This window comes from Arthrobacter sp. P1_B4 (assembly GCF_056406555.1).
This window is the reverse complement of sequence record NZ_JBFTZW010000046.1, coordinates 1-46657: the sequence shown is the minus strand read 5'-3', so window position 1 is coordinate 46657 and position 46657 is coordinate 1. Positions and strand designations below refer to the sequence as shown.

Annotated in this window: 33 protein-coding genes, 1 tRNA gene and 1 rRNA gene; 13 read left to right on the top strand and 22 right to left on the bottom strand. The window is 67.4% G+C overall.

The window, feature by feature from the left end; genetic code table 11:
• Positions 1-10 precede the first annotated feature (10 nt).
• The 4 genes from rrf to AC1D1W_RS14020 all read left to right on the top strand — a co-directional run bounded on the left by rrf (position 11) and on the right by AC1D1W_RS14020 (position 5354).
• Positions 11-127, top strand: a 5S ribosomal RNA gene (rrf, locus tag AC1D1W_RS14035).
• Between the two features lie 568 nt (positions 128-695).
• Entirely contained in the window at positions 696-983 is a 288-nt protein-coding gene (locus AC1D1W_RS14030) for an HU family DNA-binding protein (RefSeq protein WP_011776355.1), read from the top strand.
• Positions 984-1224: 241 nt separating this feature from the next.
• Positions 1225-3399: a bifunctional copper resistance protein CopD/cytochrome c oxidase assembly protein gene (locus AC1D1W_RS14025; protein ID WP_476943994.1), complete on the top strand. Its 2175-nt coding sequence runs from the start codon at positions 1225-1227 to the stop codon at positions 3397-3399.
• Entirely contained in the window at positions 3396-5354 is a 1959-nt protein-coding gene (locus AC1D1W_RS14020; RefSeq protein WP_243180430.1) for an NHL domain-containing thioredoxin family protein, read from the top strand. Before AC1D1W_RS14025 ends, AC1D1W_RS14020 begins: the two co-directional genes overlap by 4 nt.
• 106 nt (positions 5355-5460) lie before the next feature.
• Here the strand turns inward: AC1D1W_RS14020 and AC1D1W_RS14015 are convergent, their stop codons facing one another.
• From AC1D1W_RS14015 to AC1D1W_RS14000, 4 genes are all read right to left on the bottom strand, one after another.
• Positions 5461-6453 (bottom strand): hypothetical protein, encoded by a 993-nt coding sequence (locus AC1D1W_RS14015; RefSeq protein ID WP_243180440.1) that lies wholly within the window; start codon positions 6451-6453, stop codon positions 5461-5463.
• A gap of 134 nt (positions 6454-6587) precedes the next feature.
• On the bottom strand, positions 6588-8336 hold the full coding sequence (locus AC1D1W_RS14010; RefSeq protein WP_476943993.1) for a helicase HerA-like domain-containing protein: 1749 nt from the start codon (positions 8334-8336) through the stop codon (positions 6588-6590).
• Positions 8337-8385: 49 nt separating this feature from the next.
• A complete protein-coding gene (locus AC1D1W_RS14005) occupies positions 8386-9090 on the bottom strand; it encodes a type 1 glutamine amidotransferase domain-containing protein (protein WP_243180451.1) in 705 nt (234 codons plus the stop codon).
• A 69-nt stretch (positions 9091-9159) separates the two neighbouring features.
• On the bottom strand, positions 9160-10029 hold the full coding sequence (locus tag AC1D1W_RS14000) for an aldo/keto reductase (protein ID WP_243180453.1): 870 nt from the start codon (positions 10027-10029) through the stop codon (positions 9160-9162).
• A gap of 159 nt (positions 10030-10188) precedes the next feature.
• Here AC1D1W_RS14000 and AC1D1W_RS13995 point away from each other — a divergent pair, with 159 nt between their 5' ends.
• Together AC1D1W_RS13995 and AC1D1W_RS13990 are read left to right on the top strand one after the other, a co-directional pair.
• Positions 10189-10989, top strand: a complete 801-nt coding sequence (locus AC1D1W_RS13995; protein WP_476943992.1) for a glycoside hydrolase family 25 domain-containing protein — start codon at positions 10189-10191, stop codon at positions 10987-10989.
• A gap of 133 nt (positions 10990-11122) precedes the next feature.
• A complete protein-coding gene (locus AC1D1W_RS13990) occupies positions 11123-12112 on the top strand; it encodes an LLM class flavin-dependent oxidoreductase (protein ID WP_243180463.1) in 990 nt (329 codons plus the stop codon).
• 20 nt (positions 12113-12132) lie between these two features.
• Here AC1D1W_RS13990 and galK read toward each other — a convergent pair whose 3' ends face one another.
• From galK to AC1D1W_RS13950, 8 genes are all read right to left on the bottom strand, one after another.
• A complete protein-coding gene (gene galK / locus AC1D1W_RS13985) occupies positions 12133-13341 on the bottom strand; it encodes a galactokinase (protein WP_476943991.1) in 1209 nt (402 codons plus the stop codon).
• Positions 13338-14519 carry a galactose-1-phosphate uridylyltransferase gene (gene galT, locus AC1D1W_RS13980; RefSeq protein ID WP_243180467.1) on the bottom strand — a complete coding sequence of 394 codons (1182 nt, stop codon included), beginning with the start codon at positions 14517-14519 and terminating at the stop codon, positions 13338-13340. The genes galK and galT overlap by 4 nt, the downstream gene beginning before the upstream one ends.
• A gap of 1 nt (position 14520) precedes the next feature.
• Positions 14521-16809: an alpha-galactosidase gene (locus tag AC1D1W_RS13975; protein ID WP_476943995.1), complete on the bottom strand. Its 2289-nt coding sequence runs from the start codon at positions 16807-16809 to the stop codon at positions 14521-14523.
• 119 nt (positions 16810-16928) lie between these two features.
• On the bottom strand, positions 16929-17747 hold the full coding sequence (locus AC1D1W_RS13970) for a DeoR/GlpR family DNA-binding transcription regulator (RefSeq protein ID WP_079550600.1): 819 nt from the start codon (positions 17745-17747) through the stop codon (positions 16929-16931).
• Positions 17748-17756: 9 nt separating this feature from the next.
• Positions 17757-19868 carry a beta-galactosidase gene (locus tag AC1D1W_RS13965; protein WP_476943990.1) on the bottom strand — a complete coding sequence of 704 codons (2112 nt, stop codon included), beginning with the start codon at positions 19866-19868 and terminating at the stop codon, positions 17757-17759.
• Between the two features lie 2 nt (positions 19869-19870).
• Positions 19871-20839, bottom strand: coding sequence for a carbohydrate ABC transporter permease (locus AC1D1W_RS13960; protein WP_243180492.1), 969 nt, complete (start codon positions 20837-20839; stop codon positions 19871-19873).
• A complete protein-coding gene (locus AC1D1W_RS13955; RefSeq protein WP_028278192.1) occupies positions 20836-21786 on the bottom strand; it encodes a carbohydrate ABC transporter permease in 951 nt (316 codons plus the stop codon). Before AC1D1W_RS13955 ends, AC1D1W_RS13960 begins: the two co-directional genes overlap by 4 nt.
• Before the next feature lie 43 nt (positions 21787-21829).
• Positions 21830-23146, bottom strand: coding sequence for an ABC transporter substrate-binding protein (locus AC1D1W_RS13950; protein ID WP_476943989.1), 1317 nt, complete (start codon positions 23144-23146; stop codon positions 21830-21832).
• Positions 23147-23385: 239 nt separating this feature from the next.
• Between AC1D1W_RS13950 and AC1D1W_RS13945 the strand changes: the two genes are divergently transcribed.
• Together AC1D1W_RS13945 and AC1D1W_RS13940 are read left to right on the top strand one after the other, a co-directional pair.
• Positions 23386-24717, top strand: a complete 1332-nt coding sequence (locus AC1D1W_RS13945; protein WP_243180495.1) for a hypothetical protein — start codon at positions 23386-23388, stop codon at positions 24715-24717.
• 202 nt (positions 24718-24919) lie between these two features.
• Entirely contained in the window at positions 24920-27559 is a 2640-nt protein-coding gene (locus AC1D1W_RS13940) for a trehalase-like domain-containing protein (RefSeq protein ID WP_476943988.1), read from the top strand.
• A gap of 34 nt (positions 27560-27593) precedes the next feature.
• Here AC1D1W_RS13940 and AC1D1W_RS13935 read toward each other — a convergent pair whose 3' ends face one another.
• From AC1D1W_RS13935 to AC1D1W_RS13915, 5 genes are all read right to left on the bottom strand, one after another.
• Complete coding sequence (locus tag AC1D1W_RS13935) at positions 27594-28766, bottom strand: GmrSD restriction endonuclease domain-containing protein (protein ID WP_476943987.1); 1173 nt, start codon at positions 28764-28766, stop codon at positions 27594-27596.
• 80 nt (positions 28767-28846) lie between these two features.
• Complete coding sequence (locus tag AC1D1W_RS13930) at positions 28847-29977, bottom strand: FAD-dependent oxidoreductase (protein ID WP_476943986.1); 1131 nt, start codon at positions 29975-29977, stop codon at positions 28847-28849.
• Positions 29978-30044: 67 nt separating this feature from the next.
• Positions 30045-30971 carry an AEC family transporter gene (locus AC1D1W_RS13925; protein WP_018774009.1) on the bottom strand — a complete coding sequence of 309 codons (927 nt, stop codon included), beginning with the start codon at positions 30969-30971 and terminating at the stop codon, positions 30045-30047.
• A 106-nt stretch (positions 30972-31077) separates the two neighbouring features.
• A complete protein-coding gene (gene panD / locus AC1D1W_RS13920; RefSeq protein WP_028275366.1) occupies positions 31078-31506 on the bottom strand; it encodes an aspartate 1-decarboxylase in 429 nt (142 codons plus the stop codon).
• A 97-nt stretch (positions 31507-31603) separates the two neighbouring features.
• Positions 31604-32554, bottom strand: coding sequence for a LysR family transcriptional regulator (locus tag AC1D1W_RS13915; RefSeq protein WP_476873816.1), 951 nt, complete (start codon positions 32552-32554; stop codon positions 31604-31606).
• A 142-nt stretch (positions 32555-32696) separates the two neighbouring features.
• On the opposite strand from AC1D1W_RS13915, the gene AC1D1W_RS13910 reads away from it, so the two are divergent.
• Entirely contained in the window at positions 32697-34160 is a 1464-nt protein-coding gene (locus tag AC1D1W_RS13910; protein ID WP_028275368.1) for an amino acid permease, read from the top strand.
• A 322-nt stretch (positions 34161-34482) separates the two neighbouring features.
• Complete coding sequence (locus AC1D1W_RS13905) at positions 34483-38037, top strand: proline dehydrogenase family protein (RefSeq protein WP_476943985.1); 3555 nt, start codon at positions 34483-34485, stop codon at positions 38035-38037.
• Positions 38038-38169: 132 nt separating this feature from the next.
• On the opposite strand, the gene AC1D1W_RS13900 is transcribed toward AC1D1W_RS13905, so the two are convergent.
• Together AC1D1W_RS13900 and AC1D1W_RS13895 are read right to left on the bottom strand one after the other, a co-directional pair.
• The gene (locus tag AC1D1W_RS13900) at positions 38170-38469 is read right to left on the bottom strand and encodes a hypothetical protein (protein WP_476943984.1); all 300 of its coding nucleotides are present in this window, start codon (positions 38467-38469) and stop codon (positions 38170-38172) included.
• 328 nt (positions 38470-38797) lie between these two features.
• A complete protein-coding gene (locus AC1D1W_RS13895; protein ID WP_476943983.1) occupies positions 38798-39652 on the bottom strand; it encodes a LysR substrate-binding domain-containing protein in 855 nt (284 codons plus the stop codon).
• 139 nt (positions 39653-39791) lie between these two features.
• Between AC1D1W_RS13895 and AC1D1W_RS13890 the strand changes: the two genes are divergently transcribed.
• Positions 39792-41189 carry an MFS transporter gene (locus tag AC1D1W_RS13890; protein ID WP_476943982.1) on the top strand — a complete coding sequence of 466 codons (1398 nt, stop codon included), beginning with the start codon at positions 39792-39794 and terminating at the stop codon, positions 41187-41189.
• A 36-nt stretch (positions 41190-41225) separates the two neighbouring features.
• Here the strand turns inward: AC1D1W_RS13890 and AC1D1W_RS13885 are convergent, their stop codons facing one another.
• The 3 genes from AC1D1W_RS13885 to AC1D1W_RS13875 form a co-directional block, all read right to left on the bottom strand.
• Positions 41226-42386 (bottom strand): N(5)-(carboxyethyl)ornithine synthase, encoded by a 1161-nt coding sequence (locus AC1D1W_RS13885; protein ID WP_476943981.1) that lies wholly within the window; start codon positions 42384-42386, stop codon positions 41226-41228.
• Positions 42383-42532 carry a hypothetical protein gene (locus AC1D1W_RS13880; protein ID WP_018774018.1) on the bottom strand — a complete coding sequence of 50 codons (150 nt, stop codon included), beginning with the start codon at positions 42530-42532 and terminating at the stop codon, positions 42383-42385. The genes AC1D1W_RS13885 and AC1D1W_RS13880 overlap by 4 nt, the downstream gene beginning before the upstream one ends.
• Positions 42533-42621: 89 nt before the next feature.
• Positions 42622-42695 (bottom strand) — tRNA-Gly (locus tag AC1D1W_RS13875).
• 512 nt (positions 42696-43207) lie between these two features.
• On the opposite strand from AC1D1W_RS13875, the gene AC1D1W_RS13870 reads away from it, so the two are divergent.
• Together AC1D1W_RS13870 and AC1D1W_RS13865 are read left to right on the top strand one after the other, a co-directional pair.
• The gene (locus AC1D1W_RS13870; protein WP_476943980.1) at positions 43208-45673 is read left to right on the top strand and encodes a LamG-like jellyroll fold domain-containing protein; all 2466 of its coding nucleotides are present in this window, start codon (positions 43208-43210) and stop codon (positions 45671-45673) included.
• Between the two features lie 649 nt (positions 45674-46322).
• On the top strand, positions 46323-46657 hold a 335-nt coding region (locus tag AC1D1W_RS13865), incomplete at its 3' end, for a hypothetical protein (RefSeq protein ID WP_476943979.1).

Sequence of the window (46657 nt, the reverse complement as noted above, 5' to 3'; positions counted from 1 at the left end):
GAGCAAGGGTTACGGCGGTCATAGCGTGGGGGAAACGCCCGGTCCCATCCCGAACCCGGAAGCTAAGACCCACAGCGCCGATGGTACTGCACCCGGGAGGGTGTGGGAGAGTAGGTCACCGCCGGAACACCATTAACGGTCGAGGACCCCCACCACCAGGTGGGGGTCCTCCCGCATTTAACCCGTCATTCAGGACTTGACCCGTGCCTTCGGCGCCCCGGACCCGAGGGATCGGCCGCCCGCCGGGCCCCGGCTACGTGCCCAGCCGAACCCGGGTCACGGCCTGCCAGAACACAGGTCCCAGGGCCCCCACGAGCGCCCCACGTCCCCCGGGCAGCCGGCAGGGCATCCAAGACGGGTGCCGGCGTCGCCCCCGCCAAGGCCCCCCCTCACGGCCCGCCAGGACCATGGGACCGGTGCCCAGCGGGCAGCGCCCGGGCTGGCTTCCTGGCTGCGGAAAGTCCGCCGGCGGGGACGGCGGCGGAACTGGGTGAAACGGCGCCGACGAGGGGGCTTCCGCTCTCGGCGCAATTTGACGGCGATCGGCGCCCGATTCCAGTGATTTTCCCCAAAAAAGGCCGAAAACACGCGGAATTTGCCACCTCTGAGGCGCCAAGCTGGTAAGTTTTCGAACAGTGGTTTGTACGCATGCCGTGTGCAGGCTCCAAAAATCGTGACCGTCCAGGAGGACATAAATGGCTAAGAACCGTAGTGAACTTGTTGCAGAGGTAGCAGGCAAGGCCGGCACCAGCCAGGCAGCAGTCAACTCCGTGCTCGACGCACTGTTCGAGGTCTTCGAGACCTCTGTCGCCGCGGGCGAGAAGATCACCATCCCGGGCTGGCTCGCCGTAGAGCGCACCGACCGTGCAGCTCGCACCGGCCGCAACCCGCAGACCGGCGAGACCATCCAGATTGCCGCTGGCCACAGCGTCAAGCTGACCGCCGGCTCCAAGCTGAAGGCTGCAGTCGCCAAGAAGAAGTAGTCTTCTTCGCAGGCTTGAAAGGAGCGGCAACCCTCGGGTTGCCGCTCCTTTTGCGTCCCCGGCCAGTCCCCGGCCAGCGGCCGGCCGGTCCCTAACCGGTCCCTAACCGGTCTTAGGCCGGCCGGGCTGCCTTCCCGACCAATCCGCAGCCCTTGAAGGCCGCGCCGGCTGGACGGATCCCCGGAGGCCCAGCCGCCGGGGCCGATTCGCTGAGCAAGGCGGCGTAGCGGACAATGGAGGTGTGCCTTCCGCAGTAAATCCCACGCCCACAACCGCAGCGCCCGTTCCCCCCGGGGACGCACGCGGCCCTGGCTCCGGTCCCCCCGGGATTGCCCGGCCTTGGCTGATCGCAGGCCTTGGCGCGTTGTTTCTTGGCCTGGTAGCGGCACTGATCTTCTCCGGCGCAGCAGCCGCCCGCGAGGTCTCAGATCCAGGTGCGCTGGTGCGCTGGGGGCTTCCGGTGAGCAAAGCGATCCACAACGTCGCTGTCGCCACCGTGATCGGCGGCCTTATCTTCGCCGTCGGCATCCTGCCGCGAAACAGGAACGGCTCCCGGTCCAAGGAGCAGGACGCCCCGGAACATCCGGCCTTCACCCGGGCGCTGGCCGTGGCAGCGGCCGCCGGCGCCGTCTGGACGCTGTCCGCGATCACCGTGCTGGTCCTGGGCTACGCGGACATTGCGGGGCAGGGCATCTCCGGGGACCCGGAATTCACCCGCTCCCTCGTGTACTTCATGACGGACATCGAAACCGGACGCGCGTGGCTGGCTGTCGTCATCATCGCCGCCGTCGTTACCACCGCCCTGTTCGGAGTGCGCTCCCGCGGCGGCCTGGCACTGACGCTGGTCCTTTCGCTGATCGGGCTGGTTCCCGCTGCCCTGATCGGACACTCCTCCAGCTCCAGCGACCACGAGGGCGCCATCAACTCGCTCGGCCTGCACCTGGTCGGCGTATCGGCCTGGGTAGGCGGCATCATCATGCTCGCAGTCCTCTCCGGCGTCCTGGAAGGCACAGGCGCCGGCGGCCGCACCTCCGGGGCAGCCTCGGGGACAGCAGACATCACCGAGCCGACCCTGCGCCGGTTCTCATCCCTGGCCGGCTTTGCCTTCGCCCTGGTCTTCGCCTCCGGCGTGATCAACGCCAGCATCCGCCTCACCACTTGGGCAGACCTCTTCGGCTCGGCCTACGGGCAACTGATCCTGGCCAAGACGGCAGCGGTCCTGGTGCTGGGCGGCATCGGGCTCATGCACCGCCGCTGGGTCATCCCGCAACTCGGCAACCGCGCCATGGGCAGGTCCGCGCGCCGGGTGTTGTGGCAGTTGGTGATTGTGGAGTTGATCATCATGGGGGCGACGTCCGGGATCGCCGTCGCGCTGGGGCGTTCCGCCCCGCCGCAGCCCACCACTTTCGCACCCGACGCTTCGCCGGCCTTCATCCTCTCGGGCTACGAGCTGCCGCCGGAACTGACCCCGGACCGATGGCTCACGGAGTGGCGGCTCGACTGGCTCTGGATCGCCGTCGTCGTGTTTGGCCTGGTGTCCTACCTCCTCGGCGTACGAAGGGTGCTGAAGCGGGGCGACTCGTGGCCCTGGTTCCGGACGGTCAACTGGGTGCTCGGACTCGTGGTCCTCACCTACGTGACCTCGGGGCCGCCGTCGGTCTATGGCAGGGTGCTGTTTTCGGCGCACATGATGGACCACATGGCCCTGACCATGGTGGCCCCCATCTTCCTGGTCCTCGGCGCCCCCGTGACGCTGGCACTGCGGGCGCTCACCCCCCGGCGCGACAGCTCCCGCGGACCGCGCGAGTGGCTGATGATCTTCATCCACTCCAAGTTCTCGCAACTGGTGACACACCCGCTGTTCGCGGCCGCCAACTTCGCCGGCTCGATCGTGCTTTTCTACTACTCGGACGCGTTCGGCTACGCGATGCGGGACCACGTGGGCCACGAACTCATGAACCTGCACTTCGCCCTCACCGGCTACATCTTCGTGCTCACCATGATCGGCACCGATCCGTTGCCGCGCCGCGCACCGTACCCCATGCGGCTGCTGCTCCTGTTGGCCACTATGGGCTTCCACGCGTTCTTCGGCGTCGCCATCATGGGCGGCACCGGGCTGCTGGCCGCCGACTACTTCGGCAACCTCGGGCGGACCTGGGGCCCCCCGGCCCTGCTGGACCAACAGATGGGCGGTGCCGTGGCGTGGGGGATCGGCGAAGTTCCAACCCTGCTGGTAGCGATCGGTGTCGCCGTGATGTGGTCCCGCTCCGACGCGCGCGAGTCCAAACGCACCGACCGGGCGGCGGACAGGAATAACGACGCCGATCTCACCGCTTACAACGATATGTTTGCCAAGCTGGCCGAGCGCGACGCCAGGCTTGCCGAACGCAATTCAAAGCTGGAAGGACGCTCATGACCGAAACCGTACGCACCCACCTCCGGGTCCGGGCCTCCGAACTGGTGGGCCGCAACTGGCTTAACACCGGTGGCAAGTCCCTGGACCTTGAATCCCTGCGCGGCAAGATCGTGCTGCTGGACTTCTGGACGTTCTGCTGCATCAACTGCCTGCACGTCCTGGACGAACTCCGCCCGCTCGAGCAGCAGTACTCGGATGTCCTCGTGACGGTCGGCGTGCATTCGCCCAAGTTCGAGCACGAGGCCGATCCCGTGGCGCTGGCGGCCGCCGTCGAACGCTACGAGATCCGCCACCCTGTCCTCGACGACCCCGAGCTGGACACCTGGAAGGCCTATACGGCCCGGGCCTGGCCGACCCTGGTGGTCATCGATCCCGAGGGCTACATCGTCGCGCACCTCTCCGGCGAGGGCCACGCGGACGGCCTCGCCGTCCTGATCCCCGAGCTGATCGCCGAACACGAAGCCAGGGGCACCCTGCACCGGGGCGACGGCCCCTACGTGGCGCCGGAACCGACGTCGGGAACGCTGCGCTTCCCGGGCAAGGCCCTGTTCCTGCCCGCCGGCCGCGGCGTCGGAAGTGCCGGCGACGGTTCGTGGCTGGTGACCGACACCGGCCATCACCGGCTCGTGGAACTCTCTACCGACTTTCAGACCGTGCTGGCCACTTACGGCTCGGGCGAAAAGGGCCACGCCGACGGCAACGCCGCCACCGCCCGGTTCAACGAACCGCAGGGCCTGGTGCTGCTGCCCGAGGATGTCGCCGCGGCCGCCGGTTACGACGTCGTCATTGCCGACTCCGTGAATCACCGGCTCCGCGGGCTGTCCCTCGCGGACGGCACCGTCCGGACGCTGGCCGGCAACGGCGTACAGCGGCTGCTGGAAACCGGCCCGGCCCGCGTGGACGAGGAAGGCGCCGCCTACGGTACCCGGCTCGAGGCGGACCCGCTCGCGGTGTCCCTGAGCTCGCCGTGGGACGTCGTCTGGTCCACCAAGCTCAACGCCGTGGTGGTGGCGATGGCGGGAGTGCACCAGATCTTCAGCTTCGACCCGACCTCCGGCGCCGTAAAGATCATCGCCGGCAACGGCCTCGAAGGGCTCCTGGACGGCCCGGCCGCTGAAGCCTGGTTCGCCCAGTCCTCCGGCCTTGCCGAAGACGCGGACGGCAACATCTGGGTGGCTGACTCCGAAACCTCCGCCCTGCGCAAACTCGTGATTGATGACGCCGGCAGCATCACCGTCGAATCGGCGGTGGGCAAGGGCCTGTTCGACTTCGGCTTCCGCGACGGCCCCGCCGCGGAGGCGCGGCTGCAGCACCCGCTCGGCGTCACGGTGCTCCCTGACGGTTCGGTGGCCATCGCGGACACGTACAACGGCGCAGTCCGCCGCTACGACCCCGCAACGGGCACGGTCTCCACACTGGCCCGCGGACTGTCCGAGCCCTCGGACGTGATTGTGGACCACACCCAGGTCGCCGGATCCGAGCCGTTGCTGGTGGTGGTCGAGGCCAACAAGCACCAGCTCGTGTACGTGCCCATCCCGAAGGAAGCCCAGCAGGTGGACGAGGGCGCGGCACAGACCCACCGGCCCAAGAGCCCTGTGGCGCCTGGCCCGCTCGAACTGGCGGTCCGCTTCACGGCGCCCACCGGTCAGAAGCTGGACGACCGCTGGGGCGATCCCACCCAGTTGAAGATCTCGTCCACACCCCCCGAACTGCTGGTCTCCGGCGGCGGGACGTCCGTGGGGCTCCTGCGCACCCTGGAGCTTTCCTCCGACGTCCCCGAGGGCGTCCTGCACATCACCGCCCGCGCGGCGGCCTGTGACGGGTCCGAAGACGCCGACGGCGAGATCCCGGACCATGCGGCCTGCCACCTCTACCAGCAGGACTGGGGAATCCCCGTGCTCCTGCAGGCCGACGGAGACACCGAGCTGGTCCTGGACCTGCGCGGAATGGACTGAGCCGCTGCGCCAAGGCTGACCTAAAGGCTGCTGTCCGTGACCCTGCGTCACGGACAGCAGCCTTTAGGCTTTCTTCGGGCCTCCGGCCGGGGAGTCCCGGCGGGTACTAGTAGTCCAGCTGCGGCGTGAGTTTGACGGTGTCGCCGTCGATGTCCAGACGGGTCGTGAAGCTGAAATCGTGGACGGAGTCGATCTCAGACACGGCGCCCGAGAACAGATCCTGTTGGCGGGCCTTGATCCGGGCCTTGCCGTCGAGGGGCGCCACCACCCAGCGGCCGCCGAACGGCTCGATGCTGACGCTCGGGTAGTCCGTGATGCTCCAGTCGATGGTTCCGTCCATCACGCGGTTGTTGGTGGCGTGGTAGAACGGGCAGTTGGGCTGCAGCTTCTGCTGCTTGTCGGCCTCGTCCGCGCAGGAGTCCAGGAACTCCTTGACCTTGCCGCTCACGGCCTCCTTCAGGGCGCCCGTGGCCTCGGTCAGCAGGTTCAGCGATGCCGGAGGCGCGTCCGCGGCCGACACTGTGGCGCGGGTGGCCGGGGCGGAGAAGTACTGGCCGTTCAGGGTCGCCTCGTACTCGCCCGGGTAGAAGACTGCGAAGGAGTTGCGGCCGTTGGGCATGTTCACCGGCACCCCGTTGAGGGTGGCCTCGCTGGAGTTGACCACGGTGACGTCCAGGACGGGCAGTTCAGAGGGGACGAAAGACCATTTGTGGAAGAACAGCCACTCGGTGCCGGAGCGCTCCAACAGGAATTCGGTCCGCAGCTTGTTGCCGTCGACGGTGTACTCCATGGGTACCATGACCTGATTGGCACCACGCTCTTCCGCGGCGCCAAGCTTGACGTCGGAGATGCGTGCCGCGGCGGTTTGCAGGGCCGTGCCGTCGAGCATCGCCGGGTTGCTTTGTGGCACGGAGGCGCGCAACAGGCCCAGCGCCTTTTCGCCATCGCCCTTTTGCAGGGCACTCAAATATTCGCGGACTGGCTGCTGGGGCCCTGCAATGGAGTCGTTCACCAGATTGATCGACACGATGGCGCCGGCGACGGCAAGCATCAGTCCCAGCAGCCACACTGCTGCGATTTTGACCAACGCCTGACTCATCTGCACCATTCTTACGTTACCTGTACCCCACAGGAATCCCGGTGTCACGGTCCGCATCTGTGACGCGGAGCATGGCTGAAGGCCGCCCGGCCCGCGGGCCGGGGACGTTCGGTTGGATGCCGCCGCGGTGATCCCTAGCGGCGGCGGCGTTTGGAGGAAGTGCCGAAGACGCCGCGGAGCAGTTCCCTGCCAAGCTGGGTCCCCAGCGAGCGGGCCATGCTCTGGAGGCCACCGCCCAGGGCCCCGGCGAGTTCGCCGCCGATGCCCCCGCCACCCCCGGCCGGCGGCTGCGCCGGCCGGGGGGCGCGCCGCTCGGCCACGTTGTCATCGTCGGGCGTCCTGGGCGCCGGCGCGGGGCGGCTGCTGGGGCGGCCAAGGATTTCCTCCTCGATCCGCCGGGCTTCGGCGTCGATGGCGCCGGGGTCCAAACCGCCGTCCTGGGCGGATTGCTGGCTGCCGCCGTCCCGGGCGCCGCCGTGGTGTGCGGTCCCGGCCGCCGGCCCGGTGGGGGCGGCGCCTGTGCGGTCGCCGCCTGCGGCGGCGATCTTCTCGTACGCCGAGATGTTGTCGACGGCGGTGCCGTACTTGGGCTGCAGGGCGGAGGCGGCGACGGTCCTGGAGATCAGCTCGTCGGTGCTGGGACCCATCACGGACTCCGGGGCGCGGAGCCGGGTCAGCGCCACCGGGGTCGGCGCGCCCTTCTCATTCAGGACTGTGATGACGGCCTCGCCGATGCCGGCGGTAGTGAGGGTCTCCTCGAGGTCGTAGTCGCTGGTCGGGAAGGTGGAGACGGTGGCCCTGAGGGCCTTGGCGTCCTCCGGGGTATAGGCGCGGAGGGCGTGCTGCACGCGGTTTGCCAGCTGGCCGAGGACGTCGGCGGGGACGTCCTTGGGGGTCTGCGTCACGAAGAAAATTCCGACGCCTTTGGACCTGATGAGCCGGACGGTGGTGGTGATCGCGTCAAGGAAGGCTTTCGAGGCGCCGTTGAACAGCAAGTGGGCCTCATCGAGGAAGAACACGAGCTTGGGCTTGTCGAGGTCCCCGGCCTCGGGCAGGTCCTCGAAGAGGTCGGCCAGCAGCCACATGAGGAACGTCGAGAAGAGCATGGGCTTGGTCTGCAGCGTCGGAAGCTCCAGACAGCTCACCACACCGCGGCCGTCCGGCGCGGTACGCAGCAGTTCCGCGGTGTCGAACTCGGGTTCGCCGAAGAACTTCTCCATACCCTGCGCCTCGAGCGTGATCAGTTCGCGCAGGATCACGCCGGCGGTTGCCTTGGAGAGGCCGCCTAGTTCCTCAAGTTCGTCCTTGCCCTCGGCCGACGTCAGGAATTGGATCACGGCCCGCAGGTCCTTGAGGTCGATCAGCTCCAGGTCTTTCTTGTCCGCGAAATGGAAGACGAGCTGCAGGCTGGATTCCTGGGTCTCGTTCAGGTCCATGATGCGGGAGAGCAGGATGGGGCCGAAGGAGGTGATGGTGGCGCGGACCGGTATGCCCTTGCCGTCGCCGCCGAGGGCCAGGAACTCCACCGGAAAAGTCTTGCCGGACCAGGCCTGGCCGATGCTCTCCGTGCGGGCCAGGAGTTTTTCTGTGCCCGTGGCGGCGGTGGCCAGACCCGAGAGGTCGCCCTTGATGTCGGCCAGGAACACCGGCACACCCGCGGTGGAAAGCTGTTCGGCCATCATGTGCAGCGTGACGGTCTTGCCCGTGCCTGTCGCACCGGCCACGAGGCCGTGCCGGTTCATCATCGCGAGCGGCAGCCGGACGGAGGCTTCCTTGTGGAGTTCGCCGTCGACGATCGCCGCGCCGAGCTCGATCGTCGGGCCGTCCAGGGTGTAGCCCTGGACGATCGTGGCGACTTTGTCTGCAGTGGATTTGATGGCCATGCGGTTAGCTTAGCCGGGTCCGGGGTTCCCGGACCCGGCTAAGCGTGGCTTATTCGGCGAGGGCCTTGAGGACCTCCTTGGCCACGTCCTCGCTGGACTGCGGGTTCTGCCCGGTGATGAGGTTTCCGTCCCGCACAACATGAGACGTCCAGGCCGCGCCGTTCTCCACTACCGCGCCCTTCTCCTCCAGGACGTCCTCCACGAACCACGGTGTATTGGGTCCCGTGCCGCCACCCAGCTCCTCCTCATTGGTGAAAACGGTGAGGCGGCGTCCGGCGAAGGTGAACGCGCCGTCGTCGTCCGTGGCGCTCAACAGCCCGGCCGGGCCGTGGCAGAACGGCGCGATGATCTTGCCGGCCGTGTTGACGGCCGTCAGCAGACGGCCAAGATCTGCATCCTGGTAGAGGTCGGCCATGGGCCCGTGTCCGCCCGGCATCACGACGGCGTCGTAGGCGGAGGCGTCGACGTCGGCCAGCACCAGCGGGTTGGACAGTTCGGCGTCGAGGGAATCGATGTAGCGGCGGAAGCTATCCGCACGGTCCTGCCCGCCGGCGGACTCAGCCGCGAGGCTCACCTCATCCACCGTCGGCTTCTTGCCGCCCGGCGTGGCGATGTGCACGGTGTGGCCCGCGTCGAGAAGGGTCCGGTGGGAGACGACGAGCTCCTCGGCCCAGTACCCGGTGGGGTGGTCGCTGCCGTCGCGCATTGTCAGGGAATCTGCTGCCGAGACAACCATCAGAATATTTTTAGCCATGGTGTTGCTCCTGTTCTGCCGGCAGGGCCGGCGGACGGTGGATGAGGTGAATATGGGAAGCGGCGCGGTTCAGCGGGTCGCTTTGAGTTCCGCATAGGTGGCGTCGTCGAGGACGACGCCGGCGGCGGCCAGGTTCTCTTCAAGGTGCTTGACGGAGCCGGTGCCGGGGATCGGCATCATGACGGGGGACCGGCGCAGAAGCCAGGCCAGGGCCACCTGGGAAGTCGTGGCGCCCAGCCGCTTCGCAGCCTCGTCGAGCGGTCCGCCCGGCCGGGCCAGCTCGCCGGCGGAGATCGGCGCCCACGGAATGAAGCCGATGCCGTTCTCCTCGGCGTACTCGAGGACGTCCTCGGAGCTGCGGTCGGTGAGGTTGTAGCGGTTCTGCACCGTAGAGACCGTGAAGTACCTCCCGGCTTCCTCCAGTTCCTCCACGCTGACCTGGGAGAGGCCGAGGGCCTTGACCTTGCCTTCCTTTTGCAGATCGCGCAGCACGGCGAACTGCTCCTCGCGGTCCACCTTGGGGTCGATCCGGTGCAGCTGCAGGAGGTCGAGGGCGTCGACCTTGAGCTTGCGCAGGCTCAGTTCCGTCTGCTGGCGCAGGTATTCGGGCCGGCCGACCGGAACCCAGGCGTTGGGTCCGGTGCGGGTGAATCCCACCTTCGTCGCAATCTTGACGCCGTCCCGGTAGGGGTGCAACGCCTCGGCGAGGATTTCCTCGCTGATGTTGGGGCCGTACGAGTCGGCGGTGTCAATGAAGTCGACGCCAAGCTCCACGGCGCGGCGTACCACGGCGACCGCCGCGGCGCGGTCTGCCGGCTCGCCCCAGACGCCGTCGCCGACGATCCGCATGGCGCCAAAGCCCAGCCGGCGGACGGTTGCCAGGTCCTTTAGGGCGATCGTGGCGGATTTTTCCGGATGCTGTGCTTTGTCATGGCTCATAGGGAAGAGAACATCCTCAGCCTGCTGACTATTCCAAGGTTTCCTAACGGGGCGTCCCCGCCCCGGCGATGCGGGGCCGTGAGCAGCGGCCGTCCGGTCCGAGGATATGCGCCCTTCGGATTTACGCTAACGATTGGAAATTATGCCTTAGACTGTGGCATGCCCAACTCGCTCCCGCGCATCGTGCTGGCCTTTGTCGTGACCCTCGGCCTTGTCCTGCTGGGCGGAAGCCCCGCATCGGCCGCTACGGCCAGTACCTCGGGACCCGGAATCGATGTGTCCTGGCCGCAATGCGGGAAGACCCTCCCAAAGCAGCCGGTCTTCGCGATCGTCGGCGTCAACCATGGCCTGGCCAACAACACGAACCCGTGCCTGGCAAGCCAGCTGGCCTGGGCCAAGACCGCAAAGTCCCCGGCAGCCACGGCGCAGCCGAGGGTGGCGTTGTACGTCAACACGGCCAACCCCGCCCGGCAGGGGTCCTGGTGGCCGATGTTGAACACCTACAACGGGGTGAAGGTCACAAACCCCTACGGCAACTGCGCCTTGGGGTCGCTCAAAGCCTGCTCCTATATGTATGGGTGGGCCAAGGCGTCCGACGACGCCAAGCGCCGCGGGGTCAGCAACCCGCAGTCCTACCTCTGGTGGCTGGATGTGGAAACGGAAAACACTTGGCAGGAAGACAAAGCCGCCAACGTCGCCGTCCTGGAAGGTATGGCCGCCTACTTCAAGAAGATCGGCGCCCGCGTGGGCCTCTACTCCACCGCCTACCAGTGGGGGGAGATCGCCGGGAGCGTGAAGTTCACCAGCCCGCTGGCAGGACTGCCGAGCTGGCTCGCTGGAGCGGGATCGGCGGCCGGGGCCAAGGCGAACTGCGCCCGCCCCGGACTCACCTCGAACAGCCGCGTCTCGATGACGCAGTACATCTCGGGGGGCCTTGACTACAACTACTCGTGCCCCTGAGCCGCCCGCAGAAATATCCCGGGGGCCGCCGTCGTTGACCCCAGTGTGCCCGCGCCGGAAACCCGGTGCCACCCAGGACCGCAGTCCAAACTCCGGCCCGCACACTGCTCCGCTACGAAAGGCCGGCTTTTCCGTGACTGTTCCGCTTTCCATTCTTGATCTCGCTACCATCGGCCCGGGCCAGACGGCGGCGGATAGCTTCGCCGGCAGCGTGGCCATGGCGCAGCTCGCCGAGGACCGGGGTTACCGGCGGATCTGGTACGCCGAGCACCACAACATGTCCGCGATCGCCTCGTCCGCCACGAGTGTGCTGATCGCCCACGTCGCGGCCCACACTTCCAGCATCCGGCTCGGCGCCGGCGGCGTGATGCTGCCCAACCACTCCCCTTTGACCATCGCGGAACAGTTCGGCACGCTTGAGACCCTGCACCCGGGCAGGATCGACCTCGGCCTGGGCCGGGCGCCGGGCAGCGACCAGAACACCATGCGCGCCCTGCGCCGCGATCCGATGTCGGCGGACAGCTTCCCGCAGGACGTCCTGGAGCTCCAGGGCTACCTGAGCGGCCCCACCCGCATCCAGGGCGTCGAGGCCACCCCGGGCAAGGGCACCAACGTGCCGCTGTACATCCTGGGTTCCTCCCTGTTCGGCGCCAGGCTGGCCGCCCAGCTGGGCCTGCCCTATGCGTTCGCCTCGCACTTCGCGCCCAACGCGCTGCAGGATGCGGTGGCGGTCTACCGCCGCGAATTCCGGCCCTCCGCGCAGCTCGAGGCGCCGCACGTGATCGCCGGAGTCAATGTCATTGCCGCCGATTCCGCCGCTGAGGCGCAGGCGATGTTCCAGGCCACCAAGCGGGCCAGGGTTTCCTTGTTCTTCGGCAATGGCCGCGTGTTTAGCGACGACGAGGCGGACATGATCCTGGACTCGCCCCAGGGCCAGCAGATGGCGCAGATGATGAAGTACTCCGCGGTGGGCACCCCCGAGGCCGTTCTTGCGTACCTCGAGGAGTTCACGGCGCACGCCGACGCCGACGAACTGATCGTGGCGCACCAGAGCACCGGGACCGAACCCCGGCTCCGTTCCGTGGAACTTCTGGCCGACGCCGCCCGCCTCGTGCGGGCATAACGACCTGGGGGCCTTCCGGGCTACAGTTCCCGGCGGGCGCCCTCGGAGGCGGTGACGGTGAAGATGTGCGGGGCCGCGTACCCGGCCCGGGCGAAGTCGCGGGTAACTCCCGCGGCCACCGTTGCGGCGCCGTCGTTGCGGACCAGAGCGATGGCTGCGCCACCGAAACCGCCGCCGGTCATCCGCGCGCCGATGGCGCCCAATCCCTGCGCGCTGGCCACGGCGAGGTCGAGCTCAGGGGTGGAGATCTCGAAGTCGTCGCGCATGGACTCGTGCGATTCGTTGAGGAACGGCCCGATCGCGGCGGGGCCGGAGGTCCGCAGTGCCGTCACGGTGTCGAGCACCCGCTGGTTTTCCGTGATGATGTGGCGGACCCGGCGGTAGGTCTGTCCGTCGAGCTGTGCTGCGGCGCGGGGTAGATCGGCCGGGCCCAGCGCCCGCAGGCTGCCGACGCCCAGGCGTCGGGCGCCGTCCTCGCAGGAACGGCGGCGGCTGGCGTAGCCGCCGTCGGCATGGGAGTGGCTGGTGCGGGTGTCGATCACGAGCAGACCCACCCCGGCACCGGCGAAGCCGAGGGCAACCGCCTCGGTCGACAGGTTCTGGCAATCGAGCAGGATGCCATGATCGGGCTCACCCAGGAGCGAGGCCGACTGGTCCATGATGCCGGTGGGCGCGCCGACCACCCGGTTCTCGGCCAGCTGGCCGATCCGTGCCAGTTCGGGCCTGCCCAGCCCCAAGCCCCAGAGATCGTTCAGGGCCAGGGCCACCGCGCATTCGATGGCGGCGGAGGAGGACAGCCCGGCGCCGGCCGGGACATCCGAGGTCAGCGCCAGGTCCAGGCCGGACATCCCGGGCGGGACGCCGGAACCGGCTGCGGAACCGGACGCGACGTCGGAACCGGCGCCGCCGGCTGCCGCCCGGGACATCGCCCAGGCCACGCCGAGGGGGTACGCGGCCCAGCCGGTGAGGCTATCCGGCTCCAGGCGGTCGAGGCTTACCTCTATGACGCCGGGGAAAGAGCTGCTGGTGACCCGGAGCAGACGGTCTGCGCGGACGCGGGCCGCCACCGTGGTGCGCTTGTCGATCGCGATCGGAAACGCGAAGCCCTCGTTGTAATCCGTGTGCTCACCGATCAGGTTGACCCGCCCGGGCGCCGACCACAAGCCGTCCGGCGCGCCCCCAAACTCACTGGAAAAGTACCCACTTTCCCGTTCAAGGACCTCGTTCATGGCTGGGCTGCTTCCTGTTCTGTTGCCGGGAGTTCTGTACGGAATGGCTCGAGCCCTGCTGTACGCGGTGGCCGCGATGCTGCCTCCATGGCGTCGCGGAGCCGGGCGGCGGCCGTTTCCGGCGGGATGTCCGCGATGAATGCCCCCATCGCGGCTTCCGACCCTGCCAGGTACTTGAGCTTGTCCTCCTCCCGGCGGGGCGAGGTCAGTTGCAGCATGAGCCGGATGTCGTCCCGGTGGGCGTGGACGGGAGCCTGGTGCCACGCCGAAATGTACGGCGTGGGGCTGTCGTAGAGGGCATCGACGCCACGCAGGAGCTGGCGGTACAGCAGGGAGAACTCATCGCGTTCCTCGTCGGTCGTGGCGGCGAGGTCCGGGACGTGCCGGTGCGGGAGGATATGCACTTCCAGCGGCCAGCGCGCCGCAAACGGGACAAACGCCGTCCAGTGCTCGCCCTGGATCAGCACCCGCTCGGATTTCTGCTCGAAGCTGAGGATGTCCTCGAACAGCGAGCCGCCGTAACTTTCGATCGTGCGGACCAACTGGGCCGTGCGCGGCGTGATGTACGGGTAGGCGTAGATCTGTCCGTGCGGGTGGTGCAGCGTCACGCCGATCGCTTCGCCGCGGTTCTCGAACGGAAAGACCTGTTCGACGCCGGGCAGCGCGGACAGCGCGGCCGTCCGGTCCGCCCAGGCTTCCACCACTGTGCGCATCCGGGACAGGGGCAGGCCCGCCAGGGAGCCGGTGTGTTCCGGGGAGAAGCACACCACTTCGCACCGGCCCACGGACTGCCGGCTGCGCCCCAGCCCTACCCGGGCGAGGTCATCCAGGCCTTCCGGCGCGGCGGCCCCCGCCAGGTCCGGCCCGAAGGAGGGAGACTTGTTTTCGAAGACGGCGACGTCGTAGAGGCTCGGAATCTCCGAGGGATTCTCCGGCGACGCCGGGGCCAGTGGGTCCAGGTGCGAGGGCGGCAGGACCACCCGGTTCTGCCGGGCGGCCGCGATCGAGATCCACTCCCCGGTCAGGACGTCCTGGCGCATGGTGGCCGTGGGCGGCCGGACCGCCGGCGCGCGGAGATCCTCGCCCCGGTGCGGGGGCAGGACGGTATCGGCATCATCGAAGTAGATGATGTCCCGGCCGTCGGAGAGCTTGTGGGAGCGTTTCGTAATCTGGCCCATGCTAGGGGTTCCTCACGGGGTGTGCGCTGTTTGCGGCTGGATCGGCGGCCGGAGCGCCGGCGGTGGTACGGCGGACTGCCAGGAGCAGCCCGTGTTCCGGGTTCAGGACCGGCATTGGGAGCCCGGATTCGGCCAGGAAGCGTCCCGACGCCTCGACGCCGCCCGCAAGCCACGCCGGTGGCGCCGCCTGCAGGAACGCCCGCCGGTCCTCGGCCGCCGGGTAGACCGCTTCCACCCGGTACGCGGTGTCCGGGAGCAGCCCGGGCAGGCAGACCTTCCCCGGGACTTCGGCGAACGGGGTGGCCACCGAGACCAGGGCGTAGAGGGCCTCCCCACCGTCGTGGGACACGACGCCGTGCAGCCGGAGGGCCGGATCGGGCTCGTCGGCCCGCACCATGCGCCCGCTGTGGAGGAGCGGCCGGTACTGCTTGAACAGCGCGATGGCTCGGGCAAGCTCGGTACGTTCGGCATCGTCGAGGCGCCGGACATCCCATTCGAGGCCGAAGTGGCCGAACATCGCGGTGATCGCCCGGAACGAGAGATCGTGCGTTCGCGCCGTGGTGTGGCTCGTGGTGGGGCCAACGTGCGATCCGACGAGCTCCGGCGGCACCACCACGCCGGTCCAGCGCTGGATGGTCTGCCGTTCCAGGGCATCGTTGCAGTCCGAGGCCCAGATCCGGTCGGTGCGCTCCAGGATGCCGAGATCCACGCGGGCCCCGCCGGAGGAGCAGCTTTCAATCTCGACGCCGGGGTGGGCCTTGCGGAGCTCGTCCAGGAGCCGGTAGACGGCCTGAGTCTGGGCGTGCACGGACGGGCGGCCAGCGTGGCCCATCTCGGCCAGGTCCCGGTTCTGGTCCCATTTGAGGTAACTGATCCGGTATTCGCTCAACAGGGCATCGAGCCTGTCGAAGATGTATTGCCAGGCCGCCGGATTGACCAGGTCAAGGACCTGCTGGTGCCGCCATTGCATGGGCAGCCGGCCAGTCAGCCGGCCGGCCGGGCCGCCGTCGTCGGGCGGGTTGCCCCCGGCGGACTGGTTCCCCCCGGGGCTCCGGGGTGCGGGGCCGGCGATCCAGTCCGGATGGGCGCGGGCCAGGTCCGAGTCCAGGTTGACCATTTCGGGTTCGACCCAGAGCCCGAATTCCATGCCGTGGCCTGTGACCGCGTCGATCAGCGGCGTGAGGCCCTCGGGCCACAGGTCCTCGTCGACGTACCAGTCGCCAAGGCCGGCGTGATCGTCGCGGCGGCCGCGGAACCAGCCGTCGTCGAGGACGAAGCGTTCCACGCCGAGCCCGGCGGCCGCTTCGGCGAGTTCGAGCAGGGGCTCGAGGCGGTGGTCGAAGTACACCGCTTCCCAGACGTTGAGCACCACGGGACGGGCCTTGCCGGACCGCACGCCGGGATGGTGCGGGCGCCCGCGGAACCAGCTGTAGAAGGCATCGCTGATGCCGTCCAGGCCCGCGGCGGAGTAGGCAGCGTACAGCCACGGGGTCTCGTAGCTGGCGTTCGCTGCCACGCTGATCTCGCCGGTGCCGAGCAGTTCCGAGGCGCCCAGGACGGTCCGGCCGTCCGCGGCGGCGTCAACGAAGCTCTCGTGGTTGCCGCTCCAGCCCAGATGCACGGCCCAGACCTGCCCGTGGCGGTGCCCGAATCCGGGGGTGCCGGCCGCCAGCAGGAGCGAGGCGTCGTGGCCGGTCCGGCCGTGCCGGCCCGAGCGGACCCATGTGCCTTGGCGCAGCGGCAGGCGCTGGGGGTGGGACTCCCGGCACCAGCGGCCGGTCAGGTCCAGGATTTCTGTGGCGGCGCGGCCCACGGGCAGCACGGCTGCGAGTTCGTCGAGGCTGTACGGGCCGGCGCCGTCGTTGTCGAGCCGGTGCCGGAGCTGGAGCAGGCCGCCGTCGTTGATCCTGATCTCCGTGCGGACGCTGACACCGGCCTCGGGGTCGGCCTGGGTGATGACGGCCGAGCAGTCCGCCCCGCGGGACCGCCCGGCGCTGGACAGCTCAGCACTGGATCGTTCAACACTGACAACACGCAGACGGGCCGAGAACGCCTGGCCGTTCCGGTGGCCGCGAAGGCCGGGGCGCCCGCGCCAGCCGGAGGACGCCTGCGGGATCACGCCCAGCGTCACCGGGACGTCGAGGGCCGAGTGCGGCACGGCCTGGCCCAGCAGCGAAAGATCCGGCAGGGCCGGGCCGAGGTCGGCGCCGAAGTGCAGCATGGCGGCCTCGCCCGTGCTGAAGTCGATCAGCAGGGACGTTCCGGAGCGGCGCAGGTACAACGGCTCCAGATTCTGCGGCGACAGGTCCGGGACGCCCACGGGGGAGCGGGTCTCGGCGGCAAGGGTGAGGTCCGGGTTGTTCACGGCAGCTCCAGGCGTWGTGGTTTGGGTGGGCGGGGGCCGGGCGGTCAGCCTGTGGCTGCTGCGGGGCTGGCTGCGCTGATGCTCCGGGCGTCGCCGGTATGGGCCAGGCGGAGCCGGCCGACGCGCTCGCCGAGGATGCGCCGGGCCTCGCTGCCCAGAAGGTCATCGCTGATGAGTTCGTCAGCGTCCTCCAGGCCGGCGATCGTGCTGATGCCGAGGGTGCCCCACTTGGTGTGGTCCGCCAGCACCACCACCCGCCGGGCCGCGGTGACGAAGGCCCTGTCGGTTTCGGCCTCGAGCACGTTGGGGGTGGTGAACCCGGCATCGGCGTCGACACCGTGGACGCCGAGGAACAATACGTCCAGATGCAGCTGTTTGAGCGAGGAAGTGGCCAAAGGCCCGACGAGGGCGTCCGAGGGTGTGCGCTCGCCGCCGGTCAGGATCACGGTGGACGGGGAGGCGCTCTGGTGGAAGACATCCGCGATCCGCACGGAGTTGGTGACCACCGTGATCCGCGGGCCGGCGGACAGCAGCTGGGCCAGCGCCCACGTGGTGGTGCCGGCGCTGAGCCCCACCGCCATGCCCTCGCGCACCTGTGCGGCCGCCTCCTGCGCAATCGCCATCTTCTCGTCCTTGAGCTGGGTCACCTTCAGCTCGAAGCCTGGCTCGTGGGTGCCGGCGCCGCCGGGCAACTTGGCCCCGCCGTGGATCTTCTCCACGGCGCCCGCCGCGTCGAGGGCCTCGATGTCCCGCCGCACGGTCATCAGCGAGACGCCGAGCATCTTGGCGAGGTCCGCGACACGGACGATCCGCTCACGCTGGACCTCCGCGAGGATGGCGGAATGGCGGGCTGCGGCTAGCATGTGGAGTCCTTACAGGTTTGAGTGGTTTGAGTGGCTGGCGGAGGTGCCGACCAATCGGGCGGCAGCCGAACGGACGACGGCGACACTGCCGGCCGCGAGGCCGAGTCCGCCGTCGAGTTCGGCGCCGGTGAGCAGGTCCACGCCTTCCAGCGGCAGCCGGACGTCGTGGGCGCCGTGGTTGATGCAGAACGTCCAGTCCGTCCCGTCCTTGCTGCGCCGGACCACTTCGACGTCGGCCGGCAGGTCCGGGACGAGCGGCTGCACCCTGGCATCGGCGCAGACGACGGCGAGCAGTTCGCCCAAGCCTTCCGGCGCGAGTGACGTGGCGACATAGTAGGAGCGGCCGCTTCCGGCACGGTTACGGGTCACGGCGGGAGAACCGGCGGCCGGTCCCTCTTCCACGGCCGCGAGGACCTCGGCGGTGGTGGCATGCCCCAATTCGTTCCAGCAGGTACCCGCCCCGAAGCTGCTGAGCCGGATACTTTCGCCGCCGCGCAGCGGGAAAAACTCTTCCATCTTCACGCCCAGCAGTCCGCTGAACGCGCCGGGATAGCTGCCAAGCCTGATGTGGTCATTTTCGTCCACGATACCGGAGAAATAGGTCACCACGAGGTGGCCGCCGGAGCGCACGTACGCGTCAAGTTTCGTGGCCCCGGCATCGCTCACGAGGTACTGCATCGGCGCGACGACGAGCCGGTAGCCGGACAGGTCATCGGTACTTTGGCGGAAGTCGGTGGGGATGCCGGAGCGGTAGAAGGCATCGTGCCAGCGCCTGGTTTCGGCGATGTTGGAGGCGTCCACGCTCGGGTGCGAGTCCAGTTCCGAGGCCCAGCGGGCGTCAGTGTCGTGGAGGATCGCGACGTCCACCCGGCCGGACGCGCCCGTAACTACCGAGCCGCTGACTTCGGCCAGGCTGCGCAGCGCCTGGCCCAGCTGCACCACTTCGCGCCAAACCTTGGTGTCCGTGCCGGCGTGCGGCAGCAGCCCGGAATGGAACTTTTCGGCGCCGGCCCGCGAGGCCCGCCACTGGAAGAAGAGCGCGCCGTCGGCGCCGCGGGCTACATGCTGCAGGGAATTGCGCAGCATCTCGCCGGGCGCTTTGGCGATGTTGCGCCGCTGCCAGTTCACGGCAGAGGTCGAATGCTCCATGAGCAGCCACGGCTTGCCCTTGGCCCAGCCGCGGGTGAGGTCCGCGGTTGCCGCCAGTTCCTGGAAGTTCCGCGGATCCTCGGCAATCAGGTAGTGGTCGTTGGAGACCACATCCATCTCTTCGGACCAGCGCCAGTAGTCCACGGGCTGGTGCAGGCCCATGTTGAAACCCATGAAGTTGGTGGTCACGGGATGTCCCGAGTGCGTGCGGATGATCGCGGCCTCGGCCTTGTAGCATTCGAGCAGCTCATCGGAGGAGTAGCGGGCGAAGTCCAGCTGCTGGGTCGGGTTCACCCAGGTCCCGGAGGTGCGCGGCGGCAGGATCTGCTCCCAGGCCGAGTAGCGCTGGGACCAGAAGGCGGTGCCCCACGCGGCATTGAGGGCCTCCAGGCTGCCGTACCGGCGTTCGAGCCAGCGCCGGAAACCTGCGGCGGCACCGTCCGAGAAATCAGGCTGGTTGTGGCAGCCGTACTCGTTGTGGACATGCCACATCACGACGGCGGGGTGGTCCTTGTACCGGGTGGCGATCTGCTCGGTCAGGGCCGCGGCGGCCCGGCGGTATTCGGCACTCGAGGCCGCGAAGGCCTGCCGGGAACCGTAGCTGTGCCGCACGCCGTCGGCCGTCACGGGCAGGGACTCGGGGTACTTGTGGCTGAACCAGGGCGGCGGCGACGCCGTGGCGTTCGCCAGGTCCACCCGGATGCCGTTGGCGTGCAGCAGGTCCAGGACCCGGTCCAGCCAGCCGAACTCGTAGACGCCCTCGGACGGCTCAAGCAGGGCCCAGCTGAAGATGCCCACGCTGACCAGGTTGACGCTGGCCTCGCGCATCAGCCGGACGTCCTCGTCCCAGGTCTCCTCGGGCCACTGCTCCGGGTTGTAGTCTCCGCCGAATGCCAGCATCGGGGAGCCTTCGGAGCCGAGGCGGGCGGTGATGTAGTCCATGGCCTTGTTCTGGTTGGAGCTGTTGTCCACGTTTATCCTTTGCTGGAGCCGAGGGTCAGGCCCGCCACGAAGTGGCGCTGCAGGAGCAGGTAGATGATCAGGGCCGGAACAGCCGTGATCATGGCGCCGGCGGCGATCAGGTTGTAGTTGGAGAGGAACTGGCCCTGGAGGTTGTTGATCGCGGTGGTGACCGGAAGCCGGTCTCCGCTTTGGATGAAGAGCAGGGGCCAGAAGAAGTCGTTGTAAATGAAGATCACCTCGAGCGTGCCCATGGCGGCCAGGGCCGGGCGGCACAGCGGCAGGATGATGTCCCAGTACTGGCGCCAGACGCCGGCACCGTCAACCAGGGCCGCCTCGGTCAGCTCGGGGGACAGGGCCTTCATGTAGTTCGAGAGGACGAACGTCACGAAGCCGATCTGGAAGGCGGTGTCCACGGCGATCACGCTGATGTAGGTGTTGAGCAGGTTCCCTGAATCGCTGACGGCGTAGGGAAGCTCGAAGTGCTTGAACATTTCAAAGAGCGGCGCCGCGAGCACCTGCGGCGGCAACAGGTTTCCGGCGGTGAACATGATCAGCAAGGTGATGTTGAACTTCCAGCTCACCCGGCTCACGGCGAACGCCATCATGGAGGCGAAGAAGAGGATCAGGAACACCGAGGGGACCGTGATGAGCACGGAGTTCCAGAACAGCTGGGAAAAGCCGCCCTGTGTCCAGGCCTGGGCGAAGTTGTCGAAGTTGAAGGCGCCGCCGGTGCTGAAGTAGCCGTATTTGTCGGTGTCAGCTTTGGGCCGCAGGGCAGTGAAAATGGCCCAGGCCAGGGGTACGAGCCAGATCGCCGCCATGACGATGAGGAAGACGTGGGTGCCGTAGTGCTTCTTGCCCTGCTTGTTGTTGGCCGGGCGGCCGGGGCGGGGGCCGGTCCTTCCTGGGCCGGAGCTGCGCTGCCGGGCGTCTGCCGGGCTGCCGGCCGCGGCGGCATCGGTTGGATGGGCGATGCTCATGCCTCTTTGTCCTTTCCGAATGCGCGGGAGAGATAAAACGTGATGGGGATCAGCGAGATGACGAGCAGGATGACGGCCAGCGCCGAGCCGATGCCGATCACCTGCCCTTCGCCCACCAGGTTCTGGATGACCAGGGCGCTGATCAGTTCCAGCCCGTTGGTGCCGCGGTTGATCACGTAGACGATGTCGAACGCCCGGAGGGATTCGATGACGGTGATGACGATGATGATGACGTTCACCGGGCGCATGGCCGGGAATACCACCTGGAAGAAGGTCTGGACCGCGTTGGCGCCGTCGATCTGGGCCGCCTCGCGCAGGGTCGGATCCACGCCCTTGAGCCCGGCCAGGTACAGGATCATGACGTAGCCGGCGTGCCGCCAGGTGGCGGCGAAGAGGGCTGCCCAGATGTTGACGCTGGAATCCCCGAACCAGTCGACGGCCTGGGGCGTGCCGGCGGTGCCAAGCAGGAAGTTCAGGAGGCCGCTGTCCCGGTTGTAGAACAGCTGCCAGATGATCCCGATCAGGGCAAGGGAGAGCATTACCGGGGCGAAGAAGATGCTCTGGTAGATCCGCGTGCCGCGGATGTTCTGGTCCAGGAGCACGGCCAGGAGCAGCCCCAGCGGGGTGGCGACGAGTGCCAGGAACGCCAGCCACAGCACGTTGTGCTGCATGGCCGGCCAAAACGGCGGGTAATCCTGGGCGATGAACTGGTAGTTCTCGACGCCGGCGGGCTTGATGTCGGTCAGCTCCAGCCCGTTCCAGCGGGTGAAGGACAGTCCGACCGACATGAGGGTGGGGATCCAGACCAGTACGAGCTGGATCAGCGTGGGGATGCCCACCATCAAGCCGAGCACCACTTTGTCGCGGCCGGACAGCCGCCGAACCCGCCGCGCGGGGGCTGCGGCTGCTTTGCGCCCCCGCGCCGACGGGTTGGTAGAGACACTCATGGAGATTCCCCCCCCCCCCCCCCCCCCCCCCCCCCCCACGCCGCTACTGGGCGGCGTACAGGGACTTGGCCTGGGCTTCCAGGTTCTTCACATCGACGTTGCCGTCCTTGATGAATGACTGAAGCGCCGGGATCATCACGTTGTTGGCCATGGCGGGCAGGGCATCGCGGTCGAAGAACTGGCTGATGTTCTTGGCGCCGCTGATGGCTTCGGCCAGCTTCTTGTTCAGCGGAGTGAACTTGGAGGTATCGGCGCCCTTGGCGGTGGCGATGTTGGACGAGTCGACCGAGGCGTACACATCCTGTCCTTCCGGGGTGCCGACGTAGGCCAGGAAGTCCCGGGCGGCCTGGTTCTGGCCGCCCTTCTTGGAGAGCAGCAGGCCGTCGATGGGTGCCTCGATGGCGTCCTGGCCTTCCACCGCGATCTCGGGGAACGGGAAGAAGTCGATGTCGTCGGCGATTGCCTTGTCCGTGTACTGCTGGGTGAGGAAGGAGCCGAGCAGGTACATGCCGGATTTCTTGTCCGCGAGGGACTTCGCCGAGTCCTGCCAGGTCATGCCCAGGGCGTTCGGGTTCTGGAACGGGAGCAGGGCCTTCCAGGTGTCGAAGACGTCGCTGACCTTCTTCTGGTCCCAGCTTTCCCGGTGCGCGGTGAGGTCCATGTGGAACTGGTAGCCGTTCAGGCGCATGTTCAGGTAGTCGAATGTGCCCATGGCGGGCCAGCCGTCCTTGTCCGCGAATTCAATCGGGATCAGGCCGTCGGCCTTCATCTTGGTGGCGAGGGCCTTCAGCTCATCGAACGTCGTGGGGACGGTGTACCCCTTTTCCGTCCAGAGGCTCTTGCGGTAGAAGAAGCCCCAGGGGTAGTTGTAGTTCGGGATCAGGTACATCTTGCCGTCGGCTCCGGTCGAGGCCTTTTTCAGGGCATCGGAGTAGTTTCCGCCGACCTTTTCCCAGACGTCATCGATCGGGGCGAGCAGCCCCTTACCGGCGTAGTACTGCATGCGGTACCCGGCGAACCAGGTGAACGAATCGTCGGGGCTGCCCTGGAGGTAGGTGTTGATCTTGTTCTGGAAGTCGTTGTGCGCCACCACGTTGGTGGTGACCGCGATGCCGGACTTCTTCTGGAAAGCGTCGGTCACGGCCTTGTAGGCAGCCTTGGGGACCTCGTCGGAGGACCCGGAACCGAACGTGGCCGTCTTGGCGCCGCCGCTGGCAGGTGCGCTGCCGCCCGTGCAGGCCGAGAGCAGGGGGATGCCGGCCATCGCGACTGCTCCGGCGCCGAAGGTCTTCAGCAGCGTCCTCCGGTCCCACCCGCCTCGGCTGGAGGCCCGTAGCAGTGCGTCTTCATGCATGGTCATAATTTCTCCTTTGAAATAACGCGGGTGGAGTGAAGCAGCTCACATCATTAGCTATCATAATCGCACAATAAGGAACGTCAAGTAGCAAAAAAGAACATTTTGATGCGCGTGGCCGGACTTGTCCGTTGACTTAGGGCGGGGCCGCTCTTAGCGTTAAGCCCCTCAGGGTGCCGATGTGGTCCGCCGACTGGCGGTGGCGCCCGGAACCGCGGATACATGGCGAAAACCCAGGTGCACCCATGAAGATCAAGTCCACAGCCGCCGCCACGCTGCTCGTCCTGCTGTTCTTGGGAGGATTGCTCGGCGGCCCGTCCGCGTCCGCGCCGGCGTCGTCCGAGGGCGCCACGTATTACGTGAGCGCCGACGGCAGTGACGCCAACGACGGGACGTCGCCGCAATCGGCCTGGGCGACGCTCGACAAGGTCAATGCCACTGCGCTGCGGCCCGGGGACTCGGTCAGCTTTCGCCGCGGAGACATCTTCTCCGGCGGCCTCGTGGTCGGCCAGAGCGGCACCAGCCGGCTCAAGGTCACGCTGAATGCCTACGGAAGCGGCGATCCGCCCGCCGTTACGGGCGGACTGGCAGGTACGTGCGTCAGGCTCGACGGCGACTACATCGCCGTTGACGGCCTGCGGGCGGAGTCGTGCGGCTATGCGGGCTTCAGCATCAACGGCGACCACGGCTCCGTGCGGAACTCCGCCGCCAGGAACAATGCTGCGGGCATCAAAGTGAGCGAGGGCTCCGACTTCGGCACCTACACCAACAACACGCTTGCCGACAACAACATCATGAACGTCAATACGCCGGGGGAGCTGTGCGGCACCGCCACGTCCCTGAAGTGCGATGACGACTCGGGCGCCTTTGGCTTCCTGATCAACGGCAGCGACAACGAGTTCGCCGGCAACACCGTCACCGGCTCCACCGCGGTGTCCTACGACTTTGGCCACGACGGCAGCGCGTTCGAAATCTTCAACGGCAACCGGAACAGGATCCACCACAACGTGGCCGTGGATAACAACGTCTTCTCCGAACTGGGGCGCGGGAAGGGCGGAACTGCCGACGGCAACACGTACAGCTACAACCTGGTCCGGTCCACCTGCGGCCCCAACTGCTCCCAGGCCATGGGGCTGATCGCGCGCGGCAGGACGTCCTCCTTCGGCCCAACCAACGGCACCACGTTCGAATACAACACCGTGTGGCTGGACGGCGCGGACTCCCAGGCTCTGGTCTGCCACGCGTCGTGCCCGGCCTCCACCGTCGTCAGGGGAAACATCCTGGTGGCCGCCCGCAATGCGCTGTGGATGGACGGCGCCGGCTGGACCGAGCGGGAAAACGTCCTCAACGGCCCCACGAACATCATTCCCGATGCCACCTCCACTACTGAACCGGCCGACTTTGTCAACGCACCCGCCGATCTCCACCTCTCCGGCGCGAGCCCGGCCATTGACCGGGCCGGGGTCAGCCCCTTCCCCTTGGATCTGGACGGGCGGCCGGCCAACCAGAAGGGCGACTGCCAGGGCGGCGGCGCGGCCGATGCCGGGACCTACGAATACAGGCCGGCCGGCTGCTGAAACGCAACGGCATGGCGGCGCAGCAAGGAACCAGCACCTGGTGCCATCGCTGGTCCCAAGGTGTCCGGGCGGCCCGGCGGATGTTACATAGTTGCAACTGCAGGGACACCCATGCGAAATCGTCCCGGGACGATACTTGAAGTGCGTCCTCCCGGGGACGCTTCGCATGCAGGCATTGGGGACTACTCGAAGGACCGCGCCGATGCCCACACCGCTCAACCAGGCCCTGGCCGACTCTGCGCTTCTCACCAAATCCCTCCCGCTTGGCCTGCTCCGCGCTTTCGTGCAGACCAACGCGGCCGACGACGGGCTCACGCCGCAACTGCTGGCTGAGCTCAAGATCCTGGCCCGCACTCCCGGGCTGCTCGTGGCCTGCAACTACGGCGGCACGCTGTGCGCGGCAGAAGGCATTTCCACCGAGACCCTGCCGCTGGGCAGCGCGGCGATCGCGCTGAGGGCGCTGGCAGCCCTTCCGAACACCCACGCGGCCGTCATCTCCGGGCGGTCGCTGCGGGATCTGGCCGCCGTCTCACGGCTCCCGGCGGAGGTGCACCTGGTCGGCTCGCACGGCGCGGAGTTCGACATGGGCTACGCCCACGGGCTGTCCCTCGCCACCGAATCAGTGCTGCAGCAGGCCAGCCAGGCACTCGCCGAAACCGTGGGCGCCTACCGGGGCATCAGCATTGAGCGCAAGCCGGTCGCAGTGTCGGTGCACACCCGCCCGGCCGCCCCCGACGTCGTCGCACTGGCCACCACGAAGGCGGAGGAGATCGCCCGGGAGCACGGGTTGCACTTCATTGTGGACGGCTCGGTGCTGGATCTCTCCGTGGTGGAACCGTCCAAGGCCTCCGCGTTGGAGCACCTGCGCTCCATGCTCGGCGTGAGCGCCGCCCTTTACGCCGGCGACGCCTTCAGCGATGAGCTGGCCATGGCGACGCTGCGCGGGCCGGACATGGCGCTGCGCGTGGGGGAGGGGCCCAGCGTGGCGGCCCACACGCTCCGGGACCCGGAGTCGTTCGCCCGCGTCCTGGCGATCCTGTTCGAACTGCGGCGGGCGTGGCTGTTCGGCGAGGACGCCGTGGGGCTTGAGCGGCACTCCATGATCGGCAACGGCTCGTCCACCGCCCTGATCACCCCGGACGCGAAGATCTGTTGGATGAGCCACCCGCTGCCGGACAGCGGGTCGCTGTTTGCCCATCTGCTCGGCGGCGATGCGGCGGGGCACTTCTCCGTGGAACCGGCGAAGTCCTCGCAGGTCCTGGGCCAGCGCTACGTGGACAGCACCATGATCGTTGAAACCCGCTGGGCCGACGTCACCGTGACGGACTACCTGGAGCCGGCCCCGGACGGCATCACCAGCCTGGTCCGGGTGCTGTCCGGCACCGGCACGGCGAGAATCGTCTTCGCTCCGCGGCCGGACTACGCGAATGCGCCGTTCAGCATGGAGGCGCGCGGAACGGAACTGCACGTCGTGGGAACCGCGGACCCCATCATACTTCGGGCGCCCGGAGTGGCCTTTTCCATCACCTCGGACGGCCGGCACGGCACCGCCACCGGCGAGGTCGACTTGCGGGACGGGCCGGTGGTCCTCAACCTGCGCTGCGGCGACACGGAACCGCAGCCCGCGGTGCCCGGGGACGAGACTGATGATGAGGCCCGGCGCCGCGCCGCCGTCGCCCATCACTCCCGGCGCTGGGTCCACGAACTGCAGCTGCCCGGCGTGAAGCCGTCGCTGGTCCGCCGGTCCGCGCTGGTGCTCCGGGCGCTGGTCCACGAACCCACCGGCGCTGTGCTGGCCGCACCCACCACCTCACTGCCGGAGGGAATCGGCGGCACCCGCAACTGGGACTACCGGTACTGCTGGCTGCGGGACGGGTCCATGACCGTCAACGCGCTCGTGGACCTGGGCTCCACGGCCGAGGCCGAGGGCTTCCTGGCCTGGCTGGGCCGGATCCTGACCCACGCCCCGGGTCCGGAGTGGCTCCATCCGCTCTACTCCGTGACCGGGGCGCCGCTGTCCACCGAGGCCATCATCGAGAGCCTGCCCGGCTACGCGGGATCCCGCCCGGTGCGGATCGGGAACGCCGCCGACCACCAGGTGCAACTGGACGTGTTCGGCCCGATCGCCGAGCTGATCCACGCCCTCAGCGCCCGCCAGGGCATGCTCTCCGACGGGCACTGGGACCTGCTGGTCCAGATGGCCGCAGCCGTGCTGGCCCGCTGGCAGGAGGCCGACCATGGAATCTGGGAGGCCAGGCGGGCGCCGCGGCACCATGTCTACACGAAGGTGATGTGCTGGGTGGCGCTCGACCGGGCGCTGCGCACGGCCGTCCGGCATGGCCGGGAACCGCTGCCGGCCTGGGAGCCCACGGCGGCGAAGATCCGGGAGGAAGTCCTGCGCGAGGGCTGGGACGAGTCGGCGTCCTCCTACACCGTGGCGTACGACAGTCCGGACCTGGACGCAGCCGTGCTGCACATCGGTCTGTCCGGCCTGCTGGACGTCAACGACCCCCGGTTCCTGGCCACCGTCACGGCGGTGGAGCGGGAACTGCGGGTGGGGCCCACGGTTTTCCGCTACAGGTACGACGACGGCCTGCCGGGCCTGGAGGGCGGGTTCCACATCTGCACCACCTGGCTGATCGAGGCCTATATCGCCGTCGGCCGGATCGAGGAGGCCTGGGACCTCTTTGACCAGCTGGTGAACCTGTTCGGTCCCACGGGGCTGCTGCCCGAGGAATACGACCCCGGCACGGAAACCCACCTGGGCAACCATCCCCAGGCGTATTCGCACCTGGGCTTCATCCGCTGCGCCCGGCTCCTGCATGAGCACCAGAAGAACTGACCACCCGGCCGGCCCGCGGACAGGCCGGCCGCCGTTACTCGCAGCCGACGCCGTCCCCGTCCCGGTCCAGCCTGCGGCTGTACCCGGGCTGGCCGACGCGGATGGGCGCCGCGCCGGCCGCACGGACCGCGGCGCAGTTCGCGTACGCCACCGCCGCCGCCGGTGCTGGCACGGGGGCCGGTGCTGGCGCAGGAGCGGGTGCAGGCGCAGGAGCGCGCGCGGGTGCCGGCGCGGCTTGGGCTGGAGCGGCGGCCGGCTGGGTGGCGGGGGCCAGGGCGTCGGGGCAGTTCGACAGGACCCGGGCCATGGCGTCGTGCTCGRCTTGGGTCACCCAGAGCCCATAGCTGGATTTCACCGAAATCTGCCGGGCGACGTAGTTGCAGCGGTAGGACTTGTTCGGCGGCAGCCAGGTGGCGGCGTCGCCGTCGCTCTTGCTCTGGTTGGCCGGGCCGTCCACCGCCAGCAGGTTCAGGGGATCGTTGGCGAAGGCCAGCCGCCGTGCCGGGCTGAGCTGTTGCGCGCCCTTCTGCCAGGCGTCGCTGAGGGCCACGACGTGGTCGATCTGGACGGCTGTGCTGGTGGCATTGCCGCGCAGGAAGTGGATGGCGGCGGCCGTGTAGGGGTCGGCCAGGACGCCGGAGAGCACCACGCAGTCCCGAGTCCCGGGCCGGAACGCGACGGAAGTGAGGTCGCGGCGGAGCACGTCGTTGCGGGTATCGCAGCCGTTGTGATCAACGTCGGACCAGGCCGGGCCGAACTGGTCGCGGGAATAGCCCGTCTTGGGGGCGCGGCCCTTGACGGGCAGCGTGGCCAGTACCGCGAGGGCCTTGCCCGCCGAGGCTGGCTGCCGGGTCGCGGCGGCCGCAACATCGGCGCCGGCAACTTCGACACTGGGAACTTCGACGCCGGGAACTTCGACGCCGGGAACTTCGACGCCACGGGTGGCGTCCGGATCCAGCGGAGCGCTGTCCGTGCCGGCTGACGCAGTGGCGGGGGCAGCGGTGACGACGCGGAGGACGCCGGGTCCGCCGGCCGGGGGAACAGCACCCGGGCCGGAGCACGCTGACGTCGCCACCAGCAGCAGGCCCGCCACCCCGCGCACGATCCAGTCGACCGCACCGATCCTCGGGCTGCGGGCACCCATTGCTTGGGCGCTGCTGGACTGGATGTCGCTGGACTGGATGCTGCCTGACCGCGTGCTGAGCAATTTTCCCCCACCTCATGCTGGCGCCCCGGGTTCCGCGGGCGCTTAAGACCGGCCCCAGCCTACCCGTTGCTCCGACGGAGTCAGCGGACCCCGGGGCGGGAGGCCGAGAAGATGGCCGGCGCTCCGCGCTCGCCCGTCGCGAGGTCGGCCAGGATCCTGCCCACGACCGGTGTGAACTTGAAGCCGTGCCCGGAGAAGCCGGCGCCGATGACAACCGGCCCGATCCGGTCCAGGACAAAGTCTTCATCCACGGTGGTCGTGTAGGTGCAGCTGATGTCGGTGAGGGAGTCGGCGTCCACCCCGGGCAGCCAGTCCCGGGCGTAGCGCTGCAGGGCCGCCCGCTGCTCGGGCTCCGGCGCGAAGCTCCGCCGGTCCGGGTCCACCACCGGGCCCACCCCGTGCCATCCGGCCTTGATCCCCTCGCCCGGTGTTTGCATGCCGTACACCGGCGAACGCCAGTACGCGTACGCGTCGCCGCGGCCGGGCATGTGGTTGAACCCCGGCCACTGGGCGCCCTCATCGGTGATGGCGAAGTGTGCGGGCTGTTCCTGGGTGACCGTCAGCCGGGGCAGGGGCGCCACCCCGGCGAGCAGTTTCGTGGTCCAGCCGCCGGCGGTGACCACTGCCTGCCTGGCGTCGAGGACCTCGGTGCGGCCGCCGGCCTCGAGAGTGAGCCGGACGCCGTCGTCGAGGACTTTCAACTCGAGGACCTTCACATGATGGCGGATCTCGGCGCCGAGTCCGGCGGCGAGCCGCTGCAGCGCCGGCAGTGCGGCGTCGGGGTTCAACTGGCCGCCATCCGCCATGTGCAGCACGCGCGTATCGAAACGGATGCCCCGCCAGCGCTCGGCGGCTTCCCCGGCGGAGAGGAACTCCGCCCGGAGCCCGGCCGCAAGCAGAGCGTTCCGGACCTCGGGCAACCGCGGATCGGGGCCGTGGTTTACGACGCCGGTGCGCGCCAGCAGGCGCTCGCCGGCGTCCGTTTCGAGCTCGCGCCACAGCCTGGCCGCCTCTGCCAGCATGGCGACGTAGTCCGGATCCGCGTAGCCGGGATTGAAGTTCCGGGTTGTGCCGTGGGAGGCGCCGTTGCGGTGGCCGGGCCCGAACTGCTCGAGCAGGGTCACCTCCCGGCCGCGCCGGGCCAGCGCCCACGCGGCGGCCGAGCCCATCGCGCCGCCGCCGATGACCACGGTGTCCAGGGTTGTTTTCAAGGGTCCTCCTCCGGGTTTGGTGCCGGTCCGCCGATCCCGTTCAGCCGACCCCGGCTGCCCGGCGAGGTCAGGCCAGCAGCAGGGCCACGCCGATCATGGCGGGCACAGCTACCACCGTAGTGATCAGCACGGTGTCCCGGGCAACCGTTACGCCGGTGCGGTAACGGCTGGCCGCGACAAACACGTTTTGGGCGGTGGGCAGGGCGGCCGTGACGACGGCGGCAAAGAGCGCCTGTTCCTGCATGCCGAGGACAAAATGGGCAAAGAGGTAGGCCACCAGCGGGTGGACAACGAGCTTGAAGAAGCTCGCCAGCAGGGCGTCCAGCCGGCGTCCTGCGGCCGCCTGCAGCGGCTTGGAACCGTTCAGGCTCATGCCGAAGGCGATCAGCATGGCCGGGATCGCGGCCCCGCCAATCAAATGGATGGGCTCCAGGATCAGCGGCGGCACCGTCCAGCCGGTGGCGGCCACCAGGAGCCCGAGTCCGGTGCCCACGATCATCGGGTTGCGCAGGATCATGAGCACGAAACTCAGGGGCGTAGTGCGGTGCGAGCTGGTGGTGGCGTCCAACGCCATGAGGAACAAGGGGGTGAAGAAAGCCAGCTGGAAGATGAGCAGAGGTGCCACATAGCTGGCATCGCCGAGCACGAAGACGGCGATGGGAATGCCGAGGTTGGCCGAGTTGGCCAGCGACGAGCTCATGGAGGAGATGAGGGCTTCCGGCAGGGACCGCTTGAGCGCGAAGCGCACGATGCCAAAGAACAGGACCGCTGTGGTCACCGCCCCGACTGCCGTCACGAGCAGCGGTGCGGCAAAGACGTCGTGGAGTTTCGCCTTGCTGAGGGTCTCGAACAGCAGGGCGGGGCTGGCCACAAAAAACGTCAGGGCGCTCAGGACGGGGCGGGCGTTCTCGCCCAGGATATTGCGCCGGCCCACGAACATGCCGACCAGGATGATGGCCCAGACGACGAAGAATCCCGCCAGTACCCCTAGCACGCGGCTCTCCGCAGCGGGGCGGGTGGGCGGCGGGTAAGAGTCACCCGTCCAGAGTAATCAGCTTTATTCCACGCGCCGTCCTATTACGCCCGACGGCGCGCTGCCGCTAGTTGAGCGCGGCGTTGTTCAGCGAGTGCGGCGGACGCATGAGCCCGGGTGTCATGCCCTCGGCGGGGTCGTTGCCGATCTGGACAATCTTGTTGTCCTGGTCAACGTGGACCACCTTGGGGTTGTACGCCTTGGCCTCTTCCGTGGTCATCTGGGCGTAGGTGATGAGGATGACGATGTCGTTCTCGTGCATCAGGTGGGCGGCGGCGCCGTTGATGCCGATCACGCCGGAACCGCGTTCGCCGGCAATCGTGTAGGTCTCGAGCCGGGCGCCGTTCGTGACGTCGACAATCGCCACGAGCTCCCCGGGCAGGATGTCGGCCGCCTCCAGCAGATCCAGGTCCACGGTGACGGATCCGACATAGTGAAGGTCCGCGTGCGTGACCGTCGCGCGGTGGATCTTGGATTTGAATATTGTGCGATTCATAACGACATCAGTCTAACGCGGGGCCACCGCCCGCGCTGTGGCCCACTGCACATGCCGGGGGCCGTTACGCGCCGTTCCACACCACACATGCCGGAAGTCACGCGGGCCGGTCCACGGGGGCCGGACCGAGGACGCCCGCGGCCGCCGCCGGCACGATGGATGCCGCCGTCACCGCCAGGATTTCCCGGGCCGCCAGCAGCGCGGGCCGCCTGGCGCTCGAGCGCCGCACCGAGGTGAACACCGTACGGTGCGGATCCCCGGGCAGGTCCAGGAGTTGCGCGCTGGTGCCGCGGCCGGTCCACACGAGGTCGGGCATCAGGGCCACTGCATTTCCGGATTCGATCAGCCGGATCTGGGCCTGCAGGTCGGCGGTCTCAAAGCGGACGTCGGGCTCAAACCCGGCGCTCCGGCAGGCCTGCTCGGCCCAGTGCCGGGAGGCCGCTCCGCGGGGTTCCATCACCCAGGCCAGCCCCGCGGTATCGGCCAGCGTCCTAATGGGGTCGCGGTCGGGCGAGGGCGGCGGAACGGCGAGTCGGATGGCGTCGCGGGTCAGGGCCACGCGGTCCAGTTCGGCGTAGTGCGGGGCGGCGTGGCCGGGGTACTGCTCGGCGATCACGAGGTCGAAGTCGCGTGCCCACGTCTCGTGAAGGGCCGTCTCCGGTTCCCGCTGGGTCATTTCGACCCTGACTTCCGGGTAGCTGGCGGTCATTCTGGTCAGGGTGTCCGGCATGAGCGCCAGCGCGGCAGACTGGAACACCGCAATCCGCACGGTGCCGGTGACCGTGGTCAGCGACGCGGCCAGGTCCGCCTCCGCCTGCTCGAGGGTCTCCAGTAGCTGGGAGGTGTGGGCCACCAGGACTTCGGCCTGCGGGGTCAGCTGCACCCGGCGCCCGGTCTTGCGGAGGAGCTCCACCCCGGCCTCCTTCTCAAGGAGGGCCAGTTGCTGCGAAACTGACGACGGGCTGTACTGAAGCGCTTCGGCCACTTCGGCCAAAGTGCCCCGGATCTTCAGTTCGCGCAACAGTCGCAAACGCCGGACGTCGAGCATCGCTATTCCTTTGTGAATCCTGACGGTTATTCATTAAGAGAATTCACTTTATCTAATGCAACCGGGCTTGCATACTGTTCTCACTCGATATGCCCCATCACAGGGTGGAGTGATGGGCACCGCACCTAAGCAGGAGGCCCTCATGGCTACACGGGATTTGTCACAGTCGATCATGCGGCGCAAGCCCATCGACGACATCGAGGAAGAAAACAAACACAGCGGTCTGCACAGGAGCCTGGGGCTCTGGCAGTTGACGGCCATCGGCGTCGGCGGCATTATCGGCGTCGGCATCTTCTCCCTGGCGGGCCTTGTGGCCCACGGCAGCGAGTCCGAGCCCGGAGTCGGGCCGGCCGTGCTCGTCTCCTTCCTGATCGCCGGCCTGGCATCCGCCGCCGCGGCGCTGTCCTACGCGGAGTTCGCAGGAATGATCCCGCGGGCAGGCTCGGCCTACACCTACGGCTACGTCGCCCTCGGCGAGATCATCGGCTGGTTCATCGGGTGGGACCTGCTGCTGGAGTACATCGCCATCGTCGCCGTGGTGGCCATCGGCATCTCGGGCTACTTCGACGCGTTCCTCTCCGGTATCGGCATCCATATGCCCGCCTGGATGACCGCGACGCCGGATGAAGGCACCGGCGGCATCATCAACCTTCCCGCGATCCTCGTCTGCCTGCTCGTGACCTGGATCCTCTCCCGCGGCACCAAGACCTTCGGCCGCTTCGAACTGATCGCCGTCGGCATCAAGGTGCTGCTGATCCTGTTCATCATCGGCTTGGGCATTTTCTACGTGAACACCAACAACTACAACCCGTTCTTCCCCAGCGGTTTCGGGCCCGTGGTGGCCGGCTCCGCTACGGTGTTCTTCGCGGTGTTCGGCTACGACGCCATGAGTACCGCGGCGGAGGAAGCCACCGACGGCAAGAAGCACATGCCCAAGGCGATCATCCTCTCGCTGGTCATCGCCATGCTGCTCTATGTCGCCGCGACCCTGGTTCTCACCGGCATGCAGAACTTCACGGAGATCGACCCCAAGGCCGGCTTCGCCTCCGCCTTCAACAGCGTTGGCCTTCCGGTGATCGCGACGATCATCTCCGTGTTCGCCGTCCTGTCCATCCTTACCGTGATGCTGACCTTCCTCCTCGGCGTCACCCGCGTCTGGTTCTCGATGAGCCGCGACGGCCTGCTGCCCGGCTGGTTCTCAAAGACGGACCGGCACGGCACGCCCCAGCGCGTGACCTGGATCGCCGGCGTCGGGGCCGCAATCCTGGCCGGCGTCCTCCCGATCAAGGCCGTCGCGGACCTGACCAACATCGGCATCCTGGCCGCGTTCGTCGTCGTCTGTGTGTCGGTGATCGTGTTCCGCTACAAGAAGCCGGACGCCCCGCGGACGTTCCGCCTGCCGCTGATGCCCCTGGTTCCGGCGTTCGGCGTGTTTGCCTCGCTCTTCCTGATGTTCCAGCTGCACTGGGAGACCTGGCTGCGGTTCGTCGTCTGGCTCATCGTCGGCCTGATCATCTACTTCACGTACGGCCGCAGGCACTCGCTGATGAACCCGGACAGCCCGCGGCACGAGGAGATCGTGGAGATGCACCGCCCCCTGACCTAACTACCCCGCCCCCACCCAACGCTCCCTCACTTCCCGCAGAAAATATTCGGACGCTCCCTCAGGTCCTGTGCAATATCGGCGAACCCTCTCTCACCTCTTGGGAGAGGGTTCGCCGGTTCGGTGCGGGCAGTGCGGGAGCGTCGCTTGAATAAGTGCCAGAAGTGCGGGAGGGTCGGGGCGGTTGCCGAACGTTCGGACGGGGACCGGAAGCATCGGTTTTTCTAACCGGTATTGCTCAGAAAACTTCGCTTTATCTTATGAAAATCCGGTCGCATACTGTTTCGTAAGAGGTCCACATTTTGAGAAAGAACGTGTTTCAGCCATGACCAACATCTCCACGGAGCCCGGCGCCACCACCGGAAACGCCGCAGGCAACGACGCCACGCACGCCGCCGTTTCGGAAGGCTCCACGGTCCTTGAGGCCGCAGCCCTCGCCGAGGACACCATCGCGCTGGTGCGCCACTGGCTCACCGAGGCCGCAAAGGTGCCCGTCGACGCCTCGGCCGAGCAGCTCGCCGGGGTCCTGAAGGACCCCAACGGCCTGGACTTCACGGTCGGGTTCGTCGACGGCGTCGTCCGTCCCGAAGACCTGCAGGTCGCCGCCCGCAACCTCGCCGCACTGGCCCCCAAGGTCCCGGCCTTCCTGCCCTGGTACATGCGCAGCGCGGTCCGCCTCGGCGGCACCATGGCCCCGGTCCTGCCCCAGGTGGTCATCCCGGTCGCCCGCCGGGTGCTGCGTGAAATGGTCGGCCACCTCATTGTCGACGCCACCGACGCCAAGCTCGGCCCGGCCATCGCCAAGATCCGCAAAGACGGCATCAAGCTCAACGTCAACCTCCTCGGCGAGGCCGTGCTCGGCGAACACGAGGCCTCCCGCCGGCTCGAGGGCACGCACACCCTGCTGTCCCGGCCCGACGTCGACTACGTCTCGATCAAAGTCTCCTCCACGGTGGCCCCGCACTCCGCCTGGGCCTTCGACGAGGCCGTGGAGCATGTCGTGGAGAAGCTCACCCCGCTCTTCGCCCGCGCCGCCTCCTACGCGTCCACTGGCCAGAAAGCCAAGTTCATCAACCTGGACATGGAGGAATACAAGGACCTGGACATGACCATCGCGGTCTTCACCCGGATCCTGGACAAGCCCGAGTTCAAGAACCTGGAGGCCGGCATCGTGCTCCAGGCCTACCTCCCGGATGCCCTGTCTGCCATGATCCGCCTGCAGGACTGGGCCGCCGCCCGCCGCGCCGAAGGCGGCGCCGCCATCAAGGTCCGCGTCGTCAAGGGCGCCAACCTGCCGATGGAGCAGGTCGAGGCTTCCCTGCATGACTGGCCGCTCGCCACCTGGGGCACCAAGCAGGACTCGGACACCAACTACAAGCGGGTCATCAACTACTCGCTGCACCCGGACCGGATCCGCAACATCCGGATCGGCGTCGCCGGCCACAACCTCTTCGACATCGCCTTCGCCTGGCTCCTGGCCAAGCAGCGCGGCATCGCGGATAGCGCACAGCAGAGTATCGAATTCGAGATGCTGCTCGGCATGGCACAGGGCCAGGCCGAAGCCGTCAGACAAGATGTCGGCTCCCTCCTGCTCTACACGCCCGTGGTCCACCCTGCCGAGTTCGACGTCGCGATCGCCTACCTGATCCGCCGCCTCGAAGAGGGCGCCAGCCAGGACAACTTCATGTCCGCCGTGTTCGAACTCAGTGAAAACGAAACGTTGTTTGAGCGCGAGAAGCAGCGCTTCCTCGCCTCGCTCGCCAAGCTCGACGACGAGGTCCCGGGCCCGAACCGGCTGCAGAACCGTGCCCTTCCGGCCGCGCCGCTGCCGCACGATTCGTTCGAGAACACTGCCGACACGGATCCGTCGCTGCCCGCGAACCGCGACTGGGGCCGCGCCATCCTGGGCCGCGTAACGACGTCGACACTGGGCAACGCCTCCGTCGAGGCCGCCACGATCAACGATGCCGCGACCCTGAATGCCGTGATCGGTACCGCCGTCGAGAAGGGCAAGGCCTGGGGTGCACTCTCCGGCGCCGAGCGCGCCGAAATCCTGCACCGCGCCGGCGACGTCCTCGAGGCCCGCCGCGCGGACCTTCTTGAGGTTATGGCCTCCGAGACCGGCAAGACGATCGACCAGGGCGATCCGGAGATCAGCGAGGCGGTCGACTTCGCGCACTACTACGCCGAGTCCGCCCGCAAGCTCGACGACGTCGACGGCGCCACCTTCGTCCCGGCCAGGCTCACCGTCGTGACGCCGCCGTGGAACTTCCCGGTCGCCATCCCGGCCGGCTCCACCCTTGCGGCCCTCGCCGCCGGCTCCGCCGTCGTGGTCAAGCCCGCCAAGCAGGCCCGCCGCAGCGGCGCCGTCATGATCGAGGCCCTCTGGGAGGCCGGCGTTCCGCGCGATGTGCTCACCATGGTCCAGTTGGGCGAGCGGGAACTCGGCCAGCAGCTCATTTCCCACCCGGCCGTGGACCGCGTCATCCTGACCGGCGGCTACGAGACCGCCGAGCTGTTCCGCTCGTTCCGCAAGGACCTGCCCCTGCTGGCCGAGACCAGCGGCAAAAACGCCATTATCGTCACCCCGAGCGCGGACCTGGACCTCGCGGCCAAGGACGTCGCGTACTCCGCGTTCGGCCACGCCGGCCAGAAGTGCTCCGCCGCCTCGCTGGTGATCCTCGTCGGTTCCGTGGCGAAGTCGAAGCGCTTCCATAACCAGCTGATCGACGCCGTCACCTCGCTCAAGGTCGGCTACCCCCAGGACCCGGCGAGCCAGATGGGCCCGATCATCGAGCCCGCCAACGGCAAGCTCCTGAACGCCCTCACCACCCTCGGCGAGGGCGAGACCTGGGCCGTCGAGCCGCGGAAGCTCGATGATTCGGGCAAGCTCTGGAGCCCCGGCGTGCGCTCCGGTGTCCGCCGCGGATCCTACTTCCACCTCACCGAGTTCTTCGGCCCGGTCCTGGGCGTTATGACTGCAGAGACCCTCGAGGAGGCTATCGCGATCCAGAACCAGATCGAATACGGCCTCACCGCGGGCCTGCACTCGCTGAACAGCGAGGAGCTGGGGATCTGGCTGGACACCATCCAGGCCGGCAACCTCTACGTCAACCGCGGCATCACCGGCGCGATTGTCCAGCGCCAGCCCTTCGGCGGCTGGAAGAAATCCGCCGTCGGCGCCGGCACCAAGGCCGGCGGCCCGAACTACCTCGTCGGCCTCGGCGAATGGGTCAGCAAGCCCAGCACCGCCGCCGGCACCCCGGGCGCTGCTCCCGCCCACGCCGGCGTCCGCCGGATCGAGGATGCCGCAAAGGGCTTCCTGACCGCCGACGAACTCGCGCCGCTGCAGCGCGCGCTCGCCTCCGACGCCCGCGCCTGGGCCGAAGAGTTCGGCACCGCGAGGGACGTCTCCGGCCTGAGTGCGGAACGCAACGTCTTCCGCTACCGTGCTCTGCCCGTCACTGTCCGCCTCGCGGAAGGCGAGCCGCTTGCCGGCCTCGTCCGGACCGTCGCCGCCGGCGTCCTGGCCGGGTCGGCCCTGACGGTCTCCACCGCCGTCGAACTGCCCGCCCAGCTGCGCGCCGTCCTGTCCGGGCTTGGCATCGCCGCGACTGTTGAGAACGACGCCGAATGGCTCGCTTCCGCCGGCACCCTCGCGGCGGCGGGCAAGCTTTCCGGCGCCCGGATCCGGCTGATTGGCGGGGACGCCAAGGCGCTGGCCGAGGCCACGGGCGGACGCCCGGACCTGGCGGTGTATGTCCACCCCGTCACGGAGGCCGGACGCGTGGAACTGCTGCCGTTCCTGCACGAGCAGGCCATCAGCATCACGGCGCACCGCTTTGGCACGCCCAACCACATCTCGGACGCCCTGATCTAGCCCGGGGCTGCTAAAACCCCGGCTCGGGCGTGCTGGAACCCTGAAACCCAAAAAACGCCGCCGCCGTGCAGGCACCATATGGTGCGGCACGGCGGCGGCGTTTAACGGCGAAGGCGCTAAGCGGAGTCGGGGCTAGCCGAAGTACCAGCCCGGCGGGACCCAGGAAGCGGGGACCGCGTGGGCGGAGAAATCGTCGCAGCCCGAGCAGAAGTAGGTGACCTCGCCGAGCTTGCTGACCGAGCCGTCCCTGCGGTGCGTGGCCGGGACGAAGGTCTCAAGGTAAATGAACTCGTCCGTGCCGCAGCGTTCGCAGTACGGGCTGGCCACATAATCGGACTCTGCGAGGGTAGTCGGGCGGATTCCCCGTTGGCCCGGGCTGGCCGCGTGCTGGACCGCGGCCGAGTGCTGCATTCCGGCGGTCGAGTGGTGCATGGCCGCTGCGGGGTGGGCCGGCGCGGTTACCTGACGGGAGGATTTTGTCGCGTGGGCGGGCAATCGGGGGTGATTAATGGCTGGCATCAATGGCGGCCTATCCCGAACGCTCCGACGCCAGCCACAGGGCGTCAGCGACGGACAGCGTTCGTTATTCGAATCGTTGTCGTGGGCCACTGCTTGACCTCGAACGGTGAATCTTAAGTAGTGTCAGGATAGATGAAGTACGTGCACCGTTCAATGGTCAAGTAAGTACTGCCCGGGTCCGGGTAGTCCGCCCCGTAGGTACCGTGGCAGGATCAGCGCTGGCTGCGGGACCGCCCGCGCGTCAGGACGGTCGCTTCAGGGTCCGGCCCACGATCGCCTGCGTGAGGGCATCGATCACCTCGGTATTGGCCAGCGGATTGCGGATGAGCGTGAAATCGACGTCGCCCACCTGCGGCAGATCGAAGCGGCGGGTGATGATTTTCAGGTCCTCCGGCACCAGGGAGGAAGGCATCACCGCCACACCGATGCCGGCCCGGACGGCGGCCAGTACGCCGCTGATTTGGCGTGTGGTGCAGGTGATCCGCCAGGTGCGCCCGGTGGCCTCCAGGGCGTCGATCGCAAGCTTCCGGCTCAGGCTGGGGGAGGGGTAGGCGATCAGCGGGACAGGATCAGCCGGTTCCAGCACGGTCTGCTCCAGACCGACCCAGGCGAAGGCGTCCTGCTGGACCACGGTCCCGTCCTTGGCGCCGGCCACCCATTTCACAAAGACCAGATCCAGCTGCCCGGCATTCAGGCGCTTGTAGAGCTGGTCGCTCTGCCCGACCGTCAGCTCGAGGTTGATCTGGGGATAGATCTGCCGGAACTCCCGGAGGATGCGTGGCAGCCCGGTGATGGCGAGATCATCGGCCGTGCCGAAGCGCAGGCGGCCGCGCATGGCGGAGCCGGAGAAATAGCGGGCGGCGGAGTCGTGCCCGGCGAGGATGCTGCGGGCGAACCCGGCCATGGCATCGCCGTTGTCGGTCAGGCGTACATCCCGGGTATCCCGGGCAATCAGCACCCGCTTGGCGGCGGTCTCCAGCTTGCGGACGTGCTGGCTGACGGTGGGTTGGGCCAGGCCGAGGCGCTCGGCGGCCTTGGTGAAACTCAAGGTTTCGGCCACGGCCAGGAACGAGCGGAGCTGGGCGGGTTCGAACATGGCGGTCTCCGGATCGGTGCCGCATACCCTGCATTGCGTTTTGTAATGCGAGTTATGCGTGGAATAGGCTTCCATAATCTCTTGCGGCCAGCCTAGCGTTAAGTCCATCCCACTCACCCGCTCTTTTGAGGACTTTTCCGTGGCACCCCCTCCGCCGCTAGAGGCGAACGCAGCTTCCCTGCCGGACACCATCACCCAACCACTCGCCGTCGTCAACGAGCCTCTGCCTTGGCGCCACACTTTCATGTCGCTCAAGGTCCGCAACTTCCGCATCTTCGCGATCGGGCACTTCGTCGCCGTCATCGCGCTCTGGATGCAGCGGATCGCCCAGGACTGGCTGGTGCTCCAGCTCTCCGGTTCCGTCACCGCCGTCGGCATCACCGTGGCCCTGCAGTTCCTGCCGTCCCTGTTCCTCGGCCCGTGGGCCGGCATGATGGCGGACCGCTTCGCGAAGCGGAAGATCCTCATGCTGTGCCAGTCGGCGGCCGCCACGTTGGCCGCGGTCCTTGCCGTCCTGGCGCTCAGCCACCGGATTGAGGTGGGGCACGTCTACGCGATCGCGCTGGTTCTGGGCCTCGTGACCGTGCTGGACCAGCCGGCCCGCCAGGTGTTCGTCAACGAGCTCGTGGGCCCCGGCTATCTGCGAAACGCGATCAGCGTGAACTCCACGATTTTCCAGCTGGGCGGGCTGATCGGTCCTGCGATCGCCGGGATCCTGCTGACCGCCGTGGGGGCCGGCTGGGCCTTTGCCGCCAATGCGGTGGCGTGCTGCTTCACGGTGGCCATGCTCCTGAGCCTGCGCAAGGACCAGCTGCATGTCAGCACCCCGGCCGCCAAGCGCCCGGGCATGCTGCGGGAAGGGCTGGACTATGCGCTCAGCAAGCCCACCATCTACTGGCCCTGGCTGATGGCCGGGTTCATCGCGGTGTTCGCGATGAGTCTGCCGGTGCTGCTGGCCGCGTTCGCGGACCACGTGTACGACGCCGGTGCCGGCGGCTATGGGCTGCTCAACACGCTCGTGGCCCTCGGCGCCCTGGCCGGCGCGATCACCTCGGCCCGGCGGCGCGCCCTGCGGCTGCGCTCCGTGGTGCTGGGCGCCGGGATGTACGGGCTCATGCTGTGCCTGGCTTCCCTGGCGCCGTCCATGGCGTGGTTCGGCGTGGCCATGGTGCTGGCCGGATTCTGGTGCCTGATGTTCCTGACCGCCGCGAACCAGCTGGTCCAGGTCAGCACGAACCTGGCCATCCGCGGGCGGGTCATGAGCCTGTACATCATGGTGCTGATCGGCGGCCAGGCGATCGGCGGCCCGATGATGGGCTGGCTGGCCGAGCACGCGGACCCGCACACCGCCGTCCTCGTCTCCGGCGGCGTCCCGGTGCTGGCTGCCGCGACCGTCGCCGTCGTCCTCGCCCGGCGCGGGCAGCTCATGCTCAAGGTGGACCTGAAGGACCGGCGCCGGCTGCTGCGGATCGTCCGGACCGATTTCCGCATCGAAAAAGGACAGCCGCTACGTGGATCCACGCAGCGGCCGTCCTAATTCGTCGCGGAAAACCGGGAGCCGTGCAATAACCCCTTAGAGCTCCAAGGGGCGGTGCGGGAACTCTGCCTCCCGCTGCTGGAACTGCAGCACATCCGGGTTCAGGACTACGCCGTCGCGGATTTCGATCGCGCGGCGGATGGTCTCGTTTCCCGCCCAGGCCTCGGGGCCGGATACCACGGTCTCGAGGAACGGCAGCAGCGCCTCGCTGATTTCCCAGCTGGCGGAATTCCACAGATAGGACGGGCTGTGGTCCACGGCGTAGTAGTCGATGTGGTCACCCACTTTGAACATCGGCTCGGCGAAGGTGGTGGTTTTCGCCCAGCTGAAGCCCATGCCCTCGTCGCAGGAGACGTCCACGATCAGGCTGCCGGGCCGGAAGGCGGCCAGGTCCCCGGTGCGCAGGTAGGTCAGCGGGGCGTTGGGGTCCTGCAGCGTGCAGTTGACCACGATGTCGCTCGCGGCCAGGAACGGCGCCAGCGGCACGCGCCCGCGCTCGGTGATAACCTCGCTCAGGAACGGCGCCTCGCTGTCATGGTCGAACTGCGCGATGCGGACCGAGTGGATGGGAGAGCCAACAGCGGCAACACCGCGGTTGGTCAGCACCTGCACGTCATGGACACCGTGGGCATTCAGCGCCGTCACGGCGCCGCGGGCGGTGGCCCCGAAGCCGATCACGACGGCGCTCAGCCGGCGGCCGTAGTCTCCGGTGGAACCGGTCAGTGCCAGGGCATGCAGCACGGAACAGTAGCCGGCGAGCTCGTTGTTCTTGTGGAAGACATGCAGGCCGAAGCCGCCGTCGCTGGCCCAGTGGTTCATGGCCTCGAAGGCGATCAGCGTGAGTTTCTTGTCGATCGCCAGCTGGGTGATGGCCCGGTCCTGGACGCAGTGCGGCCAGCCCCAAAGGACCTGCCCGTCCCGGAGTTCGGCCAGGTCCTCGGGCTGCGGCTTGGGCAGGAGGACGACGTCGGCTTCCGCCAGCAGTTGCTGTCTCGGCGCGATGCGCCCCACGAGGGGTGCGAGCTCGGCGTCGGACCGGCCGAAGCGCTCGCCGTAGCCTTCCTCGAGGATCAACCTTGCCCGGATCTCCGGCGCGATGCGGTCCAGGTGCAGGGGGTGGATCGGGAGGCGCCGCTCGTCCGGTTTGCGTGTGCCGGCGAGGATGCCGAGCGTGAGGTAATTCGGTGAACGGGTCACTTCTTCTTGGGGCTCGCCGTCTTTGCGGCGGTCACTTTATCGAGGGAGCTGGCCGGCGCTGAAGCGGCCCTCTTGTCAGCGCGCTTTTCCTTAATGGATTTGCCGGATTTTTTGGATGCTGCTTGACGGGGGGACTTGTCAGCCATGATTGCTCCTGTAGCGGAACCGAAGAGGTTCCTGACTTCCGACGATACAGGTAGCAACCTAATAAGAGCCGGGATGCTGTGGGGGCATGTGGAGCGGCTGACGGGAATCGAACCCGCGTATCAAGCTTGGGAAGCTAGCGCTCTACCATTGAGCTACAGCCGCAGAGGGGCCGACCACAGTTGTGGACATTGCCCCGATGAAACAACGAGATTTACATTACCCCAGTCTGGCGCGCCAGCCGAATACACCAGTCCTGGCTGCGCGCAGAAACCGGAGGTATCCGGCGTGCCCGGCATCCTGTGGCACCGTGCACTGACATCGCAGCTGGTCTTTGTCCCGCGACGGCGGGGTGTTGGCATTCAGGCAAAGCAGGATAGGTAATTTTGCCCCCGATGCGGGTAAAGGGACGCACCGTAACGGCTGACTCCACGTGCTTCCTTCGAGTGGTCCGCCCATCCAACAGGGTAGTTRTCACTCGTGTGCACTGGAGGGCAATCCAATCTACTAGGAAGACCACAGCCGACCGAGTTGCTAGGAGGCATCAATATGTTTTGTCGTCGTCCATGGGGTCTTTCCTGCCGCCCCAGAGCGGGGCGGTCCAGGTTCGACCCCCGGGCGTGCCTCGTTTCTTCAACTGCAAATGCCTCTACCGGTGCCACATCAGGAGGAAAGTCATGAGTATCGTCGAGGTATTCGGGAAGAATCCCGCGCGGCCGTGCGGGGACGAGGGGCACCTACCGCGCTCAACGAGGCAGGCGTTGTCGACGCACTCCGTCCTGCGCGCCACCCAAGGGGTGGTTGTCGGGGCTGTGGCTGTCGCCATGATGCTCGCGCTCGCGTTGTTGCCGGGTCCCGGTGCCTTGGCCGACACCGCGCCGTCAGATCCCGCCAACCCGGCCACGCCACCCACGGTCTCTGCGGACGGGTTGCCGACAGTGCAGATAGATGGTGTGGCGTGGCAGCAACTCGTCGTGGGCAACACTGTTTATGTGGTGGGTAGTTTCACGACCGCGCGACCGGCCGGTTCGGCTCCCGGGACCAACACAGTGGTTCGGAACAACATTCTGGCTTATGACATAACGACAGGAAATCTCAATACGACGTTCGCGCCGAGCCTGAATGCCCAGGCAAAGGCCATCACCGCAGCCCCCGATGGTTCCCGGATCTATGTCGCCGGCGCTTTCACCCAGGTCAACGGCGTGTCGCAGCCCTACGTGGCGGCGCTGAATCCGGCCACGGGAGCCCTGATCACGAGTTTTGCCCCGAAAGTGAATTCGCGCGTGTACGCCCTGGCAGCCACGAACACTTCCGTCTTCATGGGCGGCTGGTTCAGCGGCGTCGGTTCTGTCAGCCGGTCCCGCCTAGCTGCGGTCCGCGCCTCAGATGCTGCGCTGCTGAGCTGGAATCCTGTGGTCGCGGGTGGAGACGTCAACAACATGGTGATCTCTCCAGATGGCACAAAGTTGGTCGCGGGCGGGAGCTTCACAAGTGTGAACGGATCGAGCAACCCGGGTTACGGCATGGCGGCCCTGAACACTTTGACGGGGGACCTATTGCCGTGGGCCGTCAACGGCGTGGCACGCAACGGTGGGGTCAACGCCTCAATCTATAGCCTTGCCACGGACGGAACGAGCGTTTACGGCACCGGCTATGTGTTCGGCTCGGGGGGCAACCTCGAAGGTGCATTCTCCGCCACCTGGAACGGAGGGGTGGTCAACTGGGTGGAAGACTGCCACGGAGACTCTTATGGTGTTTACCCCTCGGACACAGCGGTCTACGTCGTGGGCCACCCCCATTACTGCGGCAATATCGGAGGCTTCCCCGAGACCTCCCCTCGAACCCATCACCGCGCCCTTTCCTTCAGTAAGGCCCGAACAGGCACCATAACGACTGAACCGAGCACCAGCTACTTTAACTTTGCTGGCACCCCCCGGCCATCCCTCCTGCCCTGGTTCCCGGACATTGACGCCGGAACATTTACCGGCGCCAGCCAGGGCGCTTGGACTGTGACTGGAAATTCGCAGTACGTCATTTTGGGCGGAGAGTTTCCCAAGGTCAACGGAATCCCTCAGCAGGGACTGGTCAGGTTCGCGGTCAAGAGCCTTGCCCCGAACAAACGAGGGCCCGTACTGACCGGCAGTGCCATGAACCCGACCCTGCTCTCTACGAAACCCGGAACCGCTCGTGTGGGTTGGYGGGCCGACTGGGACCAGGACAACGAGAACCTGAAGTATGAAGTCATCCGCGACGGCAATGAGGCCACGCCCATCTACACCAAAACCCAAGCGTCGACCTTCTGGAATCGGCCGGCAATGGGGGTCGTGGACTCGGGCCTCGTGCCAGGATCCACCCACAACTACCGCATCAAGATCACGGACCCGCTAGGCAACGTGACCAGGTCAGACAATGTCAACGTGACTGTGGCCTCGGCAAGTCTGAGCGCGTATGCCCAAGGCGTACTCACGGATGGTGCCGGGAGTTTCTGGAGGCTCGGAGAGGCAAGCGGTAACACTTTCGCCGACTGGGCCGGATGGGCAGACGCCGTCGTCGGCCCAGGCGTTACCAGGGGCACGCCGGGCGCAATTGTGGGGGATGCGAACACTGCGACGACGTTTAGCGGAATCGCAAGCGGATTCGCATCCACGCAGACGTCAATCCCCGGGCCCAGCGTGTTCAGCGCGGAAACCTGGATCAAGACGACCACCACGGCCGGCGGCAAGATTCTAGGCTTTGGCGACAGATCAACGGGAACATCCATTAAATATGACAGGCACGTCTACATGGACAATTCGGGCAAAATCTACTTTGGCGTAAACAACGGCGTGCGCAGGACGCTGAGTACCGCAAGAAGCTATAACGACGGCAACTGGCATCAGATCGTGGCAAGCCTGGGATCGAGCGGGATGGCCCTCTACATCGACGGCGTACGGGTCGTTCAGCGGACTGATGTGACACGCGGGCAGGACTTTGCAGGCTACTGGAGAATAGGCGGGGACAGCACCGCTAATTGGCCCGGCGTCCGGTCGAGCAACTTCTTCCAGGGTGTCATTGACGAAGTCTCGATTTACCCCGGCGTATTGAGCCCGGCGCAGGTCCAGAAACACTACGTCGATTCCGGTCGCACTCCAGTCACTCCATGAGTGCAAGGGAACGCCTAGCCTCTACAGGGCTTTGAACGACCTCCCGAATAACTGCCGCGTCCCACGGGCCCCTTAGGGCTCCCGTGGGACGCCGCTGCGTCTGCGCCGTCGCGTCTGCGTCCGAGACCAACAGTCGCAGGCACCTGCCCGGTTCGGGATCTTGCCGACTGCACGCAGCTGATCCACACTCGTCCCCGCAGTTCCGGCCAAGCCCATGAGGAACGGCCCTAACCGGGCCGAATCGACCGCTTGCGTCCCTGCGACGTACGGGTATTTCACTATCGCTTGTGGGTATTCGGTGCAGGTACTCAGCCAATCTAAATAAATCCTACAAGTGGTTACCCGGATGAATAGGGGTAGACCCCACTCGTGTGCAGGGCAGGTCCATCCCCTTGACTAGGGGGACCAAAGCCGACCGAGTCATTAGAAGGTCTCAGCATGTATGACCAACAGCTTCAGTGGGTCCCCCCCGGTTTGTTCCTAATGGATGAGCCTCACCGGCAGAGCGCACGGGAAATGACGCTCTCGCACCGGCAGACGCCAGCCGCCGCCCTCCTGACCCGGCGCCACACTTTGCCCCCGTTCGCAGCGCTCACTGCTGCGAATAGTTGCGGGTCGTCTAATCGGCTCAAGGAAATCGGCGGCGGGCATGAGTGACGTCAAGCACCGCCGGCTACTCCATGCGGGGGTACGCCCCACGAACACTATCCGAACCCAGGCCCCGGCAAAAATTTCAACGAGGCCTCAGCACTCGGTATGGGATGACGAATCCCCTGCCGATATCGCCGTTCCCCGGAGTGCAGCCACCCGCCGGTGGAAAAAATTCTCCAATCATCTCCGAATCACTGATGCGACAGCGATTTTCATTTCGGTCGCCTCGGCTTACCTTTTCCGCTTCGGCGCCGAGGTGCCGGCGGCGGCCGAGTGGGACTTTGAAACCAGCTACATCGTGGTATCAATGCTGATCCTGGTCACCTGGATTGC

What these genes read in the sequence shown, in the direction of transcription:
- AC1D1W_RS14030 (WP_011776355.1), top strand. Translation starts at nt 696, where the DNA reads ATGGCTAAGAACCGTAGTGAACTTGTTGCAGAGGTAGCAGGCAAGGCC.
- AC1D1W_RS14020 (WP_243180430.1), top strand. Translation starts at nt 3,396, where the DNA reads ATGACCGAAACCGTACGCACCCACCTCCGGGTCCGGGCCTCCGAACTG.
- AC1D1W_RS14015 (WP_243180440.1), bottom strand. Translation starts at nt 6,453, where the DNA reads ATGAGTCAGGCGTTGGTCAAAATCGCAGCAGTGTGGCTGCTGGGACTG.
- AC1D1W_RS14010 (WP_476943993.1), bottom strand. Translation starts at nt 8,336, where the DNA reads ATGGCCATCAAATCCACTGCAGACAAAGTCGCCACGATCGTCCAGGGC.
- AC1D1W_RS14005 (WP_243180451.1), bottom strand. Translation starts at nt 9,090, where the DNA reads ATGGCTAAAAATATTCTGATGGTTGTCTCGGCAGCAGATTCCCTGACA.
- AC1D1W_RS14000 (WP_243180453.1), bottom strand. Translation starts at nt 10,029, where the DNA reads ATGAGCCATGACAAAGCACAGCATCCGGAAAAATCCGCCACGATCGCC.
- AC1D1W_RS13995 (WP_476943992.1), top strand. Translation starts at nt 10,189, where the DNA reads ATGCCCAACTCGCTCCCGCGCATCGTGCTGGCCTTTGTCGTGACCCTC.
- galK (WP_476943991.1), bottom strand. Translation starts at nt 13,341, where the DNA reads ATGAACGAGGTCCTTGAACGGGAAAGTGGGTACTTTTCCAGTGAGTTT.
- galT (WP_243180467.1), bottom strand. Translation starts at nt 14,519, where the DNA reads ATGGGCCAGATTACGAAACGCTCCCACAAGCTCTCCGACGGCCGGGAC.
- AC1D1W_RS13970 (WP_079550600.1), bottom strand. Translation starts at nt 17,747, where the DNA reads ATGCTAGCCGCAGCCCGCCATTCCGCCATCCTCGCGGAGGTCCAGCGT.
- AC1D1W_RS13960 (WP_243180492.1), bottom strand. Translation starts at nt 20,839, where the DNA reads ATGAGCATCGCCCATCCAACCGATGCCGCCGCGGCCGGCAGCCCGGCA.
- AC1D1W_RS13955 (WP_028278192.1), bottom strand. Translation starts at nt 21,786, where the DNA reads ATGAGTGTCTCTACCAACCCGTCGGCGCGGGGGCGCAAAGCAGCCGCA.
- AC1D1W_RS13950 (WP_476943989.1), bottom strand. Translation starts at nt 23,146, where the DNA reads ATGACCATGCATGAAGACGCACTGCTACGGGCCTCCAGCCGAGGCGGG.
- AC1D1W_RS13945 (WP_243180495.1), top strand. Translation starts at nt 23,386, where the DNA reads ATGAAGATCAAGTCCACAGCCGCCGCCACGCTGCTCGTCCTGCTGTTC.
- AC1D1W_RS13940 (WP_476943988.1), top strand. Translation starts at nt 24,920, where the DNA reads ATGCCCACACCGCTCAACCAGGCCCTGGCCGACTCTGCGCTTCTCACC.
- panD (WP_028275366.1), bottom strand. Translation starts at nt 31,506, where the DNA reads ATGAATCGCACAATATTCAAATCCAAGATCCACCGCGCGACGGTCACG.
- AC1D1W_RS13915 (WP_476873816.1), bottom strand. Translation starts at nt 32,554, where the DNA reads ATGCTCGACGTCCGGCGTTTGCGACTGTTGCGCGAACTGAAGATCCGG.
- AC1D1W_RS13910 (WP_028275368.1), top strand. Translation starts at nt 32,697, where the DNA reads ATGGCTACACGGGATTTGTCACAGTCGATCATGCGGCGCAAGCCCATC.
- AC1D1W_RS13905 (WP_476943985.1), top strand. Translation starts at nt 34,483, where the DNA reads ATGACCAACATCTCCACGGAGCCCGGCGCCACCACCGGAAACGCCGCA.
- AC1D1W_RS13900 (WP_476943984.1), bottom strand. Translation starts at nt 38,469, where the DNA reads ATGCACCACTCGACCGCCGGAATGCAGCACTCGGCCGCGGTCCAGCAC.
- AC1D1W_RS13895 (WP_476943983.1), bottom strand. Translation starts at nt 39,652, where the DNA reads ATGTTCGAACCCGCCCAGCTCCGCTCGTTCCTGGCCGTGGCCGAAACC.
- AC1D1W_RS13880 (WP_018774018.1), bottom strand. Translation starts at nt 42,532, where the DNA reads ATGGCTGACAAGTCCCCCCGTCAAGCAGCATCCAAAAAATCCGGCAAA.